This is a genomic window from Micromonospora sp. NPDC005257 (genome assembly GCF_042872445.1).
In the GTDB taxonomy this organism is placed as follows: Bacteria; Actinomycetota; Actinomycetes; order Mycobacteriales; family Micromonosporaceae; genus Micromonospora.
Window position 1 is genome coordinate 114634 of sequence record NZ_JBIAKL010000001.1, and the last position, 57421, is coordinate 172054.

Here is a 57421-nt window from a genome sequence, read left to right on the forward strand (position 1 = left end):
CACCGGCGTCGCCAGTCGGTCCGCTTCCTCGTCTTGACCTCGCCCATCACCGGGTCCGGTCCGCTCCCCGGGTTCTTGTAGTAGGCGGTGTCCAGACGGGCGAAGACGTCGGGCGGCCGGACGGCGGCCCACTGGCGGGCCGGACCGGGTGGCAGGTTGAGCACCAGGACCCCGGCCGCACCGAGGTCTCGCGCCTGCTCGCGGGCCTCGTCGACCAGGGCGGCCACCGCCGACTCGTCGCCGGCCAGATAGGCCGGGCCGTAGACGGAGTAGATCGAGCCGACAGTGAGTACCGGCCGGTCCCAGACGACGCCGCTGCCGGTGTCGTTCTCGAGGCCCTGCCAGAACGGCGAGTATTCCAACAGATAGCGGGGGGCCCGACCCGGGTCGATGACCCGTCGTCGTTCGATGGTCGCCCGTGTCCACGCGTCAAGCCATTCCTCGGTGTCGAACACCGTCGGCCGGTGGGACAGCACCTCAGAGGACGGCGTGACGGTCATGAGAACTCCTCCGTACCGCGGACATTCCACCTCTCAAACTAGGCCGGGACGGCGCCCGCGGGCGAGAGCCGTTTCCGAAGACCGCATTTTCCGAGATGGATGCCCGAACACCCGCACGATCGAAGATGCTCATCGCGTCGGGTGGTTGCGACGATGGCGGTCATGACGCGATCCATCGCCTGGCATGACGGCATGACGGGCGGGGACCACGGCTTCGGCGGCCCTGCGGGCTCCGTGGGGGCACCGGGTTTCGGCGCCGCCGCCCCGCTCGACGACGTGCTGCCCGAGCAGGTCAAGGACCTGAGCGAGCAGTTCGACGGCTGCCTCGTCGAGCTGCGCGCCGCGCGGCGCGAGATCGACGAGTACGCGACGTACTGCGTGCGCAACGAGCTGCCGGTGGACGAGCCGGTGCTCGCGCAGCTGGTAGCCGCGACGCATCAGGTCGGTATGCGGATGGCCCGGCAGCAGCAGGCCCTGCTGGCCGCCTCCACCGCGGACGCGGCGGACCTGCTGGGCGCGAGCGAGGCGGTCCTCCGGTTCGGCGTGGCGACGCTGGCCTATGTGCGGCACTCGCTCGACTGGTCCGCGAAGTCCTACGGGCAGTCGGCCCAGGTGCAGTTCTTCGGCACCCAGTCCGAGGCCTGGCCGACGATCCACTACGACCGCAACGGCACGCACGCGTCGGTGATCCGGGTCGAGCGCCAGCTGCTGGAGTTGCTCGGCCTCCCGCCTGACCGGTTCGGCATCGGGGTGACCTCCTCCGGCATGGCGGCGTACACCTGGATCGAGGCGTTCCTGCTGCGGGACCGGCTCCGCGCGGGCGACACGATGCTCCTGGCGCCCTACATCTACTACGAGGCGGCGCAGCAGCTCCACGCGTTGCCCCAGGCGCGGGCCGAGCGGGCGAGCGGGTACTCCGTCGAGGAGATCATCGCCGATGTCGTCCGGCTCCGCCCGAAGGTCATCTTCCTCGACCCGCTGGCGAACAACGTGCGGCAGCGGATGCTCGACTTCCCCGAGCTCTTCCGGCGGCTGCGCGAGGTGGTTACCGAACGCTGCACCGTGGTCGTGGACGGGACGATGACCGGCGCGTCACTGCAGCCGGCACTGCTCGCCTCCGACGACCGGCTGGAGGTCCTGTACTACGAGAGCTGCACCAAGTACCTCCAGTTGGGCATGGACTTCGCGCTCGCGGGTCTGGTGGCGTACCCGATCGAGCTGGCCGAGCGCATGGACATGCTGCGCCGCAACACCGGCCTGGTGCTCGCCCGGCACAACGCCGAGTTGTTCCCGCGCTACGAGGTCTCGGTGCACCGCAGGAGGATGCGCCGGATCTGGGCCAACGCCGAAAGGGTGGCGACCCTCCTGCACGCCGACCCTCGGGTCAGCTCGGCCGGGGTGGTGCACCACCCGGCGCTGCCGCACCACCCGGACCGGCGGCTGGCCGCCGAACTGCCCTACGGCAGCGGCATCGTGACGTTTCTGTACCACGACCGCGTACGCAACGAATGGGACAATCTCGACACGGTGGTCGACCAGATCCTGGTACGGGCCAGGACGCGTGGCATCCAGGTGACAAAGGGCGTGAGCTTCGGCTACTCCGTACCGAGGGTGTGGGCGCAGAGCGTCAGCACCAGCGAGGAGGAGTACAGGTACGTGCCGATCCCCGACGACGAGCCGCGGTTCCTCCGGCTCTACGTGGGGGACCGGATGCATCAGGTGGACGGTCTCGTCGAGGCCATTGCCGAAGCCATCGTCGGATGACAGGAGTCAGTATGGGTGACCTGATTGACGGTTTGGACGGATGGGTGCTCCGGCCGGGCGACCGCGACTACGACGACGCACGCGCCGCCTGGAACGGGATGGTCGAACACCGGCCCCGCATGATCGTCAAATGTGCGAGCGTGCGAGACGTCGTGGCTGCCGTACGTACCGCGCGCGACGCCGGGCTGGAGATCGGCGTGCGGTGCGGCGGACACGCCGCACTCGGGCCGGCCGTGCCGGAGAACGGTCTGCTGATCGATCTCCGGCCGCTGCACGGCGTCCAGGTCGACCCGGCACGTCGCACCGCCGTCGTCAAGGGCGGCACACTGCTCGGCGCGGTGGACCGCGGATCGCTTCCGCACGGTCTGGCGACCACCACCGGAAGTGTCTCGCACACCGGCGTCGGCGGTTTCACGCTCGGCGGCGGCATGGGTTGGCTGGCCAGGCAGTACGGACTGGGCTGCGACAACGTGCTGTCGTTCGAGGTGGTCACGGCGACGGGGGAGGTGCTGCGGGCGAGCCGGACCGAGCACCCGGACCTGTACTGGGGGCTGCGCGGCGGTGGCGGGAACTTCGGCGTGGTCACCGAGTTCGAGTTCCGGCTGCACGCGGTCGATCCGCGGGCGCTGGTGGTGGAGCTGACCTTCCCGCTCGACGCCGGTCCGGCGGTGCTCCGTGGCTGGCGGGATCTCAGCGCCATGGCGCCGCGCCAGGCCACGTTCACCGCGTCGGTCTCCGGCGCGGAGGTCACCGTCGGATACGTCTGGGTCGGCGAGCCCGACCAGGGCAAGGGTCTCGTGCCGGAGTTGTGCGGGCTCGGCCGGACGGTACGCGAGCGGGTGTACGAATTGAGCTATCGGGAGCTGCAGACCAGGGACGACGAGGCGGATCGGCACGGTCTGCGCCAGTACTCCAAGGACCACTACCTGTCGACGTTCCCGGACGCGGCGATCGAGGCGTACCTGTCCCGTGGAGCGCAGGGCGGGAACGGCGAGGGACTGCCGGGTGGCTGGCTGGAGGCGTACGGCGGGGCGATCGCCGAGGTTGCGGACGAGGAGACCGCGTTCGGTCACCGGCAGACGCTCTTCGAGTTCGGAGTCCGCTCGTCGTGGACCGATCCCGCCGAGGACGCCGACCGGATCGCGGTGACGAAGCAGGTGGCGGCGGCGCTCGAACCGTTCGCCAGCGGGGTCTACGTGAACATGCTCAGTGACGACGGAACCGACGGTGTCCGCCGCGCCTACCCGCCCGCCAAGCTGGCCCGGCTGGCCGAGGTGAAGCGGGCCTACGACCCGGACAACGTGTTCCACCTCAACCAGAACATCGAGCCGGCACCCTGACCCGTCGCCGACCTGCGAAAGCGGAAACCCGCCAGGTCGCGTCCAACGGAGGGGACGCGACCTGGCGGGCCCGGGAGGTTCACGGGCATCAGGCCGCCGCGATGGCCTCGATCTCGAGCAGCCAGGACTCGTCCCAGCATCCGGTGATGATGATCCCCAGGGCCGGACGGTGACCGCCGAGCATCTCCTGCCTGATCTTGGAGTTCACCTCCCGGTCGGAGCGATCGGCCAGGTAGGTGGTGACCTTGACGAGGTTCTCGACGGTCATCCCGGCCTCGTGCAGGACCGCCAGCACGTTGCTCCAGACCAGCCGGCACTGGGCCTCGAAGCCCTCCGGCACCGCTTCGTCGGCGGTCAACGGCGCTTGACCGGTGATGAACAGCAGCCGCTGCGCGCCGGTGACGAGCGCACCCTGGGAGAGCCCCGGGTCGACGAGATGCGGGGGATCCACGTTGGTGAAGTTCATGCCAGCGATGCTAAGAAGTCACAACCCGGGTGTCATCCTCGTGCGTGCTCAGTTGCCCCGCGGGCAACCGGGCGCTCCGGTCCCGCACGGCCGGGACGACGGCGATCAGCAGCAGCGCCGCGGTCAGCGCGAAACCGGCCGGGTAGCTGAGGAGGTCGGCCACGAAGCCGAATCCCACGGCGCCTATTCCGAGCCCGGCGTCATAGGCGAAGTTCCACAGCGCGCTCGCCCGGCCGAACTCGGCCTTGTCGACCCGCTCGAACAGCATCACCATCGTCACGTTCTGCCCCGCACCGAAACCGATGCCGAACAGCACCATTCCCGCGATCACCGCGATGGGGCTGTCCAGCCAGACCACGCAGAAGGTGCCGACGGCCGACAGGAGCACGGCCGGAACCAGCAGCCGGGACACGCCGTGACGGTCGGCGATCCAGCCCGCGGCCCAGCGCGCCAACGCGACCAGACACGACTGGATGAGCAGAGCCAGCGCGGCCAGGCCGCGTGACTCCGCCGACACCGCCAGCGGCAGGAAGGTGGCGAACACGCCCGACGCCACCGCGAGCGCCGTGAAGATCAGCGTCGGACGGGCCAGTGCGCCGGTCATTCCCTTGAAGACCCTGGGCTCCTGCTCGACCCGGCCGGTCCTGGACGGCAGGAAGAGCACGGCGAGCACCCCGGCCAACCCGATCATCGTCATCGCCGTGAAGATCGTCGAGAACCCGACGTGGTCGGTGAGCCACACCCCGGCCGGCAACCCCACGACGGCCGGTATCGCGCAGATGACCCCGTACAGCCCGAGCGCTTCCCCGCGGCGTTCGGGCGGGACCAGTTCGGCGACGAGAGCGCCGCCGGCGACCACGAAGATGCCGAATCCGGCGCCACGCACCAGCGACACCGTGATGACCAGCTCCACCGCCGCCGAGAGGGTCAGCAACAGTGACGGCGCCGCCAGCAGGAGCAGCCCCAGCGTCAGCACCGTCCGATATCCCCACCTCGCCAGCAACTTCGGTGCGGCAAGCTCGAGCAGCACTGTGGACAGCATCATCGCGCCGGTGGACAGACCGGCGCCGACGTCGCCCGCGTCCGAGCCCCCGGCATAGAGCGGGACGACCGACAGGAGCAGGAAGAAGTTCGTGAGTGCGCCGAACGCGGCCAGCAGCAACAGGACCATCGGACGGTTCAGGATCGGCGTCGGAGTGGGCCTGCGCCCCTGGCGCTTCGAGGGGTCGGCCGCTCTCGTGGTGCGCGCCTGCTTCACGGGTGGCGCCTGCGGGTCGACATCCATGACAGCGTCGTATCCCCTTACCGTCAATGTAGCCCGATATTCGTGACAAGTGTGCCCATGCCCACCGATCAGGTCGACGTGATCCGGCAATTGAGCAATTTGGAACAAGATTTCGCGGTGTGGCCACAAAGTAGCATCAGAGCTGGCACGACGATGTCCGCTGGAGCGGCGTTCCCGGTACAGCCGCCGGCCCGAGTTGGAGGAGCACGTTGCCAGAGCACACGCGGTCGACGGCCGACGAAAGCGGCGAGCCGCGGGTCCTCTCCGGCGGCCCGCCGGCAACCACGGCGCCGGCCGGCGGCGAGGCCGGCCCCGAGGCGTCCGGCCAGGTGACGGATCTGGTCAGAGCACTGGACAGCTGCGCCTGGGAGCTGAGCACGGCACGACACGACATCGACGAGTTCGTCGGGTACTGCGAGCGCAACACGCTACCGGTGGACGAGCCGGTCGTCGCCGCCCTGGTCGCCGCGGCCCACGCGGCCGGGGAACACATCGCCGAGCAGCGGCACCTGCTTCTGACGCAGTCCGCGATCGACGCGGGCCAGCTGTCGGCGAGCGAGTTGGCGCTCCGCTTCGGGTTGGCCACGCTCTCTTATGTCCGCGGTGCGTTGGAATGGCGTTCGGCCGCATTCGACCAGTCTGCGGCCGTGCAATTCTTCGACCTCCGGGCGCAGGGCTCACCAATCGTGAACTACGAGCGCTACGTGCACGATCCGGTGCACCGGGTCGAGGCGCAATTGCTCGACGTTCTCGGCCTGTCACCGGAGCGTCATTCGATCAGCGCCACCTCGTCCGGTGTCGCCGCCTACACCCTGGTCGAGGCTTTCCTGCTGCGGGAGCGGTTGCGGAACGGCGACATGGTCCTGATGGCGCCGTACATCTACTTCGAGGCGTCCGAGCAGTTGGTCACCCTGCCGTTCGTCCGGGTCGAGCGGGCTTCCGGGTACGGCGTCGAGGAGATCATCGCCGATGTCGTGCACTACCGGCCGCGAGCCCTCTTCGTGGACCCGCTGTCCAACACGGCCGAGCAGCGCATGATCGACTTGTCCGGCCTGCTGGCCCGGCTGCGATCGGTGGTCATCGAGCGGACCACGGTCGTGATCGACGGCACCATGCTCTCCGGTGGCATGCCAGCCGACCTGCTCGACAGCGACGACAAGGTCGAGGTGCTGTACTACGAAAGTGGCTCGAAGTACCTCCAGTTGGGCATGGACGCCGGAATGGCCGGCATGGTGGCCTACCCGATCGAGTTGCGGGAGGCCTTCGACCGGCAACGCCGCAACACGGGGTTGATCCTCTACCGGCACGGCTCGGACCTGTTCCCGCGGTATCAGCGATCCTTCTATCGCCGGCGGATGACGAGGATCGGCGCGAACGCGCTGCGGATCGCCGAGTTGCTGCGCGGCGACCACCGGGTCACCGACGCCGGTGCGGTCTTCTACCCCGGCCTGCCCGACCACCCCGACGTCCGGATCGCCGAGCGGCTGCCGTACGCGGGTGGGTGTGTGACGTTCCTGTTCCACGAACGGGACCGCAACACCAAGGCTGAGCTCAACCTGCTGTTCGACCGGATCTTCGCCAACGCCCGGGTCTCGGACGTGCAGGTGACCAAGGGAGCCAGTTTCGGTTTCTCGATCCCGCGACTGTCCGCGGCGGACGCGTTCGCCGAGGGCGAGCCCCCTTTCCTGCGGCTCTACGCGGGCGATCGGGCCGACCAGGTCGAAGCGCTCACCGAGGCGTTCGCCCAGGCCCTCGCCGACCACGTCGGCGCGTCGCCCCGCGATCTCGCAGGTGACGACTCACCCCGGATTTCCCGAGTCTCGTAACTGTCGCCCAAACGGGAGCCCTTGGATGCGCAATGTGCTCATCATCGACTACGCCGGCCGGGGGCACGCCTTCGCCGACCTGTTCGTGAGAACCGACCCGGACGTCACCGTGCACCTCGCGCCCGGTTGCGCGGCGATAACTGACGATCGCATCGTCTCGGCGCCCTGGCTGGACATCTATCACCCCGGCCCGGTGGTGGAGTACGCCAGGGAGATCGGCGCGGACCTGGCCATGCCGGCCCATCCCCGATCACTGACCGAAGGGTTCGTCGACGAGCTGCGCGCCGCAGGGGTCCCCACCATCGGCCCGGACCGGTCCGCGACCCGTCTCGAGTCCAGCAAGAGGTTCACGAAGGAACTGTGCGTGAAGTACGGCATCCCGACCGCGGGATACCGGTACTTCGAGGATCCGGCGGCCGCCATCGCGTACGTACGCTCGGCCGACGGCCCGCACGTCGTGAAGGGCAACGAGTCGTGCCAGGGAAACGGCGTCTTCATCTGTGAGACCGAGGCCGAGGCGATCGACGCGATCAACCGGCTGATGGTCTCCCGGGACTTCGGGCCCGGCGGACGGACGATCATCATCGAGGAGAAGCTGGTCGGCCGGGAACTGCTGTACTTCGCGCTGGTCGGCGGGGAACACCACCTGATGCTGCCGATGGCGGTCGACTACCCCCGGTCCGACGACGGCAACCGCGGCGTCATGTGCGGCGGCATGGGCGCCTTCTCGCCGAGCCCGGACGACACGCCCGAGGAGATCGAGAGGTTCGAGCGCCAGATGCTGCGGCCGCTGCTTGCCGCGATCGACGCCGAGGGCCTCCACTACACCGGGGTGATCTACGTCGGTTGCATGCTCGTCGGAGACCAGCTCCACCTCATCGAGATCAACGCCCGGATGGGCGACCCGGAGGCCGAGGTGGTGTTTCCCCGGATCACGACGAACTTCACGGAGGTGGCGACGTCCATCCTGGACGGCACGCTCGACCGGCAGCCGCCGCTGGTCGTCACCGACGAGTGTTTCGTGAACGTCGTGGCCACGCAGGGGCCGACCAGGGAACCCGGCCGGTCCTTTCCCGGCTGGCCCTACGGGGAATACGGCCGCGGCTACCCCATCACCGGTCTGGACGCCGTCGACCGGGACCGCTGCCTCGTCTTCTACGGTGCCGCCCGCACCCGGCCCGACGGCCAGTTGGTCACCGACGGGGGCAAGAGCATCAACCTGGTGGGTCGCGGCGCCACGCTCGACGAGGCGGCCTCGCACGCCTACCAGGCGATAGCCGAGGTGAGCTTCCAGGGCATCCGATACCGCAACGACATCGCGAAGGCCATGCCGTGGGATTGACGCCGGATCAGGCCCGGCGCCGGTGACGACAGGGGGACCGTCCTGCGGGAGGACGGTCCCCCTGTCATGTCAGCAGGCTTCAGCCCGGCAGGGCGAAGGGGAGGGTGAGCCCGTCGTGCGCGTGGGCGCACCGGCATTCCCCCTGGTCGCCGAGGCTCGCCACGGTCCGCAACACCAGCTCGCGTAGCCGCTCGACGTTCTCGGAGAACACGCGGAAGACCTCGTCCTGCGCCACCGCGCTCTCCTCGTCGATGCCGGCGTCGAGGTCCGTGACGAGAGCGATCGAGGTGTAGCACATGGCCAGCTCGCGAGCCAGCGCCGCTTCCGGGAGCCCGGTCATGTTGATCAGCGACCAGCCCTGCCGAGCGTAGTACTGCGACTCGGCGCGGGTGGAGAACCGCGGACCGTTGATCACGACCATCGTCCCACCGTCGACGGCGGGCTGCCCGAACTCGGCCGCGTTCTTCACCACTGCGGCCCGTCCGTCCGGGCAGTACGGATCCGCGAAGCCGACGTGCACGGCGCCGGTGTCGAAGAAGGTGGCGGCGCGCCCACTGGTGCGGTCGACCACCTGGTCGGGCACGACGAACGAGCCCGGCCCGAGCTCGGGGCGCAGCGAGCCGACCGCACAGGGGCCGAGCACCTGGCGTACGCCGAGCGACCGCAGGGCCCAGAGATTGGCACGGTAGTTGATCACGTGGGCCGGGTGCCGGTGGCCCTTGCCGTGCCGGGGCAGGAAGACCACCTCCCGGCCGCCGACCACGCCGCGCACCAGACTGTCGGATGGCTCCCCGTAGGGAGTCTCGACGCTGACCTGCTCGGCTTCCTCCAGCAGCGAGTACAGCCCGCTGCCACCGATCACACCGACCGGCGTGCTTCCCGCCATGGTGCCGCTCCTTCCCGCTGCTTCGTGGTGCTGGCGAACTCGGCCAACCGGCCGGCGGCGGTGGCGATCACCGCGTGACTCTTGCAGAACGCGAACCGGACGAGGTGCCGCCCGGCCTCGGTGTCGGCGTAGAACGCCGAGCTGGGGATGGCGACCACCCCCGCCTTGGTGGCCAGGTCCTGGCACAGCGCGGTGCCGTCGAGGTATCCGACCGACCGGGCGTCCACCTGGAGGAAGTAGCCCGCCTCGCAGGAGAAGCAGCGCCATCCGGACGAGGTGAGCGCGTCCCGCAGCGTGTCGCGGGCGGTCATGAGGCGTGCCCGGAGCTCACTCAGCCAGCCGTGCCGTTGGGGCAGCGCCGCGGCGACGGCGTACTGGAACGGCGTGCCGCCGGCGAAGGTGAGGTACTGCTTCACCGTCCGCACGGCGGCGACCATCCGCTCGGGCCCGCACGCCCAGCCGATCTTCCAGCCGGTGGCGTTGAAGGTCTTGCCCGCGGAGGAGATGGTGAGCGTTCGTTCCGCCATCCCGGGCAGCGAGGCCAGCGGGACGTGCCGGATCCCGTCAAAGGTCAGGTGCTCGTAGACCTCGTCGGTGACGGCGATCAGGTCGTGCCGCCGGCAGACGGCGGCGATGTGGGCCAGCTCGGCCGCCGAGAACACGGTACCGGTCGGGTTGTGCGGCGTGTTGACCAGCACCGCGCGCGTGCGTGGGGTCACCGCCGCGGCCAGTTCGTCGGGATCGAAGGTGAACCGGTCGTGCTGCGGACGCAGCGGCACGGTGCGCCGGTGGGCCCCCGCCATGGTGATCGCCGCGCTGTACGAGTCGTAGTAGGGCTCGAACACCAGCACCTCGTCGCCCGCCGGGACCAGAGCGGCGATCGCGGCGGTGATCGCCTCGGTGGCGCCCGCGGTCACGAGGATCTCGGTGTCCGGGTCGTACGGTGTGCCGTAGTCGGCCGACCGTTGCTCGGCGATCGCGCGGCGAAGCTCGGGCACACCCGGCAGCGGCGGGTACTGGTTACGCCCGGCGAGCACCGCATCCGCTGCGGCCTTGAGCAGCTCGGGGGGACCGTCGCTGTCCGGGAAGCCCTGACCGAGGTTGATCGCGCCGGTTCGGTTCGCCAGCGCGGTCATCTCGGCGAAGATCGTGCTGCGGAAGGCCGCGAACTTGGGGACGAGCACGTCGTTGCTCACTCAGGCCACCTCCGTTCTCGCGCCGAACCCGGCGAGGTCGTCGACCACCCGGTGGGTGCCGAAATCGGTCTCGCAGCCGGGCCGGCGTACGCCCACGGCCTGCCAGCCCGCCGTCCGGGCGGCGTCCAGCTCGGCCCGGCTGTCGGACAGGAACAGGATGTCGCGGTCGGCCGCGCCGATGGCCTGCGCGATCCTCCGGTAGGAAGCCGGCTCCCGCTTGGGGCCGCCGGTCACCGTGTCGAAGTGCCCTGTCAGGTACCCGAGCAGATTGCCCTGGTCACTGCGGGAGAACCAGAGCCTCTGGGCGAGCTCGGAACCGGAGGAGTAGATCCAGCAGGGCGTGCCGAGCCGGTGCCACTCGGCGAGTGCCGGCGGCACGTCCGCGTAGAAGACACCGGACAACTCACCGGCCAGAAAACCCTGCTCCCAGATCAGCCCGTGCAGTGTCTTGAGCGGGCTGTGCTTCGCGTTCTGGTCGTGCCAGTCGAGCAGGGTCCGTACCACGTCGTCGAGGTCGGACCCGTCGCCGAGCAGGCCGCGAACGCCGGCGACCACCTCGCGGGTGCCGGGACGGTCCTGCCGCACCCAGCTCTCGATCCGATCGCGGGCGTAGGGGAACAGCACGTCGTGCACGGCCGACAGCGGGCTGACCGTGCCCTCGATGTCGAGGACGACTGCACCGGTCATGAGGTGGGCGCGGGAGCGAGCAGTTCGTCGAGGGTCGGGATCCGGGACGCGATCTCCGAACCGGTGAACTCGGCCACCCAGCCGTCCTCCTCCTGGAAGAACCGGATGGCGCAGAAGTGCGGCCGGGTGCCCATGTCGAACCAGTGCGTCGTGCCCGCCGGGACCGACATCAGGTCACCGGCCGTGCAGACCACGGCGTATACCTTGTCATCCAGGTGGAGGTAGAAGCATCCGCTGCCCTCGACGAAGAAGCGGATCTCGTCCTCGTCGTGGGTGTGCTCGTTGAGGAACTTCGTCCTGGCCGCCTCCGCCTTGGCCGGCCACTCCGGGTCGGCGTCGTTCGGCACCATCCGGACCACGTCGACGAGCGGGTACGGGCCCTCCGCCGAGAGCCGCTCCACCTCGGAGGCGTAGGCGGCGAGCACCTCCTCCTGCCCGGCGTCCGGGGCCAGCGGGACGGTCGCCCAGCGCTCGAGCCGGATGCCGTGCGGCGCCAGCTCGGCGGCGATCTCGGCGATGTCCTCGGTGCGCGTCAACACGTTCGTACCGTCGTCCTTGGGCATGACCTGTAGCAGGGTCATCGGGATCTCCTTGTCACTGATGGCACGTCATGAGCGGTCGACCAACAACGTGAGCTGGCACATCGCCTCCAGGCATTCCATGCGGTTGCGCGCGATGTCCAGCGTCGGCCCCCACGTGGTCGCCCCGTGATTGCCGATCAGCATCACCGGCGGCGCATCCGCGGCGATGCGATCGAGGACGTCGTCGGCGATGCGGGGCACCTGGGCGTGGTTGTCGAACACCGGAACGACAACCTTGGACGGGTCGGCGAGTCCGAGTCCTTTGATGATCTCCAGGTCCGTGAACGTCACGCTGTCGGCGCCGCGCCGCGCCGCCAGGATCGCGGTCGCGGTGGCGTACGGCGGATGGGCGTGGACGACCGCCTGGGACTCGGCGGACAACCGGTACAGCGCCGCGTGGATGGTGGTCTCGGCCGACGGCCGCGGGGCGTCGGCGTTCACCGGGCGCGCGTCGTCGATGCGGACCTCGACCACGTCGGCGGCGGTGATCGAGCCCTTGCTGACGCCGCTCGCGGTGATGAGCGCGGTTTGACCACCGGGCATCCGGATCGAGAGGTTGCCCGCGGTGCCCTCCAGCCAGCCGCGGGCGTAGAGCGCGGCGGCGGTCTCGGCCAGGGCGTTACCCGCGCCGTCGACGGACCAGGTCATGAGACCGGCTCAACCACGGGCGGTGCCGACAGCGATGTCGTCAGCGGACGGAACGGCCCGGATTCGGTGACGACGGCGGTCACCAGCTCCGCGGGCGTGACGTCGAACGCGGGATTGAACACCGCGGTGCCCGCCGGCGCGACCTCCACCCCGCCGAACGCGGTGACCTCACCGGCCGCGCGCTCCTCGATGCGGATCTCCGCACCACTGGCCAGCGACATGTCCAGGGTCGACTCGGGTGCGACGACGATGAAAGGGACGCCCGCACGGTGCGCGGCCAGCGCGAGCGAGTAGGTGCCGATCTTGTTGGCCACGTCTCCGTTCGCGCACACCCGGTCCGCCCCGACCAGGACGCAGTCCACCATGCCCGAGGCCAGAGCGGCCGGCCCGGCCGAGTCGACCAGCATGCGGTGCGGGATGCCGGCCTCGGCCAGTTCCCACGCGGTGAGCCGGGCGCCCTGCAACAGCGGCCGGGTCTCGCCGAACAGCACCTCGGCCACGTGGCCGGCGTCGGCGAGGACGCGGATGGCGCCGAGCGCCGTGCCCCACGCCACCGTGGCGAGACGCCCGGTGTTGCAGTGGGTCAACAGCCGCAACGGCTTCCGCCCGCACAACCGCCGGACGAGGTCGGCGGCCTCGTCAGCGGCCGCGCGATTACGCTGTTCGTCCTCGACGAGGATCGCGTTCGCCTCAGCGAGCACGGCGTCGGCGCCACTGCTGAGCTTGCCGATCACCCGGCGCACCGCCCAGCTCAGGTTCACGGCGGTCGGCCGCGCGTCGGCTATCCGCCGGGCGTCGGCGCGGACGGCGCCTTCGTCGCAGACGCCGTCGCGTGTGTGCGCCCGCGCCGACATCGCCACCGCGAGCGCGCCGGCGACTCCGATGGCCGGGGCCCCGCGGATGGCCAGGCGTTGGATGGCGTCGATCACTTCGCCCGGCGTGGTGAGCCGCAGCAGCCGGTACTCGTGCGGCAGCGCGCACTGGTCGACAGCCTCGACGACTCCGTCCCGCCAGGCGATGGAGAGACTCATGCGCGTCAGTCTCGCAACCGGCCGGGCGGGCGGGCATCTTCGATCGTGCGGACAGTGCCGAGGGGAGATCTTCGACCGTGCGGACGGTTCGGCCCACGCGGGGCGGCCGTGGCGGTTGAGCAAGGCGGGAGGTGATGCCGTCTCCGGGATCGAGAAGCATGGCGGCATCGACAAGGATGCCGAGACCGGTAGGGGTGGCGATGACCACGAACGAACTCGACCGTGTGCCAGTCGGACCCGGCGGAGTCGACCGCAGGAAATGGGCCCAAGTGGCGGCCGAGGTGCTCGGGTGCGCGACCGAGACGATCGAGGAGCGCGCCGACACCGCCTCCTTCATCGATCTGGGCGGCACCTCCCTGCGGGCGGCCGACTTCGCCGCCCGGGTCGAGCGCCGGCTGGGCGTCGCGCCACCGTTGCGCGCACTGCGGGCGGCCGTACCGCTCACCGAGGCCATGGCGCAGGCGACCGAGTACCGGCCGGTGTCGGCCGGTGACGAGAGCACCGCGGTGGACCGGCCGCTGCTGACCGGCCAGGCCGGCATGCTCCTGGCCGAGGACATGATCGAGGGCCGCCCGGTGCGGGTGATCTACACGGCGGAGAGCGCCGTGCCCTTGAATCCGGAACGGCTGCGGTCGACGCTGGCCGCGCTCACCCGCAACCACGAGGCGCTGCGCACCATCTTCACCTCCGGCGCCACCGCGCGCGCCGAGCGCGAGGCCCTCGCGTCCTCCCACGGCGGGTACGTCGCCGGGTCTCCGGGCGACGACTTCAGCCGACGGGTGCTGTCCAGCTGGGAACCGCGGCTGATCGAGCAGCGGCTGGTTCCGCCGGCCGGCGGTGACGTGGTGGCCATCGTCCACAGTCAGCTCTCGGCCGCGCCGGGGCTGCTGCGGCCGTTCGAGGAGCCGCCGATCCTGTTCGTGCACACCCGGGTCGAGGGTGGGCCCGATCTGCTGAGTGTCCTGTTCCACCACGCGTTGATGGACGGGTGGGCGCTGGGCCGGTTCTGGCACGTGTTCGCCCACGCGTACACCACGGGCGTCGCCGAGCCGGGGCCTTCGCCCGACCTGATCGCGGCCTGGCACCGGGAGATCAGCGAGAACGGGCGGCTGGCAGAGCTGACCCGCCTCGCCGTCGAAGACCTCGCAGGGCTGCCCGAGACGGTGCCGCTGCCCGTGGACCGCAAGCGGCCCGAGGTTCCCGACGTGATGGGCGTGCACCTGCCGTTCGGCCTGAGCGCCGAGCTGCGGAACCGCGTCGAGGCGACCGCGCAGCAGCTCGGCGTGCCCCACACAGTTGTGGTGTGCAGCGCCTGGGCGATGGCCGTGGGTCGCCGGGCCGGTTTGCGGGACCTGGCCATCGGCGTCGCGATGTCCGGGCGGGAGGCCATTCAGCTGCACGACGTGCTCGGGCTGTGCGTGCGGATCGTGCCGGTGCGTTTTCAGATCGACGGCGCCCGTACGGTCGCCGAGCAGTTGCGCGCCTGGGCCGCCTCCTGGTCAGCCGCCACCGGCCGCTCCGAGCTGCCGTTCGAGGAGATCATCCGGGCGCTCGGGAAGGAGGAGGTCCGCGATCGGACGCCGGTCATCCAGGCCGTGTTCGAGGCCCACGACGAGCTGGTGGGCGACCGGCTGCGCGCGGGTGACCTGGACCTGCGGCTGCACGAGGGATACGGCGGCTCGTCCATGATGGAGACGACGCTGTTCCTCACCAACTGGGGTGAGCGGCCGTCGTTGCAGCTGGAGTACCAGCCGAGTGTCTTCCGGCCGGATGAGGCGATCGCCCTGATCGAGGGCTTTACCGCGGCGCTCGAGGAGCTGGTCACGGACCTGGACGCGCCGGTGTCGTCGGTGCGGGCCGTCTCGGCGGAGCAGCGGCGGTGGCTGGACGCGCTCTCCGACGGGCCGGCCACCGACTGCGAGGCGGATCTGTGGCACCTCTTCGAGGAGACCGCCGAGCGCTTTCCGGACGAGGTGGCGGTCGATGACCTGACGTACGACGAGCTGCTCGCCGCCGTGCGTACCCAGGCCGCCGCCCTGGCCCAGATCCGCCCGGGCGACCGCGTCGTGCTGGCCGTGCCCCGCGGTGTCGCCGAGGTCGTGGCCGTGCTGGCGGTGCTGCATCGAGGGGCGGCCTACGTGGCGGTGGACCAGGCCGCCCCACGTGACTGGCTCGCCCAGATCCTCCGCCAGGTCTCGCCGGTGGCCGTCATCGGCGCGCCCGAGGTGGCCGAGCTGGCCGGCCGGCCGTCGATCGAGCCGTGGACGCCGGCGATGCCGCTGGAGCCCGGGCCTGAGCCGGCGCCGGCCGACCCGGGCCGCTTCGCGTACATCGCCTTCACCTCCGGCTCCAGCGGAAGGCCCAAGGGCGTCCCCGTGCCGCACCGCGCGGTGGTGCGCCTGATCCGCGACGCCGACTATGCGCAGAAGGGCCCCGGTGAGCGCTTCCTGCGGGCCGCGCCCCTGGCGTTCGACGCGTCCACCTTCGAGATCTTCGGTTCGCTGCTGTCCGGCGCCGGCCTGCAGATCCTGCCGGACGGACCGGTCGCCCCGACCGAGCTGGCCCGGTTCCTGATCGAGCGTGAGGTCACGGTCGCGTTCCTGACCACCGGCCTGTTCCGGCTCATGGCCGACCACCGGCCCGAGGCGTTCGCGCGTATGCGCCAGGTGATCACCGGCGGCGAGGTCACGCCGCCACAGCAGGTGCGGCGGGTGCTGGAACGCCACGAGGGACTGCGGATCAGCCTCGCCTACGGCCCGACCGAATGCACGACCTTCACCACGATCCACCACTTCGACTCGCCGGCCGAGGTGAGCGACCCGCTGCCGATCGGCCGGCCCTTGGCGGGTACCCGGTTGATCGTACTGGACGACGAGGGTCACCCGGTGCCGCCAGGAGCGGTCGGTGAACTCTGCGTCGGCGGCATCGCGCTCGCCGAGGGCTATCTGGACCAACCTGAGGAGACCGCCCGCGCCTTCGGCGCGAAGGCGCCGGACACGGGCGAGCGCCTCTACCGGACCGGAGACCTGGTGCGCTGGGACGGCCGTGGCCGCCTCATGTTTGTCGGTCGCCTCGACCAGCAGCTCAAGGTACGCGGGTTTCGCGTCGAGCCCGAGGCGGTGGCGCGGCGGCTGCGCGAGCACCCGGGGGTGCGCGACGCGGTGGTCGTCGGTGAGGGCAAGGTCGCCGACCAGCGGCTGATCGCCGGGGTCATTCCTGAGGGCCCGGCCCCGTCGCCGGCCGAGTTGCGGGCCTGGGTCGGTCAGACGCTTCCGGCATGGGCCGTGCCGGAGCTGTGGGCCTTCATCGAGGCATTCCCCCTCACCAGGAACGCCAAGGTCGACCTGCGGGCGCTGGCCGCGCAGGCCGTGACCATGGGGAGCGGGCGATGACCGGCCTCGAGAGCATCCTCGGCACGCACCCCCGGGTGGAGCGCGCGGCCGTGGACGATGGCGTGATCTATGTGGTGCCGGCCGAGGTGCGGCAGCCCGAGTTCGTCACGCGCTGGCGCCGGCTCTACGACGACCTCTACTCCGCCGACTCCGAGGCGGCTGGGCACACCTCCGACTTCAGCGGCTGGACCAGCAGCTACACCGGGGAGCTCATCCCGACCGACCAGATGGAACAGTGGCGCGCGGCGACCGTCCGCCGCGTCCGTGCCCTCAAGCCGTCGCGGGTGCTCGAAGTCGGCGTCGGGTCGGGACTGCTGCTCTGGCACCTGGCCCCCGACTGCGTCGAATACCGGGCCACCGACTTCTCCCCGGTCACCATCGCGAAGCTGCGGGCCCGGCTGCGGAACGCGGGCGTTCCCTGGGCGGGCCGGGTGCACCTGCGGGCGGCCGAGGCCGTCGAGACCGACCGCTTCCCCGAGGGGTACTTCGACACCGTGATCCTCAACTCGGTGACGATGCACTTCCCCGGACACGGGTATCTGCGCCGGTTCATCGAGCAGGCGCTGCGGGTGCTGGCGCCGGGCGGTCGGTTGTTCGTCGGTGACAACCGGAACCTGAGCCTGCTGCCGCAGTTCCTCACCGAGGTGCAGCGCACACGCGACCCTGCGGCCCCGCCGGCGGAGATCCGTGACCGGGTACGCGAGGCGGCCGTCACCCAGCAGTGGATGCTGCTCGCCCCGGAGTACTTCGTCGCCACGGCGCGGGAACTGCCGGACGTAGTAGGCGTCGACATCCAGCTCAAGCGCAGCTCCGCGGTCAACGAACTGACCAGCTTCCGGTTCGACGCGGTCCTGCACAAGGGACCGGCGCCGGTCCGCTCACTCGCCGGTGTGCCCCGGCTGCGGTTCGGCGACCTGCCCGACGGGACCGACCTCACCGGACTCACCCGCCGGCTCACGGAGCGGGCGGGCGAAGACCTGCGGGTGACCGGTATCCCGAACCGGGCGCTGACCGCACTCGTGGCCGCGGCGGCCGCCATCGAGCGCGTCGAGCCGGTCCCGCCTCGGGAGGCATGGGGCTGGCTGCCGGAAGATCTGCATCTACTCGCCGAGCACCTCGGCCGTCGGGTTGTGGTGACGGCATCGGCGCGTCCAGACGAGATGGACGCCGTCTTCCTCGGCACCGACGCGGCGGAGCCGCTGACCGACCTCTACGAGGTGCGGGAACCGATCGAGTCGGCGGCGCACTACCTGAACCACCCACAAGCGGCGGAGCTGGCCGAGGAGATACGCCGCTTCGCCGCCGAACGACTGCCCGAGTCCGACGTCGCCCCGATCAAGGTCGTCAGCGCGCTGCCGCCGGCCGTCGAGACGCGGCTGCGCGCCCTCGGACGGCACGACCGGTCGCGCCCATGACGGCGGATCCAGGTCGGACCGGCCGGCCGGACGACCAGGGGCGGCACGTCCGGCACGGGCGTTCAGAGATCGCGGATTGGCCGGTAGCGGACGGTGAGCTCGGCCAGCGGGTCTTCCTGCAGTGTCGCGCGCAGCCGGATCGGGGTGCCGCCCGGGTTGTCGTACAGTCGGATACCGTCGCCGAGCAGCACCGGTGCGACGTGCAGGTCGATCTCGTCGATGAGGCCGAGCTGGAGCAGCTGCCGGCCGATCGAGGCGGAGTGGACCTCGACGTTCTTCCCGTTGGCGGCCTTCACGGCGATGCGCAACGCCTCGGCGACGTCACAGGTGAGGAACGTGACGCCGGGCGACGGTGTGGCGTCCTCGGGGTGGTGGGTGAGGATGAAGACCGGTCCGTCCCAGTCACCGTAGGGCTTGGTGTCGCCGTACCTGTCGTAGCCGTCCCGACCGCCGAGCACGGCGCCGAGGGTTTCGATGTACGGCTCGATGAGCCCCGGAGTGTCGGAGAGACCGTCCAGCCAGTCCATCGAGTGGTCCGGTCCCGCGACAAAGCCGTCCAGGGACATGGAGAAATGCCAGAGCACCTTGCCGTCGGCGGTCTGTGGCGTGAAATCGTACATGCTGACCCCCAGCCTGGTTGCGGTTTGCAATCGGTGCACCATATGTCAAAGAGGGTCGGATCGCAATCAGTTCGGGGTGGTGGCGGAGTCGCCGGGCGCCACCTACGCAAGCTCGAAGAACATAACGGACATCGACTTCGATAGCCTTGCTCCCTGTTGGAGGCCCGTCCCGGGTCCACCGGTGACGGAACGGACCAGGAGGGATGCCTGATGCGACCCACTGACGACATCGAGCCGGCTGACCGGGCCGGCAGACGCGAGTGGATCGGGCTGGCGATGCTGGCCCTTCCCGCGCTGCTGCTGTCCGTCGACGCCAGCGTGCTGTTCCTGGCCCTCCCGCAACTGAGCACCGACCTGGGGGCCACCGGTGTCGAGCAGCTCTGGATCATCGACGTGTACGCCTTCCTGACCGCCGGGTTCCTGATCACCATGGGCGGCCTGGGCGACCGGATCGGGCGGCGCCGGATCCTGCTCGTGGGCGCGGCCGCCTTCGGGCTCATGTCCCTGCTCGCGGCGTACTCGACCACCCCCGAGATGCTGATCCTCGCGCGGGCCCTGATGGGTGTCGCGGGCGCCACCGTGATGCCGTCGGCGCTCGCCCTGATCAGCAACATGTTCCGCGACCCGCAGCAGATGGGCCTGGCCATCGCGGTCTTCATCGGCTGCTTCATGGGCGGCGCGGCGGTCGGCCCGGTGGTCGGCGGCGCCATGCTGACCAGCTTCTGGTGGGGCTCGATCTTCCTCATCAACGTGCCGGTGATGCTGGTGATCGTGCTGGCCGGGCCGGCGTTGCTGCCGGAGTACCGTGGCCCGGACGGCGGTAGGATCGACCTGGTCAGCGTGGTGTTGTCGCTCGGCGCGATCCTGCCGGTCATCTATGGCCTCAAGAAGCTGGCGCGCGACGGGTGGGCGGCCTCGCCCGCGCTGGTCCTGGCGGCCGGGCTGGTGATGGGCTTCCTGTTCGTGCAGCGGCAGAAGCGCCGGCGGGATCCTCTGCTCGACCTGAAGCTCTTCCGGCATCAGGCTTTCACCGGCGCCCTCATGATCATGATCATCGGCTCGGTGATGATGTCCGGCATGTCGCTGATCTTCACGCTCTTCCTCCAGTCGGTGCGCGGTCTGACGCCACTGGAGACCGGGCTCTGGAGCGTGGTCGCCGCGGCGGCGCTCGTCTCCGGCTCGATGACCGCGCCGATCCTGGCGCGGAGGATCCGCCCCGGCGTGGTCATCGCCATGAGCCTGGTCGGGTCGGTGGCCGGCTTCCTGCTGATGACGCAGGTACAGAAGACCGGCCCGCTGGCCCTGCCGATCGTCGCCATCGCGTTGGTGTCGCTGGGCGCCGGCGGTTTCGCGTCGATCTCCACTGGTCTCGTGGTCAGCTCGGTGCCCCCGGAGAAGGCCGGCTCGGCGTCGTCGGTCTCGTCGATGAGCGGCGAGCTGGGCGTCGCGTTGGGCATCGCGGTGATCGGAACCATCGGCACGAGCATCTACCGTGGCCTGCTGGATGTGCCGGCGGGCGTGCCGGAGAGCGTTGCGGAGACGGCCCGGGAGAACGTCACGGGCGCGGTCGCCGCGGTGGCCGACCTTCCAAGTGCCACCGGTGCGGCCCTGCTCGACGGCGCACGCGCTGCCTTCACCACGGCGCTGCAGAGCGTCGCGGGGATCTCCGCGGTGATCGCCACGATGCTGGCGGTCGTGGCTGTCACGGTGCTGCGCCGGTTCCCGCCCACGGGCGGGACGCCGGATGCCACGGGCGACGGCGCTCCCACGGCGGGGCCGGCGGTGACCCGGGAGGCGCCGGCCGAGATCTGACGCCACCGCGAACGGAGACGCCACCCCATCGGGGGGTGGCGTCTCCGTTGTGGAGGGCGGGGGGCGAGCCGGGGACGGTGCGGGTGGCCGTCAGTCGAACCGCACGGCGACGTGGTGCTCCAGAGCCATCCTGCGGATCGCGGTCAGCGCGACTTCGAGCAGGACGCTGCGCGCGGCTGCGGCCCCGCGGTTGGGCTTCTCGGGCGAGAGCAGGTCGAGTTCCCGGACGATGAGCCGCTCGGTCGCCTCGGCGTAGGCGGTGAAGAAGTCCGCCTCGCAGTCACAGCCCAGCTGCCGCAGGGTCGCCAGCACCTGCGCCAGGTGGCTGCTGACCGGCGAATCCGGATCGACCCGCCAGCCGTGCTCCTTGATCAGGCTCGCGACGTCCTCACGCGCGGCGCGCAACACGTCGGCGTTGTCCGGCCGCGTGTCCTCCTGGGGCACCTGCGTGCGGTTGACGACGTCGAAGAGCCCGGCGAGGGGAAGCGTCTCGTCCTCGATCGCGGTGAGCAGGGTTCGGACAGTGGTGAGGTCGAGCTGGCCGATGGTGGTGAGCGCGCGGATCAGTCGCAGTCGACGCAGGTGCGCCTCGCCGTAGACGGCCTGGTTGCGGCCGGTCGGCTCGCCGGGCGGGAGCAGGTGTTCACGCAGATAGAACTTGATCGTGGGAACCGGCACGCCGGCCTGCTTGCTCAGATCCGATATTCGCATGGAAACCCCCATATCCCGCGCGCATCTCTTCCTGGATCAGTTCGTCCCGCGAGCCCGGTGTGATTGTACTTTGGAATCGACGCCGACCGGAGCCGGATGACTTCCGGTCGCACTACGTAACTGTGACGGATCGTGAACTCGCCGGCCGGACGGTGCCCGGAGCCGATTATCACTGTCGTTTCTACCGTCGAGTAATAGCGGTTAATTGAGGTGGTTCCAATTCGCGGACGGCGTCGAGGGCGTGAAGTCCGGCGGTACGCGCCTCAGATCGCTGCCCAGCGTGGTGCGTTACGGGCACCGTGACGGTGCCTGGCAGAACCCCAGTGAGTCGCGTCGACAAGGGTCTCCCTCGTGCGGATGGATTGTGCGGGCATGGATATTGTCGAGGCAGCGTGTATCCGATGTCTTCTCAATCCGTGCGAGGTAGTGGAGTGGGCACGCTCCGTAGCGGGTCTGGTGCACTCGGCCCTGCGCCATCCAGGGCTGCGGCGCACGCCGCGGCCGGGTGGGGGCGGCCCGGGGGCCGGGTTGCCGGCGGACCCGCCGGGCGAGCCGACCGCAGGTCGGAGTGCTCGGGTCGGTGGTGAACCGGGGCCGCGCGGCGTCCAGGGCCTGCCGAGGGTGGTCCGGCGGCGGCGCGGCCGGCGCGTGAGGGTCGCGTCGGACGCCGGCGCGGCCGACGCCGTGGGTGGGTCCGTTCGCGGCGAGGACCGGCGGGCGCGGGCGGGCGGCAGCGGCTGACCGTTCTGTACCGATTTGTAATACCGGCGAGGCCTGGCCGGTCCAGGTGGCCGAAGTCGTTTCTGAGAAGAGTCGGCGCACTGGCTGCTAATGGTGTGAAACGTCCGCATTCGAGCGCTTCATGAATGAACACCGCATCAACGGGGTCGATTTAAGGTGCAAGCATTGGCGAGTATCGGTATCTAATCCCGCGGATGCGCTCTAGGCTGGGGATTCTGGCGGCAGCAGATAGTTTCAATATCCAGAACTACTTCATGTGTGCGCTGCGCACTCGGGTGGTAAGTGGAGGGTATTGATCGCTCACAAGGGGTCGGCTAGCCTGTCACCGGGGATCAAGGAGTTCCACATCGATCGATGCTACTGATGTCCCGAGAGCAATTCAGGCGACCATTTTTATGCCGTTTGTGCAGGCGGCCGTAAATTGTCGTCAGAATTGCGCCGCCACTCTAGATTCGTCAACTGCCATCAGGGGGAGACCATGCAGGACGTTGCCGAACGGGCCGTGCTACGGGCGATCGAAGCCATGCACGAGCGGCTGGGCGATGAGTTGACCGTCGACGACCTGGCTCGCGCCGCGATGTTCAGCAAGTTCCACTTCACGCGGATCTTCCAGCGGTTCACCGGCGTCTCGCCCGGCCGCTTCCTGTCGGCGTTGCGCCTGCAGAAGGCCAAGCAGCTGCTGGTCTCCACGTCGATGAACGTCGCGGACATCAGCGTGCGGGTCGGGTACAACAGCGTCGGCACGTTCAGCTCGCGCTTCAGCCGCAGCGTCGGCATGTCGCCGACGGTGTACCGCCGTCGCGCCGGCTACGCCGCCGCCATCCAGGCCGCCACCGACAGCGCGAGCCGCCGATCGAACGCCCGGCTGTCCTGCCGGCTGCGGCTGCCCGAGTCGGACGACGCGGTGATCTTCCTGGGCATGTTCGCCCACCGGATCCCAGAGGGCCGACCGGCGCGCTGCGCGGTGCTGGAGCAACCCGGCAGGGTCGTCTTCAACTCGGTGCCCGTCGGTACCTGGTATCTGCTCGCGCAGTCGGTGTCGCTGGACGGAGCCGGAACCGGGGCGGACATCGCCGACCGGCCCGTGTCGGTCGCGACCTACGGCCCCTTCACGGTGCGGGCCGACTCGATGATCATGGCGGACCTCGAACTGCGGCCGACCCGGGACCTGGACCCGCCGGTGCTGCTCGCCCTGCTCGACGCACGCAAGTACGCGATGGAGCGGATGGGCGAGGCGCAGGACGCCCAGCCGGAGTTCGAGCGCAGCGCCGCCTGACCGGCGTCACTCCGCCGATCGGACGCGGTCCGGCAGTCGGGACAGCGATCATCCGTTCCGCCACACCACGAGGGAGCGTCATGACCACGGTCGGAACCGACGTCCACGTCGCTCTCGACGGTGCGACGCTCGGCCTTCCCGATCTGCGCCGTATCGCCGAGGACCACGTGCCGGTCGCGCTCGCCCCCCGGGTGCTGGAGCGCGCGGCCGTGAGCCGGCAACAGGTCGAGCAGACCGTGCGGCAGCACCTCCCGGTGTACGGGGTGGCCACCGGCTACAGCGAGATGGTGCACCTGCTCACCGAAGCGGCCAGGGAGACCGAGCTGCGGACCGGCCTGGTACGCGGGCACAGCGCCGCCGTGGGACCGCTGCTCAGCGAGCCCGAGGCGCGGGCCGTGACCACCGCACGACTGAACGCCCTCGCCAAGGGGCCATCGGCGGTGCGGCCAGTGGTGCTCGAACGTCTCGCGCTCCACCTCAACGAGGGTCTGACGCCGGCCGTGCCGGAGACCGGGTTGCTGGGCGCCGGCGGGGACCGGGCCGCGCTGGCCCACCTGGTCGGCGCGCTGCTCGGGGAGGGGCACCTGCTGCGGGGCGGGGTGCGGACGCCGGCCGGGCCGGTGCTGCGCTCGCTGGGCATCGAGCCGCTGCGGCTGGACGTCAAAGAGGGCCTGGCGCTGCTCAACGGCACCTCGGCCATGACCGGCGTGGCCGCCCTGGTGGGCGAGCACGCGCTGGCGCAGGCACGGCACGCCGAGATCGCCGCGGCGCTGGTCGTCGAGGTGCTGCAGGGCTCGCCGAGCCCGTTCCAGGCGGCCGGCCACGAGGCCCGCCCGCACGCCGGCCAGATCGCCAGCGCCGCCAACATGCGCGCGCTGACCGGTGGCAGCCGACTGATCAGCGACCACGCGGACCGCCGTCGGCGGGTGGCTGCCAGGATGACGGGCGGCAACGGCGGCGGGGCCGTGTTCGGCGCCGACGTCGTGCTTCAGCAGGCGTACTCGTTGCCCTGCGTCCCGCAGGTGATCGGCGCGGTCCGGGACGCCCTCGGGCACGCCAGGCGCACGCTCGAGATCGAACTCAACGCGGCCGACGACAGTCCGCTGTTCCCACCGGACCGGGAGGCGCCCACCGGCCAGCCGGTCGCCTTCGTGATGGACTTCCTGGCCATCGCGCTCACCCGGCTCGGCGTGTCCTCCGCCCGGCGCAGCAGCCGGCTGCTCGACCGGCGGGTCGACGACGGCCTGCCGGAGATCCTGATCAAGGGCGGTCCCGGCGCGCGTCCCGGCGCCGCCGGCACGCGGTACCGGGCCACCGCGTTGGTCGCGGAGAACCGGACGATCGGTCCGGCCAGCACTGGCGATCCGCCCGGCGACGACGACGAGGACCCGGCCAGTACGGGGTTGGTCGCCGCCTGTAACTGCCGGCGGGTCCTGGGCAACAACTTCCTCATCCTCGCTCTGGAACTCCTCGCCGCCGCTCAGGCGGTGGACGTCTCCGGGTGCCTCGACCGCCTGAGCCCGGCTGCCCGGGTCACCTACGGCACCGTCCGGTCGCTGGTACCCACCCTCGCCGGCGACCGCTATCTGGCCGACGACGCTCAGTCGGTCGCCGACGAGTTGGCACGCGGCACGTTGCTCGACGCCCTCGATGACGCCGGCATCAACCTCCAGTAAGGAGAAGTTCCCATGACCATCACTTCGGAAGCTCAGCAGGCGCCCAGCGCGCTCTCGCTGCAGCAGCAGTTCCTCTGCCTGTTCGCCCAGGGCTTCGAGGCCGGGCCGTTCGGGCCGCACTACGTGGAGGTCGGCGGGTGGCGGATCCACGGAAGCGTCGACGGCCAGCTCCTGCGCCGGGCACTGGCCGACGTGGTGCAACGGCACGAGGCCCTGCGTACGGTGCTGCACCTGGAGAACGGCGGCGGCACCCAGAGCGTGCTGCCGGCCGGACCGCCCGAGCTGCGAGAGGTGGAGCTGGACGGCTCGCCCGGCGTGGACCGGGACCAGCGCGCCGAGGAGCTCATGATCGACATGGAGACCCGGCCGTTCCCGATCGACGAGGTTCCGTTGCTGCGGGCCGTGCTCGGTCGCTTCGACGAGCAGGACTCGGTGTTGGTGCTCTGCACCCACCACAGCGCCGCGGACGTCTGGTCGCTCCAGGTGATCCTGCGGGACCTGGCGGAGTGCTACGCGGCGCGCGTCGCCGGGGACGAGCCGCAGCTGCCCGAGGCGACCCAGTACCGCGACTACGTCTCCGCGCAGCAGGAGGAGGCCGCGGGCCCGACGGTGGCGGCCGCACGGACCTACTGGCGTGAGACGCTGCGCGGCGCCCGGATCCTGGTCGAGCCGACGCACCGCAACGAGCAGGCCCCGGCGACGAGTTACCACCGCTTCACCACCGACGCGCACCTCAGCACCGAGGTGTCCCGGCTGGCCAGGGAGACGCTCAGCTCGCCGTTCATGGTGCTGTTGGCCGCGTTCGCCGTCTTCGTTCACCGGCGCACCCAGGCGACCGACATCACGGTGCCCACGTTCGCCCCGGGTCGCCAGCGCGGCTTCCAGGCCACGGTCGGGTCGTTCTTCAACTTCCTTCCGCTCCGGGTGGACCTGCGCGACTGCCGCTCCTTCCGGGATGTCGTCACCCGCACCAGGACGGCCTGCGTCGGCGCCTTCAAGCACGAGCTGCCGCTGCTGCACGTGCTCGCCGAGGCGCCCGAGCTGATGGCCTCGGTGAGCCCCGACGCGGTGCCGTGCCTGTTCCAGGCCGTCCAGCCGCCGTACCTCATGCAGGGCAAGCGAATCGGCGACCTGGAGTACACGGCGATCTGGCGGCGGGTCAAGCCGCAGCCGGTCGGCTCCGAGACCCCGGACGGCATCATCTGGTCGATGCACCTGGGCAAGACCGAAGTGGTCGGTGGGCTCAGCTTCAGCCGCCACCTGTTCGATCGCGCCCAGATCGAAGAGCAGGTGGCCGGATATCTCGGTGTGATCGGCGAGATGGCGGCCGACCCGGACGCGGCGATCTGAGAGGTTGACCCATGACCGTCACCGCAAACGACGTGCAGGGCGTGGCCCTGTCATCCGAGTCCGACGTCACCCCGGCCGTGCTGATCGAGCGGGCCAGGGCGCTGGCGTCCACCCTGGTGGCCCGCCAGCGGGAGACCGAGGAGCGGACGTACTACGCCGAGGACACCCACCGGGCGTTCCGGGACGCGGGCCTCTACCGCATCACGGTGCCCAAGCGCTACGGCGGCTACGAGTTCGGCTTCGACACCTTCCTGCAGGTCGTGATGATCCTGACCCGGGCCTGCGCGTCGACCGGTTGGATGTACTGCCTGGGCGCGGCGCACTCGCTGTTCGTCGGCACCATGTTCGGGGAGAAGGCGCAGGCCGAGATCTTCAAGGGCGGTGACTTCATCGCACCGCTCGTCAACGCCCCGCACGGCACGGCCCGGCGCGCGGCGGACGGCGGCTGGATCCTGAACGGCGTCTGGAAGTACTGCTCCGGCGCGCCGTACGCGACCCACCTCATCGGCAACACGATGATCGTCGAGGACGGGCAGCCGCCGCGCCCGCTGCTGTTCATCGCGCCCCGCGACCAGTGGGAGATGCTCGACGACTGGGGCTGGCAGCTCGGCCTCAAGGGCAGCGGGTCGCACAGCATCCGGATCTCCGACGGGCGGATCCCCGGCCACTTCGGTCTGGAGCTGGACTTCAACGAGATCTCGGTTACCGGTGGCACCCCCGGGCGTGACCTGCACGAGCACCCGCAGTACGGCGGCGCGCCGGCCAGCTCGATGGCCCTGGAGGGTGCACACATCGCGGTCGGCATGTGTCAGGGCGCGCTCGACGCGTACACGGAGTTGATGTTCTCCCGTCCCACGATCCTGCCGCCGTTCCCACCCCGGGTGGAGGACCCGGACTTCCAGCTCTGGTACGGGCAGGCCAGCAGCATGATCGACGCGGCCGAGACGCTCGTGCTCGCCACGGCGCGGCGCTGGCACGAACTGTCCGAGCAGCCGCTCGGCGCGTTCACCGCCGAGGAGGACCTGCGGATCGCGTTGACCTGCCGAGAGGCCACGGCACTGGCCTGGCGGGCCGTCGACGAGATCATCCAGCCGACCGGCGGCAGCACGTCCGTACGGGAGGGGGAGCGCCTCGAACGGGTCTGGCGGGACCTCTCCACCGGTCGCACGCACGTCAGTTCCGCCGTGCTGCTCACCACAATGGCCAACCGCGCGTACACGCAGATGCGGCTGCAGCGCGAGCGCGGGTGACGGTGATCGCGGCGCTGGGGCCAGGCCGGCGTCGCCGGCCGCGGACACCGTCCGCCGGCTGACGGCGACCGGCCGGGGCGCACCGGGTCGGTGACACGGATTCGTGTCATCGCCCGGTGCGCCCCCGTTTCCCCGGTCGGACGGCGCGGCCCAGCCGTGGTGTGCGTCTCAGGGGGTGCCCCTTGCCGAGAGCCGGCGCACCGGCCGGAAAAGGCGCCGGCCGCTGCCTTCCAGTCAGGAAGGCAGCGGCCGGTTCGGGCCGACCGTGACGGTCGGTCAGGCGCCGAGCCGGAGCCGCTCCGGCTCCGACTGCAGCAGCACCTGCGGGGCCTGGCCGTCATTGGCGGCGCCCGCATCCACGCGACGCGCGTACTCGTCGAGCAGTTGCTGGGCCTGGTCGTTGGCCTGGCTGAATCGCGCGACCAGGTCCGCGCCGCCGACCAGTACGTCGTGCATGGCCTGCACGGCCGCGCTCTGGATGGGCAGGAAGTTGCCCAGCACCGCCCCGCGCGTGGCGGGGGAGTCGAGACTGCTGCGGAGCTGGTCGACGGCGGCCCGCTCGTGTGGGTTCCGGTCGTACCAGCCCTCGCTGGCGAGCAGGGCGATCGACGCCTCGGTGGAGGGGATGAACGCCCGCCCGTGGTCGTAGACGGCCCGGGCGTTGCGCGGGTTGTTCAGGAACTGCATGAGGGCCAGCGCGCCGTCCCGGGTCCGTTCGTCCAGCCCGTCGCGCAGCCACAGCGACTCACCGGCGATCACGCTCCCCGCGTAGCCGGCCCCGTCGTTGTACGGCATCGGGCTCGCCTGCACGTGGAAGCCGGCCCTCCGGGCCGCCCGCACGATGGGACCGGCCTCGACCGAGGTGCTGACCAGCATCGCCGTGTCCCCGGCGGCGAACGTCTCCATGCAGCCCCACCAGTCCGACGACTTGCCGGTGTAGAGGTAGTGGCCGGCCCGGTGCAGGTCCCGCCACCAGGTCGCGTAGGCCAGCATCTCCGGGGACGTGTAGTGCATCTTCTCGCTGCGGCCCGACCGCCCGTTGTCGTGGTCGGCGATCAGCCCGCCCTGCTGGGCCACGGACTGCTGGAACAGCCAACCGAAATTGGGCCAGGTGATCCCGCCGCGGCGGGCGCCGACGCGGCCGGCCACGGCGGCGCACGCGGCCTCCACCTCCGACCAGGTGGCCGGCGGCTCGGTGATCCCGGCGGCGCGCAGCGCGTCCATGTTGGAGAACAGCAGCAGGGTGGACGTGTTGCGTGGCATCGACCGCAGCTCACCGCCGAACGTGTGGTACGCCCGCATGTTGGCCACAATGTCGTCGAGGACCACGGGCTCGCCGAGGATCTCGTCCCGCCCGCCCACCGCCTCGGTCACCGAGGTGAAGAACGGCCGGCCCTCCGGGTCGCGGAGGTCCTGGACCTCCCGGAGATACGTGTACTGGTACGAGGCGATGTGCGGCGCCGTGCCCTCGCGTGCGGCCCGGGCCATCTCCCGGGGGAAGGCGCCAACGTTGACGGCCTCCACGACGGCCCGGTACTGCGGGTGCCTGCGGTTGAACTCCTCCGTCTGTCTCCGGATCGGGTCGACGAGCTGTTGCCACATCGGCCAGCGGTTCAGCCAGAGCTTGATCGTGATCTTGTCGGCTGATTCATGCATCAGTCCTGCCACCTCAGGTCGGCGCCGGGGATATTCATAGGGTTCTCATGCTCTGCGCCGTCGGCAGCCTGTCGCATCTCCTCGCTTGCCCCGGGTCGTCCGCAGGCGGGCACGCGGGAAGAGGACCCTCCCCGGCACGGCGGGCCAGACTTCAGATCCGGAGGCCGGACCTGAAGTGGAGGAGTCCGCCATGACCGCACCCGTTCTCGCGCCCGGCGCGCCGGTGCACCTGCTCGTCAGGCGCCGCGCCGAGGCCGCGCCGGAAGCCACCGCCGTCTCCTGGGGAGACGCCGCCGTCTCCGCGCGCGACCTCGACCGGCACGCCGCACGGATCGCCGCCGCGCTGGCCGGCTTCTCCGGCCGCCCGATCGCCGTACGGGTGCCCGCCGGACCGGACCGGTACGCGGCGCTGCTCGGGGTGCTGCGCGCCGGCGCCGTCCTGCTGTGGTCCGGCACCGGGGCGGCCGGCGAGCGCGGTCGCGCCATCCTCGACGCGGTGCGCCCGGCCGCCGTGCTGACCGGCGGCGCCGGTGACGAGCTGAGCGACTGGCACGCCGGGCGCACCGGCGTTCCGCAGATCGATGTGACAGCCCTGCCCGACGCGACCGGGACCGAGCCGTCCGTTCCGCCCGACGCGTGGGCCTACCTCGCGCACACCTCGGGCTCGACCGGCCGGCCCAAGGGCGTGCCCCAGACGCATGCCGCACTGGCACAGTTCAGTACCTGGTTCGCCAGCGAGTTCGGGCTGGCGCCCGGCGTACGGGTGGCGCAGTGGGTGGCCCCGGACCACGACCCCGCGCTGTGCGAGACGTTCGCGACGCTGGTGGCCGGCGCGGTCCTCTGCCCGGTGCCCGACCCGGTCCGGGCCCATCCCGGCCGCCTGCTCGCCTGGCTGGCGGCGGAGCGGATCGACGTCCTGCAGACCGTGCCCAGCTTCGCCCGGCAGTTGCTGACCGAGAGCACCGAACGGTCCCGGGTGCCCCTGCTCCTGCGCCGCCTGCTGCTCATGGGCGAGGCCGTGCCCGAGAGCCTGGTCCAGGGGCTCCAGGCCGCGGCGCCCGGGATGGACCTGGCCAACATCTACGGCCCGACCGAGACGGTTGCCGCGACCTGGCACCGGATTCCGCGCGGGTTCCGGGGCACCGTACCCATCGGGCGGCCGATTCCCGGCCGGGACGTGCTGGTCCTCGACGAACGCGACCGCGACTGCCCGCCCGGCGTGGTGGGCGAGATCGTGGTCGGCAGCCCGTACGTGACGCCGGGCTATCTCGGCGACGACCCCGGTGGGCCGGCCTTCCGCGCCGTGCCCGGCCGTGGTCCCGGGCCCTGGTACCGGACCGGCGACCTGGGCCTGCGCCGCGATGACGGGCTGCTGGAGTTCCGGGGCCGCCGCGACCAGCAGGTGAAGATCCAGGGGCATCGGCTGGAACTGGCCGAGATCGAGTCGATGCTGATCGAGCACGGCTCCATCGCCGAGTGCGCCGTGCTCGCCGTGACCGGCCCCGACGGCATCGTCACCAAGCTGGCCGCGTACGTGGTGCCGCGTGGGGAGCCGAGCCCGGCGCAGTGGCGCGCACACATGCGGCAGCGCTTCGGTGACGTGATGCTCCCGATGATCTTCCGGGTCGTGCCGGACGCGCTGCCCCGTAACGAGACGGGCAAGGTCGACCGCCGCCGGCTGACCGGACCGGACCAGCCGCCGGCGCCGGCCGACGGACGAGACAGCAGCTCAGGAGATGCGTCGCGGTGACCTGAGCGGCCAGAGTCACACATAACGGCGTTCGGACTCGAGGAGAATCAATGGACACAGTCACCACGCTGCCACGAGCGGAGCTGCTGCGGCGCGCGGCCGAGCTCGGCCCGCTGCTGCGCAACAACGCGCAGGCGTCGGAGGAGCAGCGGCGGCTCAGCATCGAGACGCTCGAAGCGTTGGGCGGCTCCGGCCTGCTGCGTATGCGGGTCCCGCGGAGCTACGGCGGCTACGAGTCCGACATGCGGACCGTCGCCGAGGTGCTGGCCGAACTCGCACGCGGCGACGGCTCCGCGGCCTGGACCGCGTCCGTCTGGCTGATCAGCAGCTGGATGGTCGGCCTGTTCCCCGATTCGGTGCGCGAGGAGGTGTTCGCCGATCCGGACGTGCGGATCAGCGGCATCCTCAGCCCGACCGCCATGGCAACGCCGGTCGACGGTGGCTACCGGGTCAACGGCAAGTGGTCGTTCAACACGGGCTGCCTGCAGAGCGACTGGAACGTCAACGCCGCTGTCCGGCCCACCCCGGACGGCCAGTTCGAGCCCGTCATGGTCCTCGTCCCGATGAGTGACCTGCAGGTCATCGACGACTGGCACACCACCGGCATGCGCGGTTCGGGCAGCGTCTCCACGGTGGCGGACAACGTCTTCGTGCCCGAGGACCGGGTGCTGCCGATGGGTCCGGTGATCGGCGGGGCGCACCCGCTGCAGCAGGACCCCTCGGCGCCCATGTGGCGGGCGCCGTTCATGCCGATCGCCTGCATGACGGTGGGCGCAGTCGCCTACGGGCTGGCGCAGGCGGCACGGGACGCGTTCCTCACCCGGTTGCCGGGCCGCAAGATCACCTACACCGACTACGACGAGCAGAGCGCCGCGCCGCTGACCCACCTCCAGGTGGCCGGCGCGACGCTCCGGGTGGACGAGGCCGGCTTCCACATCCTGCGGACCGCCGACCGGATCGACGCGAAGGCGGCCACCGGCGAACCGTGGACGATCGAGGAGCGAGTCCTCGCCCGGCTCGACCTGGGCGCCGCGTGCCTGCGCGCCAAGGAGGCCGTCGACCTGCTGGCCGGTGCGAGCGGCGGCAGCTCGCTCCAGCTCGACGTGCCGATCCAGCGCATCGAGCGCGACATCAAGGCGCTGAACCTGCACGCGATCATGCACCCCGACACCAACTTCGAACTGTACGGGCGGGTGGCCTGCGGGCTCGCCCCCAACACCCAGTACCTCTGATCTCCTGCCAGGAGGAGCGACATGACCACTCAGCAGCAGCCGGCCACCGCGGACGTCACCGAACGGGTCGCGGCCATCTGGACGGATGTCCTGGGCGATCGGTCCGGCACGTTCTTCGAGCTCAACGGGCAGTCCATCGCCGCCGTGCAGATCGCCGCGGCGGTCGAGGAGCAGCTCGGGGTCACTCTCGACATCGGTGACCTGTTCGAGGACCCGGATCTGGAGACCCTGACCCGTAACATCCTGGCCCGCGTCGAGGGGTGACTGGAATGGCCGACCTGACCCATGTCACCCCGGCCGCTCCGCTGGACGACGTCGTGGCGGTCCTGGAACGCGACGGGGCGGTGATCGTCGAAGACTTCGTCGACGGCGAGACCCTCGCCGGGCTCCGGGCGGACCTCGAGTCCGGCCTCGACGCGGCCGGCTACAGCGAGAGTGGTTACGACGGGCAGAAGACCAAGCGGCTGTCCAGCCTGTTCCACTGGTCGCCGCGTCACATGTCCACGGTGGTCACCCAGCCGCAGTTTCTCGGTGCGGCCCGGCGCCTGCTGCAACAGCCCACGCACATGTGGATCGGCAAGGTCCGGATGGAGGTGACGCCGAACATCCAGGTCAGCTTCACCCAGGCGATCCGCATCGATCCGGGGCAGGGCCGGCAGCCGTTGCACCGCGACGACGCGATGCATCTGTGGCGGCATCCGGGCCCGCCGTGCCGGCTGCAGCTGATGCTGGCCATGACCGACTTCACCGCGGCGAACGGCGCGACCCTGGTCATCCCCGGCAGTCACCACTGGGACGACGAGCGGGCCCCGACGTACGCCGAGACGGTCCCGGCCGTCATGCCCGCCGGTTCCGCGCTGCTCTGGCCGGGCGGCGTCTACCACGGCGGCGGCGCCAACACCACTGACTCCTCGCGGATGAGCCTCTCCGTCGCGCTCGACCTGGGCAACCTGCGGCAGGAGGAGAACCAGTACCTCGCGGTCCCGCGGGAGACCGTGCAGACCCTGCCGGAGGAGGTGCAGCGGCTGCTCGGCTGGGACCGCTGCCCGCCGGGTCTCGGCCAGGTCGCGACCCAGGACCCGCACCTGCTGCTGGGGCGGACGCTGGAGGAGCTCACGGCCCGGCCGCGTGGTGCGAATCCGTTGATGTAGGGCCGGACGGGTCCCACCCGAACCGGTGGCGTACCGGACATGAGCCGGTCCGTGGCGTCACCGGACGCAGCCGGTGCGCTCTGCGAGAGCAGGCGCACCGGCTGCGGCGTGTGAGCCCGCGGATCCCGCCGGGCGCGGCCCCGCCCGACGGGTCGGACGGGGCCGCTCGCGGGGCTCGGCTCACCGGCCCGCCGGCGTACCCGTCACGCTCTCGCACGCGGTGCGTTCCCGCTCGGCGGCGTACGCGGCGTCGAGGCGTTCGAAGGCGCCCGGGCCGCGCCGCTGCTTCGGTGGCGCGCCCAGGTGGCGTACCCGGAGCTCGTCCATGAGTTCGTCGAGGAACGCCGGGCCCGCGTCGCGCATGAACTGCTGTCGGCTGCGGAGCGCGTCGTCGCCGGGGCGCCAGTCGAGGCCCCAGTCGCCGAGGGCGTAGAGGATCGGCAGGGTCTGGATGCCGCTCTCGGTGAGGCTGTAGAGAGCGCGCTGCCCCCGCGCCGCGGTGCCGCGGGTGAGGATCCCCGCCTCGACCAGCCGCACCAGGCGGTCGGCGAGGATGTTCGACGCGATGCCCTCGACCGATCCGGTGAGCAGCCCTCGGAAGTAACGTCGGTCGCCGAAGATGATGTCGCGAAGCACGAGCACCGACCACCGGTCTCCGAGCAGCTCGACGGCGGCGTTGATCGGACACCCGGATCGTTGTTCCACGCTTCCTCCTTGACAGGTGTGTCGCTCTACATATAGTGGTTGCGGAACGCAATCGCTACCGGGAAGAGACGATATGGGCCGCTTCGTGTACTGGATGAACGTGTCCCTCGACCTGCGGATCGAGCAGGTGCCGGGTGACAACGGCGCCGGCGAGTGGCTGCGTATCGACGAGGAGCTGCACCGGGAGTTCAACGCGCGGGCGCGCGCCCTCTCGATCATGGTCCAGGGTCGCATCATGTACGAGATCATGGAGGAGTACTGGCCGCGCGCGCGGGGGGACGAGTCGCTGCCGGACTTCCTGCGGGAGTACGGCGAGATCTGGACCGCCGCGCCGAAGGTGCTGGTCTCCCGCACCCGCCGCCACGCCGACCACGGCACCCGGATCATCGGCGGTGACGACGCGATCGAGCAGCTCGCCGACCTCCGCGCCACCACCGCCGGCAGTCTCGGGGTGGGCGGCGCGACGCTGGCCACCCAGCTGCTGCGGGCGAGGCTGCTCGACGAGTTGCTGCTCTTCACCCACCCGGCGATCCTCGGCTACGGCCGGCCGCTCTTCGACGACTACGACATGCCCGTCGACCTCGACCTGATCGAGCAGCAGTCGTTCAAGCAGGGCGTCACGATGCATCGCTACGCCGTCTGCGACGCGAGCGAGACGAGTCCGTGACAGGGCTGCGCCGAGCCCGCCGGTCGATCAACCGCACGTTCCATCCGGCTGAACCATTCTCGTGGCGAGATCGAGGTCGGCGGCGCGGGTGAGCTGATCCCGGGTCCGGGCGTCGCTGAGAAGCGGCCCGTCGAACTCCCGGGAACCCGAACGGACAGCCGCCAGCACCCGGTCCAGGAACAGGAGCATGCTGTCGGCGGGCGGGAGCCGGTGCGACTCGGACGTGCCCCCGGCGTCCACCCGCACGGTGGGGGCGAGGTCGGGCGGCGCCGAGAACGGGCGCTCGAAGTCCACACCCACGTCGGGGCCCAGCAGGTGAAGGGCGTTACGGTAGCCCGTCGTGAAACCGAACTGGCCGACGACCGTGCGGTCGCCCGGATAACCGGCCAGCACGCTGTAGGCGAGTTCCAGGCCGTCGGGAGCACGGTCGCCGACGATGACCTGGAGGCGGTCCGGCTCGGCGTCCCACAGGACCCGACCCAGGGACGCGAGGTAGGGCCCGGTGTCCAGAAGGGCTCCGCCACCCCGCGAACGGTCATGGCGGAAGTCGGTGGCGGGCACCGGCGGGGTGAAGACCGCGACGGCCTTGGTAAACGTCGCGTCCAGCGCGCCGGCCCAGGCGAACATCGGATGGTACGAGTAGCAGGTCGCCTCGGCCAGGACCAGCGACGACTGCCGGGCCAGTGCGACGGCCGTCCTCGCCTCGGTCAGGGTCGGGAACGCGGGCTTGTCGACCACCACATGGTGTCCCGAGCGCAACGCCCACGCGACGGCCTCGGCGTGCTCGCCGTTGGTCAGGGAGACGTAGACCAGGCCGGGCCTGCGGCCGGTCAGGTTTCGCCAGTCCGTGCCGTCCCGGCGGCTCGCCACGGTGATCGAGTCGAAGGGAAGCGCCGCAGCGGCGGGCAGGACCCGCCGCTGCGCGAAGCGCGACCGGCCGATCAGGAGGAAGTCCACGCGACTCCTAGAGAAGGCAGGCCATCAGGCTGCGGGCCTCGACGTTGACGTAGTAGCCCGCCGACACCAGGCGGTCGAGCAGGCCCAGTGTCATCCAGCGGTGGGTGGGCGGCACGTCCACCTCCTGGCCGGGCCGCAGTTCGATGACCACGTGGCGGGTGTCGGCCCGCAGGAAGCGGCCGCCGTCCTCCGACTGCACCGAGCTGTGCCGGATCTGTGACGCCGGGGCGGAGAGATGCTCCACCAGCGGGGGGAGATCGGACGGGGTGCGGTAGTAGCCGGGGGCCAGCTGGATGCTGGCGGCCAGCTCCAGCCGGTCCGTCAGGCCGGGCTGCACCAACGCCTGGACCAGGAACTCGAGCGCGCCGTCCCGGCGCCGGCAGAGGAACGCGACCAGGTTGCCGGGCACCGGCTCCAGCATCGGCTGGGTCCAGCTGGTGACCTCACGGCTGGTCGCGGTGATCTTGAGGCCGACGACGCGGAAGTAGCCGCCGTCGCGGTGCCGGATGCCCTCGTCGTCGGCGATCCAGCCGTCCAGGTCGGAGAGGGCGGTGCGGCGGATGTCGAGCGTGTAGAGCTCCTTCTGGTCGATCAGCCAGCTCATGGCGTCGGCCAGGTCGGCGTCCGAGCGGCTGCGGCGGTGCGAGGCGACCACGGCCGCGTGGAAGTCGTTCTCGGGGTCCGGCCCGTTGCCGGCGTAGGAGATGCAGGCCAGCACCGTGCGGGCGTTCATGTTCACGTGGCCCGCGGCCAGTTGTTCCCGAAGTTGCCCGAGGGTGAGCCAGGCGAAGTCGTCGAGGCGCGGCACGTCCACGTCCGCCGGAATCTCGACGATCATGTTGCGGTTCCGCTTGTGCAGGTACCACGACGCGTGTTCGGAGAGCAGCCGGTCGACCAGCACCCGGCCGCGCGAGGGGCGCAGGAAGTGTTCCAGGTACGGGGTGGGCCGCCCACCGTGCACGCGCTGGTAGTTGCTCTGCGTGGCCTGCACGGTCGCGGCGTACTGCACCAGGCTGCTGTTGCCGGGCTCCATCTTGACCTGCATGAGGAAGTGCGGCACGCCGTGGAACCGCTTGACCAGGATGCCCAGGATGCCGATGTCGGGCTGCACGATGATCGGCTGGTGCCAGGCGGGCACGGGACCGAAGTTGGTGCGGACCGCCAGGCCCTCCACGCTGAAGAAGCGACCCGATGTGTGCGCCAGCCGGTCCGTCAGCCGCCATTCGGGCAGCGCCGAGAGCGGCACCTCCGTCACGTCGTACGTGGCGGAGGCGGACCGTTGCTTGAGGAACAGGTCGGCGTCGACCGGCCCGTCGGTGACGAGCGCCGAGGCGAGGAACCCGGGTTGCATCAGACCGGCCCGGACAGCGACGGCAGCGGGAAGACGAGCTTTCCGCCGGCGGCGACGAACTCGTGCTCCCGTTCGAGGAAGCCCTCCCGGTGCACCCAGGGCAGCACGAACAACTGGTCGGGGCGGCGGGCCTTGGCCTCCTCCTCGGAGACGATCGGGATTCCGGTGCCGGGGGTGACCGAGCCGTGCTTCTCCTCGCTGACCTCGCCGATGCACGGCAGGTCGTCCGTGGTCAGACCGCAGTACTGGAGGATCACGTTGCCCTTGGTCGACGCGCCGTACCCGAAGGTGCGCAGGCCGGCCCGGCGCGAGCGGTCGAAGAACGCGCGTACCTGGTCGCGGTGCTCGGCGACGCGGCGGGCGAACGTCTCGTACGGCTGGTCGGTGTCGAGCCGCAGCGCCGCCTCACGCTGCCGTACGCGCTCGATGCCGGCGTGGTCGATCCGGTGCTTCGACGGGTCCTTGACCAGGGTGACGCAGAGGCTGCCGCCGTTCACGTCGGTGATCTCGGCGGTGGTCAGGGTGAGCCCGGCCCGTGCCGCCATCCACTCGATCTGGCGCAGCTGGTAGTACTCCAGGTGCTCGTGGCAGATCGCGTCGTAAGCGGGGATCTCCAGCAGCGGCAGCGCGTAGCTCATCTCGATCATCCACACGCCGTCGTCGGCCAGGATGTCGCGCACCTCGGTCATGAAGCCCAGCGGGTCGGGCAGGTCGTAGAACATCGCGATCGCGGTGACGATCTTCGCCTTCCGGTCGCCGTACCGCTCGGTGAAGGCCGCACCGCTGAAGAAGTCGGCGATGAGGTCTACGTCGTCGGGGTAGAACTCGCGCCACTTCTCGCCGGTCGGGTCGACGCCGACTCGGGTGGTCCCCGCCGGGTAGGCCTTGAGCAGCGTCGCGTCGTTGCTGCCGATGTCCAGCACCAGATCCCCGGAATTCAGATCCACCGTGCCGGTGAGCTGCTTCACCTTGCGGTGCAGGTGGTTGATCATGAACGGCCGGATGCTCGAACGATAGCCGTAGTGCGCGCCGTACATGAGCGACAGGTCGGCCGTGTGCCGCAGTTGCACCAGCCCGCACCCGTCCGGGCTGCACCGCACGAGCTGCAGCGGCGCCACCGGCACGTCCTCGCCCGGCCGGGGGAAGATCCCGGTCAGTGCCTGGCTGCCGAGGTCGAGCACCGGGAGCAGGCTGCGGTTGCCGCAGATCCGACACTGGGTGCACTCGACGACGGCGATGTCTCCGCGGATGGTCACTACGCCTCCAAGTGGGTCCGATCGGGACGGGTGCGGCCCGGGACGCTCCGGGGTCAGTCTTCGCGTTCTGCCTGATCCCGGGCATCTCCTGGATTGCGTGCACGGCCGCGCCGCCGCCCGCCGGCGGGCAGCGCACCGTGGAAGACGCCCGCGGCGGTGGTGGCTGGCGACGATGGGAGCGACCTGCACCGATCTGTCTTCAGAGGAGGTAGACGTGGACGATGGTTCCCCGTTTGTCATCGATCCCGCTGGTACCGACATCCACGGCGAGGCGGCGCGGCTGCGGGCCCGTGGTCCGGTGGTCCGGGTGCTGCTGCCCGGCGGGGTGGCGGCCTGGTCGGTGACCGGCTACCACGCTGCCCGGCAGGTGCTGGCGGACGAGCGGTTCGCCAAGAACGCCCGCCAGCACTGGCCGGCCTACATCGACGGCAGCCTCGACCCGAACTTCCCGCTGATGGCCTGGGCCCGGATGGACAACATGTCGACCGCGGACGGTGAGCAGCACGCCCGCCAACGGCGGCTCGTCGCCGGCGCGTTCAGCCCGCAGCGCATCGCGGCGCTGCGGCCACGGGTGGAGCGGGTCATCGAGGAGGCGCTGGACCACCTGGCCGCGCACGCAGCCGAGCGGCGGGGTGAACCGGTCGACCTCAAGGAGCGTTACGCGCACCGGGTCGCCTCACGGGTGATCGGCGAACTGCTCGGCGTGCCCGACGGTGACCCGGACGGCATCCTGGACCGCGCCGGCTACATCGAGTCGACTCCGCAGAAGGCGGCTGAGGAGTTCGCCCGCCTGCGGAGCAAGATCGAGGATCTGGTCGCGGTGAAGCGCCAGCAGCCGGGGGAGGATCTGATCAGCGATCTGGTCGCGGCACAGCCGGGCGGATGCCCGGTGACCGGCACCGGCGCCGGATCGGATGCCGAGGTGGTCGGCCTGGCGCAGTTGATGCTCAACACGGGCACCGAGCCGGCCCGGAACCTCATCACGAACACGGTGGCGGCGCTGCTCACCCGGCCCAGCCAGCTGGCCCTGGCCCTGCAGGGCCGGGTGGGCTGGGACGACGTGGTGGAGGAGACGCTGCGCGCCGACGCACCGGTCGCGCACCTGCCGTTCCGCTTCGCGACCGAGGACGTCACGGTCGCCGGCGTGACCATCGCCAAGGGTGACCCGGTGCTGGTCGGTTACGTCGCGACCGGCCGGGATCCGGAGCTGCACGGCAGCGCCGCGGGGGAGTACGACGTCGAACGCGCGGACAAGCGGCACCTGGCGTTCGGGCACGGCGTGCACCGGTGCGTCGGCCCGGCCCTTTCCCGGATGGAGGGGCGCATCGCCGTGCAGGCGCTGTTCACCCGTTTTCCCGGGCTGCGGCTCGCGGTCGAGCCGAAGGAACTGGCCGGACAGGGCACGTTCGTCATGAACGGCCGGCTCGCCCTGCCAGTCCACCTCTGAACGCCGGCACGGCGGCGGGCCCGCGGCCCGCCGCCGTTCATCTCTCGGCCAGGACGGCGTCGACGACGCTCTCCAGCCCTCGTTCCAGCCCGATGTCGGACGCCCAACCGGTGGCCGCCGCGAAGGCCGCCGGATCGACGCGGGCGTCGTCGAAGTCACCGGCGTCCGCCCACTCCGGAGCGGGCACCGAGACGACCGACACGGCCGGCGTACCGGTGCGTGCCGCCACCCGCCGGGCCAGGCGACGGAGCACGTCGCCGAGTGGCGAATTCGTCCCGGTGCCGATGGTCCAGCATCCACCGCTCAGCAGGTCGGCGTGGTCGAGCGCCGCGACGAAGGCCAGCCCCACGTCGGTGACGTGCAACAGATCCCGGCGGACCGAGCCGTCGTGCCACATGGTGATCGGCTCGCCCGCGACCGCCTTGCGCGCCAGGGCCGCGATGACGCCGCGTCCGGCCGAGCCGGACAGGGGACTTTGCCCGTAGACGGTGGGCAACCGGAGCGTGATGCCACGAATCCAGCCTCTCTCGGTCGACTCACGCAGGCATGCCTCGGCGGCGGCCTTGTGCCGTACGTACTCGTTGGCGCGGTGCGCGGAGTTCAGCTGAGTCGTGCTGGCCAGGATGAAGATGGGAGGCGGGGCGAGCGGGGTCCGGAGGGCATCGGCGACGGTGTCGACGAGATCGGCGCCCAGCCGCTCGGAGGAGCTGCCCGGCACCCGCCAGGCGGCCTGCCCGCCGATCTGGGCCGCCACATGGATGACGGCGTCGGCGCCGGCGACCGCCTCGCGCACCTCGTCCGCCCGGGTCAGATCCGCGGCGTGGAACTCGACGTGGGTCGCGGACGGCGGCAACGGGAGCCGCTGCTCGTGGATGACGAGGCGCAGCCGCGCCGAGCGGGACGCGAGCGCCGCGGAGACCGCGGCGCCCACGAACCCGGCCGCACCGAGCACGACGGCAAGAGGCCGATCGGCAGGTCGATCAGCCGGCACGGCAAGCGCTCCTACCGGCGCTTCCGGTACACGGCCTGCCACAAATAGCTCCACGGCAGGGCCCTTCCGTCGCTGACGCACTCCCAGTCGTCTCCCGGCCGGTAGCCCTCCAGGAAACCGGGCACCGCAGCCTCGACGGCCTGGCTGTCGTGGATGTCGACCAACTGCCGGAGCGGTCCGTTCTCCAGCGCCAGCCGTACCGCCTCCTCACTCGGGGCGGTGCCATCCAGGCTCTCGTCCAGGAACTTTCCCACCGGGTTCTTCACGTAGAACGCCGCGCACGTGCGGTCGATCAGGTCGAGGTAGGCGCGTGCGGTGCCGGGGCTCATCTCGGTCATCGAGTGGATGTTGATGCACAGGTCGAAGCGCTGGCCGTCGAGGGCGTCTTCCACCTCGTCGACCTGGACGAACTGGATCCGGTTGAACTGTTTCTCGCCGAGGGCCCCGCGCAGGTAGGCCTGGCTCAGCCGCAGGGTGTTGCGCAGGTCGACGATGCGGTACGTGGCCACGTCGTGATTGGACATGATCATGTGGCAGGTGCGCCCGTAGCCGGCGCCGATCTCCAGTACGTCGGCGCCGTCGAGACTGACGTCGCGTTCGATGGCGCCGAGCTCGAAGGTCGACTGCAGGTCGTCCAGGGACAGGTGTTCGCCCCGGCACCGGACCGAGATCGGGTCGCCGAGCGCCCGGTTGGGTGTCCGCGCGATCCGCTCCCGGTCCTCGTCGCCCAGCTCCATGCCCAGGTGGTAGATCAGCGCCTTCAGGTACCGCACGCCGTTCGCCGACGGGTCCCACAGGGCCAGTTTGAAGTTCCTCGGATCGGACTTGAGGTTCGTCAGATCGACGGCCGCCTCCTCGGTGATCCAACGGTCCTGGATCCGTTCCCATTGCCGGCTGGCTCGGTACTGCTGCCCCATGTGCCCCGCCTCGGTATGTGGTGCCGGGCCGCCGACCGCCCCGACGTGTCAATGCTGCCCGCCGCGAACCGGCACGTCATCTCCCACGGTGCTGCGGCCCGCGGGAGGGAGGTCCGCTCGGCTCCGGCCCGTGGTCGCCGTCGCGCTCCGGCTCCGGCGGGCCGGCGTCTTCCGCCGTGCGACACCGCCCGTGCCGCGAGGGCGGTGGGCAACCAGGAAGGTGCCGCGGCCCACCGCCCGGTGATGAGAATCGATGCGCAAAGGCCGTCACACCCTTCGGGAGCGCACATGACCATGGTCGGAAGCGATGTTCGCGTCGAGTTCGACGGCGAGACGCTCGGCGTACCGGACGTCCGCCGGGTCGCCGAGGACCACGCGCCGGTGGGGCTCGGCCCCGAGGTCCTGCGGCGCGCGGCGCAGAGCCGCGAACAGTTCGAGGAGACCGTCCGGCAGAACATCCCGGTGTACGGGGTGACCACCGGTTACGGCGAGATGATCTACATGCTGGTGGACACCGAGAAGGAGACCGAGCTCCAGACCAACCTGGTCCGTAGCCACAGCGCCGGCGTCGGCCCGCTGTTCGCCGAGGCGGAGGCGCGCGCCATTGTCGCCGCCCGGCTGAACGCGCTGGCGAAGGGGCACTCCGCGGTCCGTCCCGAGGTGCTCGAGCGCCTCGCGCTCTACCTCAACGAGGGCCTCACCCCTGCCGTGCCGGAGATCGGCTCGCTGGGGGCGAGCGGTGACCTGGCCCCGCTGGCACACATCGCCAGCACGCTGATCGGCGAGGGCTACCTGCTGCGCGACGGCGTCAAGACGCCGACCGGGCCGGTGCTGCGCTCACTCGGCATCGAGCCGCTGCGGCTGCGCTTCAAGGAGGGCCTCGCCCTGATCAACGGCACCTCGGCGATGACCGGTGTCGGCGCCCTGCTGGCCGAGTACGCGCTGGCCCAGGCCCGGCACGCCGAGATCGCCGCCGCGCTGGTCATCGAGACGTTGCAGGGTTCGATGAGCCCGTTCCAGCCGGAGGGCCACGACATCGCCCGGCCGCACGCCGGGCAGATCGCGAGCGCCGCCAACATGCGCGCGCTGATGGCCGGCAGCCAGCTCACCGTCGAGCACGCCGAGCTGCGCAAGCAGGTGGCCGCCAGCAAGGAGAACGGCAACGGCAACGGCGGCAACGTCTACCGCTCCGACGTCTACCTCCAGAAGGCGTACTCGCTGCGGGCCATCCCGCAGGTCATCGGCGCGGTGCGGGACACCCTGTCGCACACCCGGCTCAAGCTCGAGATCGAGCTGAACTCGGCCAACGACAACCCGCTGTTCTTCACCGGCAAGGAGATCTTCCACGGGGCGAACTTCCACGGCCAGCCGGTGGCCTTCGTGATGGACTTCCTGACCATCGCGCTCACCCAGCTCGGCGTCCTTTCCGAGCGGCGCAGCAACCGGCTGCTCAACCGGCACCTCAGCTACGGTCTGCCGGAGTTCCTGGTCAAGGGCGAGCCGGGTCTCAACAGCGGCTTCGCCGGCGCGCAGTACCCGGCCACCGCGCTGGTCGCGGAGAACCGCACGATCAGCCCCGCCAGCACCCAGAGCGTCCCGTCCAACGGCGACAACCAGGACGTGGTCAGCATGGGCCTGATCGCCACCCGCAACGCACGCCGGGTGCTGCGGAACAACCACATCATCCTGGCCCTGGAGTTCCTCGCCGCCGCGCAGGCCGTGGACGTGTCCGGCCGCCGGGACCGGCTCAGCCCGACCGCCCGGGTCACCTACGACACCATCCGGTCGCTCGTGCCGACCCTCGACGAGGACCGCTACATGGCCGACGAGCTCGAACTCGTCGCCGCCGAGCTGGAGCGCGGCACACTGCTCAACGCTCTTGACGACGCCGGCGTCCAACTGCACTGACGGGAGAACCTCATGACCGGCACGCGGACCGCGTATCGCACCTGCCCGCTCTGCGAGGCCGTCTGCGGCCTGCGCCTCACCCTCGACGGCGATCGTGTCACGTCGGTGACCGGCGACCCGGACGACCCGTTCTCCAAGGGCTACCTGTGCCCGAAGGGCGCGACCCTGGGCCGCCTCGACGAGGACCCGGACCGGCTCACCGGCCCGATGGTCCGCGAGGGTGAGGCGTGGCGCCGGGCGGACTGGGACGAGGCGTTCGCGATCGTCGCCCGCGGGCTGGAGGGAGTCATCGCCGAGCACGGGCGGGAGGCCCTGGCGCTCTACTACGGCAACCCGACCTTCCACACCATGGCCGGCATCCTCTACCGAGGTCCGCTGGCCATGGCGCTCGGCACCCCCAACGTGTTCTCGGCGAGCACCGTCGACCAGATGCCCAAGCATGTGGCGTCCGGGCTGATGACCGGCGACCCGTGGGCGGTGGCGGTGCCCGACCTCGACCGCACCGACCACCTGCTGATCATCGGAGCCAACCCGGCGGTGTCAAACGGCTCGCTGTGCGCCGCGCCGGACTTCCCGGGGCGGATGCGGCGGCTGCGTGAGCGCGGCGGGCGCATCGTGGTGGTCGACCCGCGGCGCACCCGGACCGCCGAACTGGCCGACGAGCATGTGTTCGTCCGGCCCGGCAGTGACCCGGCGCTGCTGTTCGCCATGGTGCACACGCTGCTGGACGAGGAGCTGGTCACGATCCGGGTGCCGGTGGCCGGCCTCGGCCGGCTGCGCGAGCTGGCGGCGCCGTTCACGCCCGAACTGGTGGCCCCGTTCTGCGGCGTCGACGCGGAGACGGTCCGGCGGCTCGCGCGGGAGCTGGCCGCCGCCCCCACCGCCGCCGTCTACGCCCGCATCGGCACCTGCACGGCCGAGTTCGGCACCCTCGCGCAGTGGTTGGTGGACGTGCTCAACGTGCTGACCGGCAACTTCGACCGGGCCGGCGGGGTGATGTACGCCAAGCCGGCCACCGCGGAGGTGCACAAGAGCCCCGAGCCGTTCACCGCGGGACGGTGGCGCAGCCGGGTACGGGGCTTCCCCGAGACCCTCGGGGAGTTCCCGGCCGCCACCATGGTCGACGAGATCGAGCAGCCCGGCCCCGGTCAGGTGCGGGCTCTGGTCACCGTCGCCGGCAATCCGGTGCTGTCCACTCCGGACGGCGGCCGGCTCGACCGGGCGCTGGAGAGCCTCGACTTCATGGTGGCGGTCGATCCGTACCTGAACGAGACCACCCGGCATGCCCACGTCATCCTGCCGCCGCCGCGCACCCTGCAGATGCCGCACTACGACTTCCTCATCTCCACCATCCAGGTGCGCAACTACGCCCGCTACTCGCCGGCGGTGGTGCCACTCGACGCCGGGCAGCGCAGCGAGGCCGAGATCCTGGAGCGGCTCACGCTGATCGCGATGGGAATGGGCGCGCAGGCCGACCCGTCCGGGCTGCCCGAGCAGATGCTGGGCCAGCTCCTGTCGGCGATCCCGGTGACCACCCGCGCCGAACTGGACGGCGACGACGGCCCGGATCTGCTGCTCGACGCCATGCTGCGGATGGGCCCGTACGGCCTGACCCGCAGGAAGCTGCTCGACCATCCGAACGGGATCGACCTGGGCCCGTTGGAACCCCGGCTGTCCGAGATCCTCAAGACGCCGTCCGGGCGGGTCGAGCTCGCCCCCGAGCCGCTCGCCGAGGACACCGGGCGGTTGCGGGCGGCGATGGTCCGCCCGCCCGCGCCCATGGTGCTGATCGGGCGCCGGCACCTGCGCTCGAACAACAGCTGGATGCACAACGTGCCGACGCTCACCGGCGGCACCAACCGGTGCACCCTGCAGATCCACCCGGACGACGTGGCCCGGCTCGGGCTCGGCGAGCGGGCGCGGGTCAGTTCGGCCACCGGCGAACTGGAGGTGGAGCTGGAACCGACCGACACGATCATGCCGGGGGTGGTCAGCCTGCCGCACGGTTGGGGCCACCGGCGCACCGGGCAACGGGTGGCCGCCGGTCGCGCCGGGGTCAATGTGAACGAACTGACCGGTGGCGTCGTGGACGTGCCCTCCGGCAACGCGGTCTTCAACGGCGTACCGGTCACCGTGGCGCCGATCGGCTGCTCAGGATAGCAATCTGGAAGACTTTAGGCCGCTATCGACGACCATAGACTCCCGCTCACCAACCGAGTGGGGGGAACTATCGATGAGAAGACGGGCGATCCTGGTCGCGGGCGGATCGGTGGCGGGCGCGGTGATGCTGTCGCGGGGGGCGGCGGCGACCACCGCTGGGCCGGACGCGTCAAGCGCGGCTCACCACCACGCGCACGGCCCGGCCGGGGCCACCACGCGCAAGGCGACGACGCTCAGCGTCACGCCGTTCCAGACGCGCATGCCGGTGCCGCCGGTCGCGGTGCCGAAGCGGCAGACGGCGGACTGCGACGAGTACGAGGTCATGGTGCAGCCCGCCCAGCTCGAACTGGTGCCGGGTCTCAGCACCGCGGCGCTCACCTACGGCGGTGGCTGGGTGGGCCCGACCATCTACGGCCGAACCGGCCGGCCGGCCAAGGTGACCTTCCGGAACCGGCTCGACACGCACACCAACGTGCACCTGCACGGCGGTCACGTGAAGGCGATCGACGACGGGCACCCGATGGACATGATCCTCCCGGGTGCCGCCAGGACCTACTACTACCCGAACAACCAGCGCGGGGCCACGCTCTGGTACCACGACCACGTGCACGGCGACGAGGCCGAGCACACCTACCGCGGGCTGCACGGTTTCTACCTCGTCAACGACCCGGCAGAGAAGGACCTGGGGCTGCCGACCGGCTCGTACGACGTGCCGATCATGTTCACCGACGTCCAGATGGACACCGACGGCTCACTGATCTGGGGCTTCCCGAACGAACGTGACCTCGTCGTGGTCAACGGGAAGGTCAAGCCGTTCTTCCCGGTCGCCGCCCGCAGGTACCGGTTCCGTGTCCTGAACGCGACGAACGAGGGCAAGTACACGTTCAGCATCGACAAGGGGAAGATGTGGCAGGTCGGCTCGGACGGCGGTCTGCTGCCCGCGCCGGTGGCCCGGACCTCGCTGACGCTCAGCTCGGGCGAGCGGGCGGACCTGCTCGTCGACTTCACCGGCCTGCCGGTCGGCACCTCGGTGGTGCTCAGCGACGCAGTCAAGGGACCGGTGCTGCGTTTCGACGTGCGCTCCACCGCCGCCGATCCCAGCCGGGTTCCGCTCCGGCTGCGCCCGCTGCCCACGCTGCCCGTGGCCACCAAGCAGCGTGAGGTGCACCTGGGGTTCGACTTCAGCCAGGAGCCGCCGTACCCGATGGTCAACGGGAGGTCTTACGACCCGAATCGGGTGGACTTCAGCATCAAGCGTGGCGCGACCGAGATCTGGACCGTCTACAACGACGACGTCGAGGCCGGCATCGACCACAACTTCCACCTGCACCTGACGCAGTTCCGGGTGCTGGGCCGCACCGGCGCGCCGATGACCGCTGACGACGCGGGGCTCAAGGACACCGTGCTGATCCCGGCCGGAACCTCGGTGCGGCTGCAGGCCACCTTCGCCGACTACCTGGGCCGGTACGTCTACCACTGCCACTTCCTCGAGCACTCCAGCATCGGGATGATGGCGCAGATGGAGATCGTGCCCTGAGCCGGGCGGCGCCGGCGCGGCGCTGAGCACCGGCGGAGATGCCGTGCCGGCCATCCCGATGTGAAGCTGTCGGCATGACCGTCATCTCGAACGTGGTTGCGCCGTCCGCATCCCCGTCCGCCCCGACCGAGTTGATCGAACGAGCCCGGGCCATGGTGCCCGGGCTCGTTCCACGACAGCGTGACGACGGCGGTCGCCGGCTGGTCGGGGGTACGCCCGCCCGGATGGCCCGGCGCGGGGGAGCACGGCGATGACCGGGCCGCTGACCGGGGACGAGTACGTCGAGAGCCTGCGCGACGGCCGCGAGGTGTTCCTCTACGGGGAGCGGGTCAAGGACGTCACCACCCACCCGGCGTTCCGCAACCCGGTACGCATGACCGCCCGGCTCTACGACGCGCTGCACGATCCGGCCCAGCGCGACGTGCTGACCGCGCCCACGGACACCGGATCGGGCGGCTTCACCCACCCGTTCTTCCGCACCCCGCACACCGTCGAGGACATGATCGCCGACCAGCGTGCCATCGCGGCCTGGGCGCGGATGAGCTACGGCTGGATGGGACGCAGCCCCGACTACAAGGCCTCGTTCCTCGGCACGCTCGGGGCCAACGCCGGCTTCTACGCGCCGTACAGCGACAACGCGGAACGCTGGTACCGGGAGTCCCAGGAGAAGGTGCTCTTCTGGAACCACGCCATCGTGCATCCGCCGGTGGACCGTAACCGGCCGCCGGACCAGGTGGCCGACGTCTACATCCGGGTGGAGCGGGAGACGGGCGAGGGTCTGATCGTCAGCGGCGCCAAGGTGGTCGCCACCGGGTCGGCGCTGAGCCACTACAACTTCATCGCCCACTTCGGCCTGCCGGTGCGCAAGAAGGAGTTCGCGCTGATCGCCACCGTGCCGATGGGCGCGCCCGGGGTGAAGCTGATCTGCCGGCCGTCGTACGGGGCGAACGCCGCCGCGGTCGGCACACCGTTCGACTACCCGCTCTCGTCACGGCTCGACGAGAACGACACCATCCTCGTGCTCGACCAGGTGCTGGTGCCGTGGGAGAACGTGTTCGTGTACGGGAACCTCGGCAAGGTGCAGATGTTCGCCGGTCAGTCCGGCTTCTCCGAGCGGTTCACCTTCCACGGCTGCACCCGGCTCGCGGTCAAGCTCGAGTTCCTCGCCGGCCTGCTCGCCAAGGCCCTGGAGCTGACCGGCACGAAGGACTTCCGCGGGGTGCAGAGCCGGCTCGGCGAGGTGCTCGCGTGGCGCAACCTGTTCTGGGGGTTGTCGGACGCCGCCGCCCGCAACCCGGTGCAGTGGAAGAACGGCGCGCTGCTGCCCAACCCGCAGTACGGCATGGCGTACCGCTGGTTCATGCAGATCGGCTACCCGCGGGTCAAGGAGATCATCCAGCAGGACGTGGCCAGCGGGCTCATCTACGTGAACTCCAGCGCCGACGACTTCCGCAACCCGGAGATCCGGCCCTACCTCGACCGGTACCTGCGCGGCTCGGACGGCTCCGACGCCGAGCAGCGGGTCAAGGTGATGAAGCTGCTCTGGGACGCGACCGGCACCGAGTTCGGCGGCCGGCACGAGCTCTATGAGCGCAACTACGCCGGCAACCACGAGAACACCAGGGTCGAGCTGTTGCACGCGCAGACGGCGACCGGCCTGGTCGACGGCTACAAGGCCTTCGCCGAGCAGTGCCTCGCCGAGTACGACCTGGACGGGTGGACCGCCCCCGACCTGTGGATGCCGGAACGCTGACGGGCCCGACGCACCCCCGTGGGGTCCGCCCCGCGCCCGCCTGGCCCCGCCGTCAGCCGGCCAGCCAGCGCAGCACCGGCTGACCGGACTGCTGCTCGGCCTCCCGATAGCGGGGCAGGATCGAGTCCGTCACCGTCCCGCCGGTCAGCTTGAACAGCGCCGTCGAGAGGCTCAGCTCTCCGAGCCGCGCGGCGCCGACCGACACCGGCACTCCGGCGGTGGCACACACCTCGGCGACGCCGGCGCCGTCGTGGACGGCGTCCAGCAGCAACAGATCGAGCGGCGGAACCACGTAGGACGGCAGCAGCGCGCCGCAGAGGTGGTCGAGCAGCCAGGTGGTGACCTCGTCGCCCGGCCCGCGTGGCAGGTCGAGCTCACGATGCCGGCCGGTCAGGACCGCCACCTCGGCCTCGGCGATGCGGTGCCGCCCGCCGGAGACCAGCGCGGCCAGGCCGGCGACGCCGAATTCGTGGTAGAGCAGGGTGGCCTGCCGGAGGTGCGCGAAGCGCAGCCTCGGCGATTCGGGGCGGTGCCGGTCGTGGACGAGGATCGACCGTAGCGCGGTGCGCGGCACGACCGCGGCCGCCGCGTAGCAGAGCCCGAGGACGTCGGCGAGCCCCTGCTCCAGCCCTCGGTCGGACCCGTCCGGCCCGGAGTCCGCAGCGGCATGCACCAGCCTGCGTCCGGCCCGGGTGATGCTGAGGAACGGCCGCAGCCCGGACAGTCGCAGGTAGACACCGGGTTCGAGCCGGTGCCGGGCAGCCTTCGACGGGCCGATGGAGATGGCCGTGCGCTCCGACGCGGCGTACGGATCTGGCAGAACCGACCCGACCGTGACGGTCATTCCGGCCACGTCCAGGCCGGCCGCGGTGAGCCGGTCGCGCAGCGGTCCCGCCGCGGCGAGCACGGCGTGCTCCGTACTGCTGCCACCGAGGGCCAGCGGGGCGTCCGCCAGCTCGCGGAGCTGGGCGGCGGTGAGCCGGCGGGCGGCGGTGGCGTCGTCCGCGCACTCCCCGGTGTCGCGGTCCAGCGACGCGCCGGCCCGGCGCAGCAGGTCGATCGCCTGCCCGACCGGCACGACGTCATCCAGGGGCAGCTGGGGCTCGACACCGCCGAGGAAGGCCTCTACGTTCGCGAAGCGGCAGGGTGCCAGATGGATACCGGCGAAGAGCCAGTCCCGCATCGTTTGCGTCATCAACGCCTCTTTCAGGTCATTTCCCTTGGATTGTGACAAGATCGGCGCGCGAATCAACTCGCATCGTGCTCTCTGCCGGGCGAGCACGCGCGGAGGCGACCGGTGGCGCCGGGTGCTCCTCCAATCGTGCGGTGAACCCGCTGCCTGCGCTGCCCCGGCGGCGGCTGCGCTTCCCTGCTCCCGGGGGAGACCGGCACAGAGTTGGGCCCGTCGTGCGGGGGGATGCACGACGGGCCCGGTTCGGGACGGCGGCTCAGCCCGACTGTGCGAGCGTCGGCTGACGCGGCCGGTCGACGGGGGAGCTCCGGGCGAGGGCGCCGCGCAGCACGCGCCACAGCGTCGCGGGGCGCATCAGCGCCTGCGGGGTGTCGACCATGCCCGCAGCCCGCAGGTACGCCGTGGTGACCTTCGGATCCCGGGTCGCGGCGACCTGCACGAGCCGCAGGTAGCGCTGCACCATCCGCATCTTGAGAGACCGGTGGCCCGGCACGTCCGGGAAGTTCAGGTCGACCGTCGTGGTCATCTCCCACGGAGCGTCGATGCAGTCGCGGGCCAGGTCGCGGAAGTACGCGGCCGGGTCCGGCTCGCCGTGCGCGCTCAGGTGCCGACGGATCGTCAGGGCGGCGACCGCGGCCACCGTCATGCCCTGCGCGTACACCGGGTTGAAGCTGGTGACCGCGTCGCCGGTGACCAGCAGGCCGGCCGGCAGCCGGGACATCCGCTCGTAGCGCCGGCGCAGCGTGACGGGATAGTGGAAGGGGACGGGCTCGTCGATCGGGCGGGCCGACTTGAGGGCGTCGGCGATGTCCGGGATCGCCAACGACCGGATGAAGTCGTAGAAGCCCTCCTGGTCGGTCGGCGGGTGGTCGCCGAGCAAACCGTAGGCGGTCAGTTCCACCTTGCCGTGGTCGGTCTGGGTGAAGATCGCGCCGCGCGGCGAGGCGGGGTACGCCACCGGGATGATGGCAAGGTCGCCGTCCCACGGGTCGTCGTCCAGCTCGTAGTGCTGGGTCACGTACCCGAGATTGATCTTGATGCGCTCCTCCGGAACCCGCTCGTAGCCGAACCGCTCCAGCATCGCCGGGGTCCGCGAGCCGCGCCCGGTGGCGTCGACGACCAGATCGGCCTCGATCACCTCGTCCCGGTCGTCGTCCAGATCGCGCAGCCGGGCGCCGGTGACGCGGGAACGGTCCGGTGTCGTCTGCAACTCGACGATGTCGCGGCGCTCCAGGAACCGCACGCCGGGCAGCTGCTCGACGCGCTCGCGCAGGTGGCGCTCCATCAGCGGGGCCGTGGCCGGAACCGCGATGTAGCCGATGTCCTCGCGGACCAGCGGCCGGCCGTTGAAGTACCACCGGCACGAGCCGGCGTAGTCGCCGGTCGGGCAGCCGTCCGCCACGAGCTCCTCGATGAAGCCGGGGAACAGTTCCTCGGTCACCTGGAGGCCGCGGACGTGCATGGCGTTGATGTGCTTGCCCTGCGGGCGGCCGCGGCGCGGTCCCCGCTCACCGACCAGCTTGTCCCGGTCGACGATCAGGACCTCGTCGTACCGCTCGGTCAGCACTCGCGCGGCGAACAGGCCGGCGTAGCTGCCGCCGAGCACCAGCGCCCGGCGTGGATTCTTCCCCATGGGTGGCTCCACCCTTTCTCTGTGCGATGCGGCTGCGTCACGGGTCAGCCGGGCATCCTGCTCATCGGCACGGAACCGGGCAGGCCGCCGTCCACGGCGAGGTCTGGCCGGTGACACGGGCCGAGCGGGACGACAGGAGGAACAGCACGGCTCGGATACGTCGGCGGGCCACCGATCGGGCCACCCGACCTGGCTGCGGAACACCCTCAGCCATCGGGATGAGCGTCGCAGTCAGACGGGCGGGCTCACATCTCCCCGCTTGCCCTCATCCGGCACGAACCGGCCGGTGGTCGCACGGGCCGCGGCGAACGCCGCCCAGGCGGTCAGCTCGACCAGTTGCGCGTCGTCCGACCGGCACTGTGCGACCAGCTCCGGCGTGACCCGGTAGGACGCGTACGCGGTCAGCAGCGCCACCCGCCCGGCCGGTCGATCCGCGGCGGGCAGCTCCTGGACCGCCTCGTCCAGCCACGCCCGAGCGCTGATCCCGGGCCCCGCGAAGCGGGGGTCTGCCAGCCGGGCCTCGACGAGTTCGCGCACCCCGGCCGGGACGCTCCGTTCGCCGGCGGCGGCGATGGCGGCGCCGGCGCGGTTCAGCGCCTCGGCGATGTGCGGGACGCTCGCGGCCCAGGCAGTGCCCGCCAGCGGGCCGGCGTCGGGTAACAGGTCCAGCGACGCGCCCGCCGCGACCTCGACCCGGCCGAGCCGGCCCAGCACCGACGCCGCGGTGCGCCGCAGGACGCGTTCGGCCGGCCTCGGCACGGCCGGCAGCGGTGAGTCCCGCAGGAACACGTTGACCATGCGGTTGATGTAGTGGAAGACCAGTGCCACGCCCACCAGCTCGGCCCGTTGCTCCGGTGGGAAGGGCTCCGGCCCCGCACCGGTCCGCGCCCAGCTGACCAGGGCGCGCAGCCGTGGGTCGGTCACCTCGCCGGTCCCGCCGGCCGCGATGCGGGCGGCGTCCTGGCCGCCGAGCAGGCCGGTCAGCGCGGCGCCGTGCACGTCCAGACAGTACGGGCAGCGGTTTGCCACCGAGACGGCCGCGGCGACCGCCTCCTTGTCGGCGCGGCTCGCCCGGCCGGACACCACCAGGGTCTCCCGCAGGATGCTCCAGCAGGCGGCCAGCACCGGTGGCGCCGGGGCGTGCAGCGCCACCGGCGGGGCCAGCATCCCGAAGTCCGTCTCGACCTGGCGGTAGACCCGCGCGACCGGTTCGGGGGCGGTCTCCGGCGGCACCGGCCGGACGTACCGGATGTGGGCCGGCGCGATGCGTCGGGTCGCCGCTCTCAGCAGTCTTCCCATCGTCGTCCTTAGTCGAGTGCGTATGCGATCTCGGTGAGGTAGCGGCCGTAGTCCGAGTGGCGCATCGCAGCGCCCAGCTCGTAGCAGGCCTCGGCGTCGATGAAGCCCATGCGCAGGGCGATCTCCTCGAGGCAGGCCACCCGGACCCCCTGTCGCTCCTGGATCACCTGCACGTACTGGCTGGCGGCGAGCAGGCTGGCGTGCGTGCCGCAGTCCATCCAGGTGTAGCCGCGGCTCAGCGGCACGAGCCCGGCCCGGTGCTGCCGCAGGTATTCCTGGTTGACGTCGGTGATCTCCAGTTCCCCGCGATCCGACGGACTCAGGCCGGCGGCGATGCTCACCACGTCGTTGTCGTAGAGGTAGAGGCCGGTGATCGCCTGGTTGGAGCGCGGCCGGCGGGGCTTCTCGAAGATCGAGACCAGCCGGCCCTCCGCGTCGGTCTCGGCGACGCCGTAGCGCTCGGGGTCCGAGACCGAGTAGCTGAACAGGGTGCAGCCGTCGACCGAGCGGGCCTCGTGCTGCAGCACGTTGTAGAAGCCGGAGCCGTGGAAGAGGTTGTCACCGAGGATGAGCGCGGACCGGTCGTGCCCGATGTGGCCGGCGCCGATCAGGAACGCCTCGGCGATGCCGCGTGGCTCCTTCTGCTCCGCGTAGCTGACGTTGAGCCCCAACCGGGACCCGTCTCCGATCAGGTGCCGCATGTGCGGGACCACGTCCGGGTTCGAGATGATCAGGATGTCCCGGATGCCGGCCAGCATGAGCACCGAGAGCGGGTAGTAGAGCATCGGTTTGTCGTAGATGGGCAGCAACTGTTTGGACGTCGCCAGCGTGAGCGGGTACAGCCGCGTACCGGTGCCGCCGGCGAGAACTATTCCCTTCACCATCGGGTCCGTTCGTCGTGTCCGACCTGCCGGAGCACCAGTATGTGACGGGTGACCGGCGGCTCAGGTCTCCTGAAGTGCGGTGGACGTGCCCCCTGGGGCGCGGAGCGCGGGGTGCGCAGTTTCGGAGGCGTGACCGCCGCGGCGCGGCACTACCAGCCGGCGCGGTGCCGCTCCTCCAGCGCGCGGCAGGCGGTGTAGTCCGGAAGCAGGCCGGCGTCCAGCGCTTCGGCGAGACCGGGCGCCGCCCGGTCCCGCGCGGAGAGGATCGGGTCGATGTCCTCCGGGATCGGCAGCGCGAGCTGCGGGTCGAACGGCGCCAGCGCCAGCTCGTTCTCCGGCCGGTACTCCAGCGACAGCAGGTAGTTCATCACCGTGTCGTCCTCGAGGGCGATGAAGAGGTGACCGACCCCGAGCGGGAGGTACAGCGCCGGGCACCGCTCCTGGTCGAGTTCCACGGCGTCGTACCGTCCGAACGTCGGCGAGCCCACCCGGAGGTCGACGACGATGTCGAGGGCGCGGCCATGCGCGCAGTAGACGTACTTCGCCGTGCCCGGCGGGGTCGCGGTGTAGTGCAGGCCGCGTACCGCGCCGCGGCGCGAGACGCTGAAGTTGACCTGGGCCACCGGGAACAGCGGACGTCCGATCGCCGGGGCGAACGCCGACGACCGGAACGGCGTACGGAAGACGCCGCGCTCGTCGGGAAAGGCCGGCGTGGCGAACGCGAGGGCACCGGCGACCAGCGTCCTGGGTGCGGTCGGGACAGTCACGGCACCAGGGTCGCGGAGCCGCCGGAGGGTGGTCCACTTCCCGGTTGCGGCCCTGGGCGCTACCAGCCGCCGGAGGGGTCGTGGCCGGCCACTCCGGCGGCCAGCGGAACGTGCGCCTGGGCGTGCTGCGCCACGATCTCCATCGCCAGCTTGCGGACGTCCAGCAGGGCCAGCAGGACCGGCGGGTCGAGCGGGCCGGCGCTGTTGAACTCCAGCGTGGAACGGACCACCGAGCGTGGCCTGACGGTGATCGGACCGAGGCTGGCCACCGACACCGATTCGTTCACGTTGGCCTGGTAGCCATCCGGGTGGCTGCACGACCCCGGAACCGACTGGGCCAGCAGGTGCCACGTGCCGCTGGGCACGTCGTCGAGCTCGAGGTGCTCCGGGTCGGCGAGCACCGTGCAGCGCACCGGACGGCCCTGCGGAATGCGTTCGGGAAAAAGGCCGGCGAAGACCAGCCGCGGCTGGCCGTCCCGTGGCATCCGGATGTGGCACTCGACGCGACCCCCGGCCGACGACGCGGTGTGGGCGTCTGTTTCCGCGACGATCTGCCGGGCGAATCCGGACTGGAGCCGGTATTCGGTGGGGGACATCCCGACGCTGCGGCTGAATCTGGTGCTGAACGTGCCGACGCTGTTGTAGCCGACCCGCTGGCTGATATCGGCGATCCGTAGTGGAGTCGAGACGAGCAGTTGCTGGGCGTGCTGAAGCCGGAGCGCGGAGAGGAAGCGGCCGGGGGAGACGCCGGTGACCCGCTGGAACACCCGAGTGAAGTGGAATTTGCTGAACATGGCCGAGCGGGCCATGTCGTCAATCGTCAAAGGTTGGCCGAGATTGTCGCGCATCGTCGTCACCGCGCGTTTGACTGCTACCTCTACTGCCTGTTCCATTGCGCCCATTCCGGCCAATTCCGAATGCTGGCGGCCTTGTGATGTCCGTCGCTCTTCCCCGAGGCTATCCCAGGGCGGGAGCGGACGCAATCCACCGGGTCATCGGCGCCCCGACGCCGAATCCCCGCTCCGGGACCCGGCGTGTGGGTGCCCTGGCCGGAGGGCCTTGCCGAGGTGGCGGAATGTAGATAGTGGAACGCACTGCTGCGTACTCAGAATCAGTTGTCGAGCATCGCCGGAAACCCTCCGAATCCGAAATAGCGGGTAGAGCCGGGCGGATGTGGCCAGGCGTTCCCGGCCCGCCCGCGGGGGTGGCGACCGGAACTCAGGCGACGTCGGCGTATTCCTTGGCGGGCCGGTTCTGCTCGGCCAGCCGGCTCAGCGCGTAGGTGCGGACGTCGAGCAGCGCGAGCAGCACCGGTGGATCTGGGGCCCGGCCCTGCCGCAGCACCAGTTCGGTGGAGATCGGCCGGCCCGGCCGGATGACGATCGGCCCGGCGGTGGCGACGGCGACCGGCCGGTCGGCATGATCGCGGCAGGAGCCGGGTGGGCACCGGTCGGCCGAGACCGACTGCGCGAGCAGGTGCCACCGGCCCAGCGGCGCGTGGTTGAAGGTGATGTGCCGCGACTCGCGCAGCACCGCGCAGCGGACCGGGCGCCCCTCGGGCACCCGCTCGGGAAAGAGACCGACGAACGTCAGGGTGTTCTCGCTGCGGCCCGCGGGGTGCACCACGCAGGAGAGACTCGCGTCGCTCACGCTCACCTCGTCGGAGTCGGTGCGGATCTCGCTGGCGTAGCCGGCGCGCTGCCGGAAGGTGGTGGGCGACATGCCGACGCTCCGGCTGAACCGGGAGCTGAACGTGCCGACGCTGTTGTAGCCGACGCTGACGCTGATGTCGGCGACATTCATCGGCGTGGACACGAGCAGTTCCTTGGCCCGCTGGAGGCGCAGCGCGGAGAGGAAGCGGCCGGGGGAGACCCCGGTGACCCGCTGGAACATGCGCGTGAAGTGGAACTTGCTGAACATGGCGGCGCGTGCCATGTCGTCAACGGTTAATTGTTCACCGAGGCGCTCGTGCATCGTTTCGATGGCGCGCAGAACTGCCTTCTCCGACGTATCCTGCATTCTTTCCCCCAGGGGTGAGCCACGCCGCAATAATCAAATTCCGACTCTCTCGGCCGATCCGTCGCGGCGGGCGGTGGAATGCGCGCCGAACGGCGCGCGCCCCACGTTCATGTGTCGCCAGGCTAGCCACGGCCGAGTGGGCGGGCAACCGGAAAGGCCGTCCAGTAGGGCCGAGCGCAATATTGAAGTAGCCATTGGATACCGGAGATACCCGATCGCGGGTCTCCGCTGGGAAATATTTTTCCAGAATTGCTTCCCTCGCCCGGCACGCGGGATTTTCGCGTTCGATCTGCTGATACTGGCCACACCGGCGGAAGGAGCAGTCATGATCGTCGGCCGCGTCGCAGCCTCAGTAGTGCAACGTCAGGTCCGCCACGTCACACCGGTCTCCGCA

General features: G+C 70.8%; 46 protein-coding genes (1 of these 46 cut by a window edge). 21 read left to right on the plus strand and 25 right to left on the minus strand.

Features of this window, described 5'->3' with window-relative positions:
• On the minus strand, window positions 1-500 hold the beginning of the coding sequence (locus ACFYO8_RS00495; RefSeq protein WP_387256601.1) for a GNAT family N-acetyltransferase. 532 nt of this gene lie to the left of the window's left edge; 500 of the gene's 1032 nt are visible here — the first part of the coding sequence; the start codon lies at window positions 498-500; the stop codon falls past the left edge of the window.
• 162 nt (window positions 501-662) lie between these two features.
• Between ACFYO8_RS00495 and ACFYO8_RS00500 the strand changes: the two genes are divergently transcribed.
• Together ACFYO8_RS00500 and ACFYO8_RS00505 are read left to right on the plus strand one after the other, a co-directional pair.
• Window positions 663-2264, plus strand: coding sequence for a PLP-dependent transferase (locus ACFYO8_RS00500; protein ID WP_354864417.1), 1602 nt, complete (start codon window positions 663-665; stop codon window positions 2262-2264).
• 11 nt (window positions 2265-2275) lie between these two features.
• Window positions 2276-3604: an FAD-binding oxidoreductase gene (locus ACFYO8_RS00505; RefSeq protein ID WP_354864415.1), complete on the plus strand. Its 1329-nt coding sequence runs from the start codon at window positions 2276-2278 to the stop codon at window positions 3602-3604.
• Window positions 3605-3692: 88 nt separating this feature from the next.
• On the opposite strand, the gene ACFYO8_RS00510 is transcribed toward ACFYO8_RS00505, so the two are convergent.
• Entirely contained in the window at window positions 3693-4070 is a 378-nt protein-coding gene (locus tag ACFYO8_RS00510; protein WP_354864413.1) for a RidA family protein, read from the minus strand.
• 10 nt (window positions 4071-4080) lie between these two features.
• Window positions 4081-5355 carry an MFS transporter gene (locus ACFYO8_RS00515; RefSeq protein WP_354864411.1) on the minus strand — a complete coding sequence of 425 codons (1275 nt, stop codon included), beginning with the start codon at window positions 5353-5355 and terminating at the stop codon, window positions 4081-4083.
• 209 nt (window positions 5356-5564) lie between these two features.
• On the opposite strand from ACFYO8_RS00515, the gene ACFYO8_RS00520 reads away from it, so the two are divergent.
• Together ACFYO8_RS00520 and purD are read left to right on the plus strand one after the other, a co-directional pair.
• Window positions 5565-7181 (plus strand): PLP-dependent transferase, encoded by a 1617-nt coding sequence (locus tag ACFYO8_RS00520; RefSeq protein WP_354864409.1) that lies wholly within the window; start codon window positions 5565-5567, stop codon window positions 7179-7181.
• 25 nt (window positions 7182-7206) lie between these two features.
• Window positions 7207-8523, plus strand: coding sequence for a phosphoribosylamine--glycine ligase (purD, locus tag ACFYO8_RS00525; protein WP_354864407.1), 1317 nt, complete (start codon window positions 7207-7209; stop codon window positions 8521-8523).
• 79 nt (window positions 8524-8602) lie between these two features.
• On the opposite strand, the gene ACFYO8_RS00530 is transcribed toward purD, so the two are convergent.
• The 6 genes from ACFYO8_RS00530 to mtnA are packed head-to-tail and all read right to left on the minus strand — an operon-like array spanning window position 8603 to window position 13552.
• Window positions 8603-9409 carry an S-methyl-5'-thioadenosine phosphorylase gene (locus tag ACFYO8_RS00530; RefSeq protein WP_354864405.1) on the minus strand — a complete coding sequence of 269 codons (807 nt, stop codon included), beginning with the start codon at window positions 9407-9409 and terminating at the stop codon, window positions 8603-8605.
• A complete protein-coding gene (locus ACFYO8_RS00535; RefSeq protein WP_354864403.1) occupies window positions 9382-10605 on the minus strand; it encodes a pyridoxal phosphate-dependent aminotransferase in 1224 nt (407 codons plus the stop codon). The genes ACFYO8_RS00530 and ACFYO8_RS00535 overlap by 28 nt, the downstream gene beginning before the upstream one ends.
• Entirely contained in the window at window positions 10606-11292 is a 687-nt protein-coding gene (mtnC, locus tag ACFYO8_RS00540; protein WP_354864401.1) for an acireductone synthase, read from the minus strand.
• Window positions 11289-11873 (minus strand): cupin, encoded by a 585-nt coding sequence (locus tag ACFYO8_RS00545; protein WP_354864399.1) that lies wholly within the window; start codon window positions 11871-11873, stop codon window positions 11289-11291. Before ACFYO8_RS00545 ends, mtnC begins: the two co-directional genes overlap by 4 nt.
• A gap of 27 nt (window positions 11874-11900) precedes the next feature.
• Window positions 11901-12521 (minus strand): methylthioribulose 1-phosphate dehydratase, encoded by a 621-nt coding sequence (mtnB, locus tag ACFYO8_RS00550; protein ID WP_354864398.1) that lies wholly within the window; start codon window positions 12519-12521, stop codon window positions 11901-11903.
• On the minus strand, window positions 12518-13552 hold the full coding sequence (gene mtnA / locus ACFYO8_RS00555; RefSeq protein WP_354864396.1) for an S-methyl-5-thioribose-1-phosphate isomerase: 1035 nt from the start codon (window positions 13550-13552) through the stop codon (window positions 12518-12520). Before mtnA ends, mtnB begins: the two co-directional genes overlap by 4 nt.
• A 269-nt stretch (window positions 13553-13821) precedes the next feature.
• On the opposite strand from mtnA, the gene ACFYO8_RS00560 reads away from it, so the two are divergent.
• Together ACFYO8_RS00560 and ACFYO8_RS00565 are read left to right on the plus strand one after the other, a co-directional pair.
• On the plus strand, window positions 13822-16944 hold the full coding sequence (locus ACFYO8_RS00560; protein WP_354864394.1) for an amino acid adenylation domain-containing protein: 3123 nt from the start codon (window positions 13822-13824) through the stop codon (window positions 16942-16944).
• Window positions 16941-18359 (plus strand): class I SAM-dependent methyltransferase, encoded by a 1419-nt coding sequence (locus ACFYO8_RS00565; protein WP_354864392.1) that lies wholly within the window; start codon window positions 16941-16943, stop codon window positions 18357-18359. The genes ACFYO8_RS00560 and ACFYO8_RS00565 overlap by 4 nt, the downstream gene beginning before the upstream one ends.
• 62 nt (window positions 18360-18421) lie before the next feature.
• Here ACFYO8_RS00565 and ACFYO8_RS00570 read toward each other — a convergent pair whose 3' ends face one another.
• On the minus strand, window positions 18422-18979 hold the full coding sequence (locus tag ACFYO8_RS00570; RefSeq protein ID WP_354864390.1) for a dihydrofolate reductase family protein: 558 nt from the start codon (window positions 18977-18979) through the stop codon (window positions 18422-18424).
• 210 nt (window positions 18980-19189) lie between these two features.
• On the opposite strand from ACFYO8_RS00570, the gene ACFYO8_RS00575 reads away from it, so the two are divergent.
• Window positions 19190-20791, plus strand: coding sequence for an MFS transporter (locus ACFYO8_RS00575; protein WP_357708372.1), 1602 nt, complete (start codon window positions 19190-19192; stop codon window positions 20789-20791).
• 90 nt (window positions 20792-20881) lie between these two features.
• Here the strand turns inward: ACFYO8_RS00575 and ACFYO8_RS00580 are convergent, their stop codons facing one another.
• Window positions 20882-21502 carry a MerR family transcriptional regulator gene (locus ACFYO8_RS00580; protein WP_354864386.1) on the minus strand — a complete coding sequence of 207 codons (621 nt, stop codon included), beginning with the start codon at window positions 21500-21502 and terminating at the stop codon, window positions 20882-20884.
• 1219 nt (window positions 21503-22721) lie between these two features.
• Between ACFYO8_RS00580 and ACFYO8_RS00585 the strand changes: the two genes are divergently transcribed.
• The 4 genes from ACFYO8_RS00585 (at window position 22722) to ACFYO8_RS00600 (ending at window position 27795) form a co-directional block, all read left to right on the plus strand.
• Window positions 22722-23519, plus strand: coding sequence for an AraC family transcriptional regulator (locus ACFYO8_RS00585; RefSeq protein WP_354864384.1), 798 nt, complete (start codon window positions 22722-22724; stop codon window positions 23517-23519).
• Between the two features lie 80 nt (window positions 23520-23599).
• A complete protein-coding gene (cmdF, locus tag ACFYO8_RS00590) occupies window positions 23600-25195 on the plus strand; it encodes a tyrosine 2,3-aminomutase (protein ID WP_354864382.1) in 1596 nt (531 codons plus the stop codon).
• A gap of 12 nt (window positions 25196-25207) precedes the next feature.
• On the plus strand, window positions 25208-26545 hold the full coding sequence (locus ACFYO8_RS00595; RefSeq protein WP_354864380.1) for a condensation domain-containing protein: 1338 nt from the start codon (window positions 25208-25210) through the stop codon (window positions 26543-26545).
• Between the two features lie 11 nt (window positions 26546-26556).
• Window positions 26557-27795 (plus strand): acyl-CoA dehydrogenase family protein, encoded by a 1239-nt coding sequence (locus ACFYO8_RS00600; protein WP_354864378.1) that lies wholly within the window; start codon window positions 26557-26559, stop codon window positions 27793-27795.
• 276 nt (window positions 27796-28071) lie between these two features.
• Here the strand turns inward: ACFYO8_RS00600 and ACFYO8_RS00605 are convergent, their stop codons facing one another.
• Complete coding sequence (locus tag ACFYO8_RS00605; RefSeq protein WP_354864376.1) at window positions 28072-29451, minus strand: extracellular solute-binding protein; 1380 nt, start codon at window positions 29449-29451, stop codon at window positions 28072-28074.
• 190 nt (window positions 29452-29641) lie between these two features.
• Between ACFYO8_RS00605 and ACFYO8_RS00610 the strand changes: the two genes are divergently transcribed.
• Genes ACFYO8_RS00610 through ACFYO8_RS00625 form a run of 4 tightly spaced genes read left to right on the plus strand, consistent with a single transcriptional unit; the run spans window position 29642 to window position 33584 of the window.
• Complete coding sequence (locus tag ACFYO8_RS00610; protein WP_354864374.1) at window positions 29642-31201, plus strand: amino acid adenylation domain-containing protein; 1560 nt, start codon at window positions 29642-29644, stop codon at window positions 31199-31201.
• Between the two features lie 50 nt (window positions 31202-31251).
• Window positions 31252-32433, plus strand: a complete 1182-nt coding sequence (locus ACFYO8_RS00615) for an acyl-CoA dehydrogenase family protein (protein ID WP_354864372.1) — start codon at window positions 31252-31254, stop codon at window positions 32431-32433.
• Window positions 32434-32454: 21 nt separating this feature from the next.
• A complete protein-coding gene (locus ACFYO8_RS00620) occupies window positions 32455-32697 on the plus strand; it encodes a phosphopantetheine-binding protein (RefSeq protein WP_354864370.1) in 243 nt (80 codons plus the stop codon).
• Window positions 32698-32702: 5 nt separating this feature from the next.
• The gene (locus ACFYO8_RS00625; RefSeq protein WP_354864368.1) at window positions 32703-33584 is read left to right on the plus strand and encodes a phytanoyl-CoA dioxygenase family protein; all 882 of its coding nucleotides are present in this window, start codon (window positions 32703-32705) and stop codon (window positions 33582-33584) included.
• 180 nt (window positions 33585-33764) lie between these two features.
• Here ACFYO8_RS00625 and ACFYO8_RS00630 read toward each other — a convergent pair whose 3' ends face one another.
• Window positions 33765-34289 (minus strand): helix-turn-helix domain-containing protein, encoded by a 525-nt coding sequence (locus tag ACFYO8_RS00630; RefSeq protein WP_355047242.1) that lies wholly within the window; start codon window positions 34287-34289, stop codon window positions 33765-33767.
• A gap of 73 nt (window positions 34290-34362) precedes the next feature.
• On the opposite strand from ACFYO8_RS00630, the gene ACFYO8_RS00635 reads away from it, so the two are divergent.
• On the plus strand, window positions 34363-34956 hold the full coding sequence (locus ACFYO8_RS00635; protein ID WP_354864364.1) for a dihydrofolate reductase family protein: 594 nt from the start codon (window positions 34363-34365) through the stop codon (window positions 34954-34956).
• Between the two features lie 27 nt (window positions 34957-34983).
• Here the strand turns inward: ACFYO8_RS00635 and ACFYO8_RS00640 are convergent, their stop codons facing one another.
• Genes ACFYO8_RS00640 through ACFYO8_RS00650 form a run of 3 tightly spaced genes read right to left on the minus strand, consistent with a single transcriptional unit; the run spans window position 34984 to window position 38520 of the window.
• Window positions 34984-35913: a Gfo/Idh/MocA family oxidoreductase gene (locus ACFYO8_RS00640; RefSeq protein ID WP_354864362.1), complete on the minus strand. Its 930-nt coding sequence runs from the start codon at window positions 35911-35913 to the stop codon at window positions 34984-34986.
• A 7-nt stretch (window positions 35914-35920) separates the two neighbouring features.
• Window positions 35921-37264 (minus strand): NDP-hexose 2,3-dehydratase family protein, encoded by a 1344-nt coding sequence (locus ACFYO8_RS00645; protein WP_355093976.1) that lies wholly within the window; start codon window positions 37262-37264, stop codon window positions 35921-35923.
• On the minus strand, window positions 37264-38520 hold the full coding sequence (locus tag ACFYO8_RS00650; RefSeq protein WP_355093974.1) for a class I SAM-dependent methyltransferase: 1257 nt from the start codon (window positions 38518-38520) through the stop codon (window positions 37264-37266). Before ACFYO8_RS00650 ends, ACFYO8_RS00645 begins: the two co-directional genes overlap by 1 nt.
• A 214-nt stretch (window positions 38521-38734) precedes the next feature.
• Between ACFYO8_RS00650 and ACFYO8_RS00655 the strand changes: the two genes are divergently transcribed.
• Entirely contained in the window at window positions 38735-39967 is a 1233-nt protein-coding gene (locus ACFYO8_RS00655; protein WP_354864356.1) for a cytochrome P450, read from the plus strand.
• A gap of 37 nt (window positions 39968-40004) precedes the next feature.
• Here ACFYO8_RS00655 and ACFYO8_RS00660 read toward each other — a convergent pair whose 3' ends face one another.
• Together ACFYO8_RS00660 and ACFYO8_RS00665 are read right to left on the minus strand one after the other, a co-directional pair.
• Entirely contained in the window at window positions 40005-40919 is a 915-nt protein-coding gene (locus tag ACFYO8_RS00660; RefSeq protein WP_355014872.1) for an NAD-dependent epimerase/dehydratase family protein, read from the minus strand.
• Between the two features lie 50 nt (window positions 40920-40969).
• A complete protein-coding gene (locus ACFYO8_RS00665) occupies window positions 40970-41875 on the minus strand; it encodes a putative sugar O-methyltransferase (RefSeq protein ID WP_354864352.1) in 906 nt (301 codons plus the stop codon).
• Between the two features lie 288 nt (window positions 41876-42163).
• On the opposite strand from ACFYO8_RS00665, the gene cmdF (ACFYO8_RS00670) reads away from it, so the two are divergent.
• The 4 genes from cmdF (ACFYO8_RS00670) (at window position 42164) to ACFYO8_RS00685 (ending at window position 49233) form a co-directional block, all read left to right on the plus strand.
• The gene (gene cmdF, locus ACFYO8_RS00670) at window positions 42164-43783 is read left to right on the plus strand and encodes a tyrosine 2,3-aminomutase (RefSeq protein WP_355047238.1); all 1620 of its coding nucleotides are present in this window, start codon (window positions 42164-42166) and stop codon (window positions 43781-43783) included.
• Between the two features lie 12 nt (window positions 43784-43795).
• Window positions 43796-45943, plus strand: a complete 2148-nt coding sequence (locus ACFYO8_RS00675; RefSeq protein WP_354864348.1) for a molybdopterin oxidoreductase family protein — start codon at window positions 43796-43798, stop codon at window positions 45941-45943.
• A 73-nt stretch (window positions 45944-46016) separates the two neighbouring features.
• Window positions 46017-47480, plus strand: coding sequence for a multicopper oxidase family protein (locus tag ACFYO8_RS00680; protein WP_355047237.1), 1464 nt, complete (start codon window positions 46017-46019; stop codon window positions 47478-47480).
• A 250-nt stretch (window positions 47481-47730) separates the two neighbouring features.
• Window positions 47731-49233 carry a 4-hydroxyphenylacetate 3-hydroxylase N-terminal domain-containing protein gene (locus ACFYO8_RS00685; RefSeq protein WP_354864344.1) on the plus strand — a complete coding sequence of 501 codons (1503 nt, stop codon included), beginning with the start codon at window positions 47731-47733 and terminating at the stop codon, window positions 49231-49233.
• 52 nt (window positions 49234-49285) lie between these two features.
• Here the strand turns inward: ACFYO8_RS00685 and ACFYO8_RS00690 are convergent, their stop codons facing one another.
• The 7 genes from ACFYO8_RS00690 to ACFYO8_RS00720 form a co-directional block, all read right to left on the minus strand.
• On the minus strand, window positions 49286-50428 hold the full coding sequence (locus ACFYO8_RS00690) for a hypothetical protein (RefSeq protein ID WP_355093972.1): 1143 nt from the start codon (window positions 50426-50428) through the stop codon (window positions 49286-49288).
• A 253-nt stretch (window positions 50429-50681) separates the two neighbouring features.
• Window positions 50682-52058, minus strand: a complete 1377-nt coding sequence (locus ACFYO8_RS00695) for an FAD-binding monooxygenase (protein WP_354864341.1) — start codon at window positions 52056-52058, stop codon at window positions 50682-50684.
• Window positions 52059-52289: 231 nt separating this feature from the next.
• Complete coding sequence (locus ACFYO8_RS00700) at window positions 52290-53357, minus strand: carboxymuconolactone decarboxylase family protein (protein WP_387256602.1); 1068 nt, start codon at window positions 53355-53357, stop codon at window positions 52290-52292.
• A gap of 8 nt (window positions 53358-53365) precedes the next feature.
• Window positions 53366-54238, minus strand: coding sequence for a glucose-1-phosphate thymidylyltransferase RfbA (gene rfbA / locus ACFYO8_RS00705; protein ID WP_355047246.1), 873 nt, complete (start codon window positions 54236-54238; stop codon window positions 53366-53368).
• A gap of 152 nt (window positions 54239-54390) precedes the next feature.
• Window positions 54391-55008: a dTDP-4-dehydrorhamnose 3,5-epimerase family protein gene (locus tag ACFYO8_RS00710; protein WP_387188703.1), complete on the minus strand. Its 618-nt coding sequence runs from the start codon at window positions 55006-55008 to the stop codon at window positions 54391-54393.
• Window positions 55009-55067: 59 nt separating this feature from the next.
• Window positions 55068-55910 (minus strand): AraC family transcriptional regulator, encoded by an 843-nt coding sequence (locus ACFYO8_RS00715; protein WP_354864498.1) that lies wholly within the window; start codon window positions 55908-55910, stop codon window positions 55068-55070.
• Between the two features lie 316 nt (window positions 55911-56226).
• Window positions 56227-57027, minus strand: coding sequence for an AraC family transcriptional regulator (locus tag ACFYO8_RS00720; protein ID WP_355047235.1), 801 nt, complete (start codon window positions 57025-57027; stop codon window positions 56227-56229).
• Between the last annotated feature and the right edge of the window lie 394 nt (window positions 57028-57421).

Excerpts from the sequence above, each read along its gene's own strand:
- ACFYO8_RS00500 (WP_354864417.1), top strand. The coding sequence starts at position 663 with ATGACGCGATCCATCGCCTGGCATGACGGCATGACGGGCGGGGACCAC.
- ACFYO8_RS00505 (WP_354864415.1), top strand. The coding sequence starts at position 2,276 with ATGGGTGACCTGATTGACGGTTTGGACGGATGGGTGCTCCGGCCGGGC.
- ACFYO8_RS00510 (WP_354864413.1), bottom strand. The coding sequence starts at position 4,070 with ATGAACTTCACCAACGTGGATCCCCCGCATCTCGTCGACCCGGGGCTC.
- ACFYO8_RS00515 (WP_354864411.1), bottom strand. The coding sequence starts at position 5,355 with ATGGATGTCGACCCGCAGGCGCCACCCGTGAAGCAGGCGCGCACCACG.
- purD (WP_354864407.1), top strand. The coding sequence starts at position 7,207 with ATGCGCAATGTGCTCATCATCGACTACGCCGGCCGGGGGCACGCCTTC.
- ACFYO8_RS00530 (WP_354864405.1), bottom strand. The coding sequence starts at position 9,409 with ATGGCGGGAAGCACGCCGGTCGGTGTGATCGGTGGCAGCGGGCTGTAC.
- mtnC (WP_354864401.1), bottom strand. The coding sequence starts at position 11,292 with ATGACCGGTGCAGTCGTCCTCGACATCGAGGGCACGGTCAGCCCGCTG.
- ACFYO8_RS00545 (WP_354864399.1), bottom strand. The coding sequence starts at position 11,873 with ATGACCCTGCTACAGGTCATGCCCAAGGACGACGGTACGAACGTGTTG.
- mtnB (WP_354864398.1), bottom strand. The coding sequence starts at position 12,521 with ATGACCTGGTCCGTCGACGGCGCGGGTAACGCCCTGGCCGAGACCGCC.
- mtnA (WP_354864396.1), bottom strand. The coding sequence starts at position 13,552 with ATGAGTCTCTCCATCGCCTGGCGGGACGGAGTCGTCGAGGCTGTCGAC.
- ACFYO8_RS00565 (WP_354864392.1), top strand. The coding sequence starts at position 16,941 with ATGACCGGCCTCGAGAGCATCCTCGGCACGCACCCCCGGGTGGAGCGC.
- ACFYO8_RS00570 (WP_354864390.1), bottom strand. The coding sequence starts at position 18,979 with ATGTACGATTTCACGCCACAGACCGCCGACGGCAAGGTGCTCTGGCAT.
- ACFYO8_RS00575 (WP_357708372.1), top strand. The coding sequence starts at position 19,190 with ATGCGACCCACTGACGACATCGAGCCGGCTGACCGGGCCGGCAGACGC.
- ACFYO8_RS00580 (WP_354864386.1), bottom strand. The coding sequence starts at position 21,502 with ATGCGAATATCGGATCTGAGCAAGCAGGCCGGCGTGCCGGTTCCCACG.
- ACFYO8_RS00585 (WP_354864384.1), top strand. The coding sequence starts at position 22,722 with ATGCAGGACGTTGCCGAACGGGCCGTGCTACGGGCGATCGAAGCCATG.
- cmdF (WP_354864382.1), top strand. The coding sequence starts at position 23,600 with ATGACCACGGTCGGAACCGACGTCCACGTCGCTCTCGACGGTGCGACG.
- ACFYO8_RS00595 (WP_354864380.1), top strand. The coding sequence starts at position 25,208 with ATGACCATCACTTCGGAAGCTCAGCAGGCGCCCAGCGCGCTCTCGCTG.
- ACFYO8_RS00600 (WP_354864378.1), top strand. The coding sequence starts at position 26,557 with ATGACCGTCACCGCAAACGACGTGCAGGGCGTGGCCCTGTCATCCGAG.
- ACFYO8_RS00605 (WP_354864376.1), bottom strand. The coding sequence starts at position 29,451 with ATGCATGAATCAGCCGACAAGATCACGATCAAGCTCTGGCTGAACCGC.
- ACFYO8_RS00610 (WP_354864374.1), top strand. The coding sequence starts at position 29,642 with ATGACCGCACCCGTTCTCGCGCCCGGCGCGCCGGTGCACCTGCTCGTC.
- ACFYO8_RS00615 (WP_354864372.1), top strand. The coding sequence starts at position 31,252 with ATGGACACAGTCACCACGCTGCCACGAGCGGAGCTGCTGCGGCGCGCG.
- ACFYO8_RS00620 (WP_354864370.1), top strand. The coding sequence starts at position 32,455 with ATGACCACTCAGCAGCAGCCGGCCACCGCGGACGTCACCGAACGGGTC.
- ACFYO8_RS00625 (WP_354864368.1), top strand. The coding sequence starts at position 32,703 with ATGGCCGACCTGACCCATGTCACCCCGGCCGCTCCGCTGGACGACGTC.
- ACFYO8_RS00635 (WP_354864364.1), top strand. The coding sequence starts at position 34,363 with ATGGGCCGCTTCGTGTACTGGATGAACGTGTCCCTCGACCTGCGGATC.
- ACFYO8_RS00645 (WP_355093976.1), bottom strand. The coding sequence starts at position 37,264 with ATGCAACCCGGGTTCCTCGCCTCGGCGCTCGTCACCGACGGGCCGGTC.
- ACFYO8_RS00665 (WP_354864352.1), bottom strand. The coding sequence starts at position 41,875 with ATGGGGCAGCAGTACCGAGCCAGCCGGCAATGGGAACGGATCCAGGAC.
- cmdF (WP_355047238.1), top strand. The coding sequence starts at position 42,164 with ATGACCATGGTCGGAAGCGATGTTCGCGTCGAGTTCGACGGCGAGACG.
- ACFYO8_RS00675 (WP_354864348.1), top strand. The coding sequence starts at position 43,796 with ATGACCGGCACGCGGACCGCGTATCGCACCTGCCCGCTCTGCGAGGCC.
- ACFYO8_RS00680 (WP_355047237.1), top strand. The coding sequence starts at position 46,017 with ATGAGAAGACGGGCGATCCTGGTCGCGGGCGGATCGGTGGCGGGCGCG.
- ACFYO8_RS00685 (WP_354864344.1), top strand. The coding sequence starts at position 47,731 with ATGACCGGGCCGCTGACCGGGGACGAGTACGTCGAGAGCCTGCGCGAC.
- ACFYO8_RS00690 (WP_355093972.1), bottom strand. The coding sequence starts at position 50,428 with ATGACGCAAACGATGCGGGACTGGCTCTTCGCCGGTATCCATCTGGCA.
- ACFYO8_RS00695 (WP_354864341.1), bottom strand. The coding sequence starts at position 52,058 with ATGGGGAAGAATCCACGCCGGGCGCTGGTGCTCGGCGGCAGCTACGCC.
- ACFYO8_RS00700 (WP_387256602.1), bottom strand. The coding sequence starts at position 53,357 with ATGGGAAGACTGCTGAGAGCGGCGACCCGACGCATCGCGCCGGCCCAC.
- ACFYO8_RS00715 (WP_354864498.1), bottom strand. The coding sequence starts at position 55,910 with ATGGGCGCAATGGAACAGGCAGTAGAGGTAGCAGTCAAACGCGCGGTG.
- ACFYO8_RS00720 (WP_355047235.1), bottom strand. The coding sequence starts at position 57,027 with ATGCAGGATACGTCGGAGAAGGCAGTTCTGCGCGCCATCGAAACGATG.